Source organism: Duganella paludis (assembly GCF_054461335.1).
In genome coordinates this window covers 2,832,769-2,889,305 of the sequence record NZ_CM136922.1, presented here as the reverse complement: position 1 = coordinate 2,889,305, position 56,537 = coordinate 2,832,769, and the positions used below count along the sequence as shown (strand labels likewise).

Sequence of the window (56,537 nt, the reverse complement as noted above, 5' to 3'; positions counted from 1 at the left end):
TGGCCGATGCGGTAACCGCCGCGCGCTTTCGGAATCAGGTAGGGCGCGTTGGTCATGGACTCCATGCCGCCGGCGATGACTACGTCGGCGCTGCCGGCGATCAGCTGGTCGTGCGCGAAGATCGCGGCCTGCATGGCCGAGCCGCACATCTTGGACAGCGTGACGGCGCCGGTGGACGTCGGCAGGCCGGCTTTCAACAGGGCCTGGCGCGCAGGCGCCTGGCCTTGGCCCGCCATCAGGCAGTTGCCGAAGTAGACGTGTTCCACCAGCTTGCCGTCGATGCCGGAGCGTTCGACGGCGGCCTGGATCGCGACCGCGCCCAGGTCGTGGGCGGACTTGGAGGAAAAGTCGCCCTGGAAGGCGCCCATGGGGGTGCGGGCTGCACCGACGATTACGATAGGATCATTCATTTTCTAAGGTCTCCATAAAGGGTGGCGTAGTAACGGCCGGGATGTTCGACAAATTCTTGTGCGAGAAACGCAGGTGCTGCGGATAAGGATAAACGTCTTCCACCACGCCCTGTTCGATACGCTGCTTGCGCGCTTGCCAGTACTCCGGCGTGAGCAGGTCCGCGTGGTGCTTGAGGAAGTATTTTCGGATCTTTGGATTCCCCAGCAGGAAGCTGCCGAACTGCTCGGGGAAGACATCGTGCCGGCCGACCGGATACCATGGCTCGGACGCCATTTCCTCTTCCTCGTTGCGCGGCTGCGGAATGGCGCGGAACTGGCAGTCGGTGATGTATTCGATTTCGTCGTAGTCGTAGAACACCACGCGCTGGTGCCGCGTGACGCCGAAATTCTTGTACAGCATATCGCCGGGGAAGATGTTGGCGGCCACCAGTTCCTTGATGGCGTTGCCGTATTCGAGCAGGCCGTGTTCCAGCTGCGCTTCGTCCTGTTCCTTTTCCGTCAGCCAGATATTCAGCGGCACCATGCGGCGCTCGATGTACAGGTGCTTGATGACGATTTGTTCGCCGTCTTCCTCCACCTGCGAGGGCGCGAACTGCTTCAGCTCCGCCAGCAGCTCCTCCTTGAAGCGGCTGCGCGGGAAGGCGACGTTCGAGTATTCCAGCGTGTCGGCCATGCGGCCCACGCGGTCGTGGTGTTTCACCAGCAGGTACTTCTGCTTGATCAGGGCGCGCGTGGTTTCCTTCGGCGGCGGATAGAAATCCTTGATCAACTTGAACACGTACGGGAACGACGGCAGCGCGAACACCAGCATCACCAGGCCGCGTATGCCGGGCGCGATCTCGAACAGGTCGGACGAATGCTTCAGATGCTGCAGGAAGTCGCGGTAGAACAGCGCCTTGCCCTGCTTCTGCAGGCCGAGGATGGTGTAGATCTCGCTGCGCGGCTTGCGCGGCATCAGCGCGCGCAGGAACTGCACGTAGGCCGAAGGCACTTCCATGTCGACCAGGAAGTAGGCGCGCGTGAACGAGAACAGGATGGCGATCTGCTCCGGATCGCACAGCACCGTGTCGAGTATCAGCTCGCCGTGGCGGTTGTGCAGGATCGGCACCACGAAGGGAACCACGCGGTTGCCGTTGATGATCTGGCCGACAATGTAGGCGCCCTTGTTGCGGAAGAACAGGCTCGATAGCACCTGGATCTGGTGATTCGGTTCGATGCGCGCCGCGCCGTACAGGGCGGTCAGGCGCTGCTCCACCTGTTCGGCGTCGCGCGCGAGGTTGGCGAAGTTCGCCTCCAGCGCGAAGTCGCCGACGATGCGCTTGAGCGTGGCGTGCATGCCGTCGGCCGCCGGGTAGTAGACGCGGTAGGTCGGGCGCGCTTCGGTGGTTTCGATGTACTCGGTGGAGACCACCGGGCGCACGAAGATGAATTCGTTGTGGAAGTAGCTGCGGTGCAGGATCTTGCAGCAGACCGAGTTGAAGAAGGTTTCGGCCAGCTCCGGCTGCTTGTGGTCGGACAGCATGCCGATGTAGTGCAGCTTGAGTTCGCGCCACACTTCATCGGTCAGGTCGGCCGGTTCGTATTCGTCTTCCAGTTGCTGCACGCATTCCTGCACGCGCTGGTCGTAGAAATCGATGCGCGCGCGCGCGGCCTGTTGTCCATGCGCCCAGTCGCCTCCCTCGAAGTGTTGCTTGGCCTGCTGGCTGGTTGCGCGGAACAAGCGGTAGTGCTTGTCGAAACCGTCGCGGATGGTGCGCGCGATGTCGAACGCGATCTGCGAACGCAGCAATTTCGGAAAAGCGGCCTGAGTCATGTTGGTTCCGTATCCGCGTCGTACCCGCGCAGGCGGGTACCCATAGAACGCCGGCAGCGCCAGCTCAGCATGGGCTCCCGCCTGCGCGGGAGCGACGCTGTATCTTACTTCGTCTCGGCGAACAGCTCGCGGCCGATCAGCATGCGGCGGATTTCGCTGGTGCCGGCGCCGATTTCGTACAGCTTGGCGTCGCGCCACAGGCGGCCGACCGGATACTCGTTGATGTAGCCGTTGCCGCCCAGGGTCTGGATCGCTTCGCCGGCCATCCAGGTCGCCTTCTCGGCGCTGTACAGGATGGCGCCGGCGGCGTCCTTGCGCAGGTTGCGCACCTGCTCCGGCGAGGTGGCGCGGTCGCAGGCCTGGCCGACGGCGTAGACATAGGCCTTGGACGCCATCATGGTCGAGTACATGTCGGCGATCTTGCCCTGCATCAGCTGGAATTCGCCGATGGCCTGGCCAAACTGCTTGCGGTCGTGGATGTAAGGCACGACCACGTCCATGCACGCCTGCATGATGCCCAGCGGGCCGCCGGACAGCACGGTGCGCTCGAAGTCCAGGCCCGACATCAGCACGTTGACGCCCTTGCCCAGGCCACCCAGCACGTTCTCGACCGGCACTTCGCAATCTTCAAACACCAGCTCGCCGGTGTGGGAGCCGCGCATGCCCAGCTTGTCCAGCTTTTGCGCGATGGAGAAGCCCTTGGCGCCTTTTTCGATCAGGAAGGCGGTCATGCCCTTCGGGCCGGCTTCCAGGTCGGTCTTGGCGTAGACCACCAGCACGTCGGCGTCGGGGCCGTTGGTGATCCACATCTTGGTGCCGTTGAGGACGTAGTGGTCGCCCTTGAGTTCGGCGCGCAGCTTCATGCTCACCACGTCGGAGCCGGCGTTCGGCTCGGACATGGCCAAGGCGCCGATGTATTCGCCGGAAATCAGCTTCGGCAGGTATTTTTGTTTTTGTTCTTCGGTGCCGTTGCGCTTGATCTGGTTGACGCACAGGTTCGAGTGGGCGCCATACGACAGGCCGACCGAGGCCGAAGCGCGCGAGATTTCCTCCATCGCCACGATGTGGGCCAGGTAGCCCATGTTGGCGCCGCCGTATTCTTCCGGCACGGTGATGCCCAGCACGCCCAGCTCGCCCATCTTGCGCCACAGGTCCATGGGGAACTGGTCGCTGCGGTCGATTTCGGCGGCGCGCGGAGCGATCTCGGCGGCGGCGAACTGCTGCACGGCTTCGCGCAGCGCGGCGATGTCTTCGCCATGGTCAAAGGTCAGGCCTGGGAGATGGAGCATGTCATCCTCGATTCTTGTGTTTTGTCTGGAGCGCCCATGATACGCCGATGTGACGTTAACGTAAACGTCAAGTAAGCGTCAAGCGGGGTCGGTTTGCGCCGCCATCATGCGTTTGCATTCGTCTTCGTGGGCCTGGATTTCGGCCAGCGACATCTCGATGTCCTCGCGCTGCTGCTCCAGCGTTTCGCGGTGCTGCGCCAGCACCGTCAGGAAACGCTGCATCTGGGCGGTGGAATCCTTGGGCGTTTCGTACATGTCGACCAGGCTCTTGATTTCCGCCAGCGACAGGCCCAGGCGCTTGCCGCGCAGGGTCAGCTTGAGGCGGGTGCGGTCGCGCCCCGTGTAGACGCGGTTGCGGCCGCCGGCGCCTTCGCGTGACGGACTCAGCAAGCCCTGGTCTTCGTAAAAGCGGATGGCGCGCGCCGTGATGTCGAATTCACGGGCCAGTTCGGTAATGGTATAGGTGGACATTTTTGTGATGGATTTCCGTTTACGTCAACGTCAAAACATTGTAGCGCGAATCCCACCAATCAAACGTAGAGTCGGTGGCAGAAGGTGACCGGAGGGCGTGCAAAATGGTATCGTGCTACGTGCTCTCCCTTTTAGGCGAGATGATGGCTGAAGGCTGTCTGCTGCCGAATAAAATTCACCGTACATTTTCGCTGACGTTTGTCCTGCCGGAAGATAAAATGTAAATTTTGAAATCCCATAACGTCACAAATGAGCCCAGCTTCGCAGAAACTGACTTTCATGACGCAACGTGAAATAGTGCAATTATGAATTCTTCCAATGAACGCGAAAGCTTTAGCCAGCGCCTGCAACAGGCTTTAAAAAATGCCCACTACTCGCCCGACAGCCCGACCCGGCTGGCGCGCGAGTTCAATATCCGCTTCGACGGCCGGCCGATTACCGTCCACGCAGCCCGTAAATGGCTGGTGGGAGAGGCGATTCCGACCCAGGAAAAACTGCGCATGATCGCTCAGTGGTTGGGCGTGCCTGCCGAATGGTTGCGCTTCGGCGGTCCGGAAGAAGGTGCTCCGAGCACCGACAGCGGCGCCAGTCCGTCGCGCTTTGAATCGGCCGACGTCAAGCTGATTGCCGATCTGCAGCGCCTGGACGAACATCATCGCCAGATCGCACGGGAATTTATCCGCATGCTGGTACGGGTTAACTACCAAAAGTAGTTATTTTTACGTAGTACTACTGAGGATTTGCAACTATCCAGTTGCTCATCCCGGCCGTATTTTCGTGAAACGAGATTCAGGTTTTCCACGTTTTGTTTGGACCAGGGCGCGCCATCGGCAGCGCCCTTTTTATTTTCGCTATCTTTACGATTTGTCATAGTTTCGCCCCCGATTTCAGGCACAATAGGACAGGCCTATTTTTCGGGAGTCATGCTTTGAGCCGTCTGATGAAAAGCAATTACAGCAACGCCGCGCAGCTGAAAGATTTGATGACCGCCCCGCCCATGAGTGCCGCCCAGCATGCAGAAGTGATGCGCAAACGCATCGCGCAACGCCGCATGGTGGAAGAAGCCCGTGAACTGAAGCGCGCCAGCAGTTCTTATTTCGACAAGCGTTGAACCCAGGCCTAGCCGGCGTCCGTGCCGGCGGCACCCTTCATGCCCGCCCAGCGTGGCGCCAGTGCGTGCTCGATCCCGAACAGGTCGATCACGCGGGCCACGGTGTGGTCCACCATCTCTGAAATACTCTGCGGGTTGTGATAGAAGCTCGGCAGCGGCGGGAAGATAATCCCGCCCATTTCCGTGACCGCCGTCATATTACGCAGGTGCGCGAGATTGAACGGGGTTTCCCTGACCATCAGCACCAGCCGGCGGCGCTCCTTGAGCACCACGTCGGCCGCGCGCGCGATCAAGTTGTCGGACAGGCCGTGGGCCACCGACGCCAGCGTTTTCATGGAACAGGGGGCGATGATCATGCCGTCGCTCTGGAACGAGCCGCTGGCAATCGCGGCGCCGACGTCGCGCACCTTGTGCACCACGTGGGCCAGCGCTTCCACCTCGCGCCGCTGCAAGCCGGTTTCCTGGTGCAGGGTGAGGATGGCGGCGTCGGAGACGATCAGATGCGTCTCGACGTTAGGAGTGTGTTGCAAATGTTGCAGCAGACGCACGCCATACACCGCGCCGGTGGCGCCGGTGATGGCAATAACAATGCGTCTAGGCCGATCAGGCATCCAGCAGGGCTTTCAGTTCGCCCGATTCAAACATTTCGTTCATGATGTCCGAACCGCCAATGAACTCGCCCTTGACGTAGAGCTGAGGAATGGTCGGCCAGTTCGAGTAGTCCTTGATGCCCTGACGGACTTCCGGATCTTCCAGCACGTTCACGGTGGCAATGTTCTCAACGCCGCAAGCTTTCAGGATCTGGATGGCGCGGCCGGAAAAGCCGCATTGCGGGAACTGGGCGGTGCCCTTCATGAACAGCACCACCGGGGTGTTGGTCACGGTTTCTTTGATCCAGGTTTGTACGTCGCTCATAGCTGCCTCTAGGTGTAAAGATGTGGAATACCGGCATTTTATAAGAAATGCGCCTGCCCCGTGTTTGACAAGCGAAAAAATCCGCGTATAGTCGCTATATCGATACTCGATATAGCGAATGCCGACACATGTCCGATCCCGCCCGTTTCCTGCCCCTGTCCGAGGCCACGTTCTATGTGATGCTGGCGCTGAGCCAGCAGCCGCTGCACGGCTACGCCATCATGCAGCAGGCCGAAACCTTGAGCGCCGGTAGCGTGGTGCTGGGGCCGGGTACGCTGTACGGCATCTTCGGCACGCTGGAAAAGCAGGCCTTGATCGTCAAGGTGGCGGAAGAGGAGCGGCGCAAGATCTACGCGCTGACCGATCTGGGCAAGCTGGTGCTGGCCGAGCAGGTGCGGCGGCTGGAAATCATGGTCAATAGTGCGGCGCGACTGAAGGAGAGTAAATGAAAAAGTTCAGGCAGTGGTGGTCGTGGCAGGATCGGGAACATGGCGCCTGGTTGCAGTCCATGGCGGCGCAGGGCTGGCACTTGCAGGCGGGGAACTGGCTCGATATTTATACCTTCAAGCGCGGCGCCCCGGCCGAGGTAGCCTATCGTTGGGACTTGCACGTCAATAACTTCGAGCCCGAGTACCGCCGGCTGCTGGAGGATGCCGGCTGGGAGTATGTCGCTGCGCACGGCGGCTGGCATTGCTGGCGCCAGCCGATAGTGAACGGACGGGTGCCGGAAATCTTCACCGACCCCGCCGACCGGCTGCGCCGTTATCGCCGCCTGCTGATTCCTTGCCTGGCGATGGTGGTGTCGCAATTGCTGTTGCTGGCGCAATGGGCCGACTGGGGCCGCGCGCCGCTGGCCTTGAGCGTGCTGAACTGGGTGTCGCTGGGCATCGGCGCCATTGCCGCTTACAGCGCGGTGCAACTGGGGCGGCGCATCGTCGCCCTCAAGGCCGCGTAGTTGCCGCCTTAGCCGCGCAGCTTGGCGAAGGCGGCGGCCATGCTGCCGGCCACCGCAGGCTCGCGGGTTTGCTGCTTCTGTTGCTGGCCCATGGCGCGGCGGTCGTTGCGATCGCCGCGTTGCTGCGGCTGCGAACCGGCTTGCGGCGCGCTGTCCGTCAGGCGCATGGTCAGGGCGATGCGCTTGCGCTTTTCGTCCACCTCCAGCACTTTCACCTTCACCACCTGGCCGGCTTTCACCACCGAGTGCGGATCTTTCACGAAGGTATTCGACAGCGCCGAGATGTGCACCAGGCCATCCTGATGCACGCCGATATCGACGAAGGCGCCGAAGGCGGCGACGTTGGTCACCACGCCTTCGAGGATCATGTCCGGACGCAGGTCGCGGATTTCCTCCACGCCTTCCTTGAAGGTGGCGGTGGTGAATTCCGGACGCGGATCGCGGCCCGGCTTTTCCAGTTCCTTCAGGATGTCCGTGATGGTCGGCACGCCGAACTTGTCGTCGGCGTACTTGGCCGGCTGCAAGCCCTTGATCAGCGCGCTTTCACCGATCACAGCCTTGATGTCCTTCTTGATGTCGCCCAGGATCTTTTCCACCAGCGGATACGATTCCGGGTGCACCGCCGAGGCGTCCAGCGGATTTTCGCCGCCGATTACGCGCAGGAAGCCGGCCGCCTGTTCGAAGGTCTTGTCGCCCAGGCGCGGCACCGATTTCAGCGCCGCGCGCGAGGCGAAGGCGCCTTTCACGTCGCGATAGGTCACGATGGCCTGCGCCACCGAGGACGACAGGCCCGACACGCGCGCCAGCAGCGGCGCCGAGGCGGTGTTCACATCGACGCCGACCGCGTTGACGCAATCCTCGACCACGGCGTCCAGGGTGCGCGCCAGCTGGGTCTGCGAGACGTCGTGCTGGTACTGGCCGACGCCGATCGATTTCGGATCGATCTTCACCAGCTCGGCCAGCGGATCCTGCAGGCGGCGGGCGATCGACACCGCGCCGCGCAGCGACACGTCCATGTCCGGCAGTTCCTTGGAGGCGAACTCGGACGCCGAATACACCGACGCGCCCGCTTCGGAGACGACGATCTTGCTCATTTTTTGATCAGGGAAGCGCTTGAGCAGGTCTTGCGCCAGCTTGTCGGTTTCGCGCGAGGCGGTACCGTTGCCGATCGAAATCAGCGACACATTGTGCTTGGCGGCCAGCTTGCCCAAGGTGTGCAGCGAACCTTCCCAGTCGTTCTTCGGCTGGTGCGGGTAGATCACGGCGGTATCGACCACCTTGCCGGTGGCGTCCACCACGGCCACCTTCACGCCGGTGCGCAGGCCCGGGTCCAGGCCCATGGTGGCGCGTTGGCCGGCCGGGGCCGCCAGCAGCAAGGCTTTCAAGTTGGTAGCGAATACATTGATCGCTTCCAGCTCGGATTTTTCGCGCAGCGCGCCCATCAACTCGGTATCCAGGTGCATGAAGCTCTTCACGCGCCAGGTCCAGCGGGCGGTGTCGGTCAGCCATTTATCGGCCGGGCGGCCGGCGGCCTTGATGCCGAAACGGGCCGAGATGCGGCTTTCGCACGGATTGTGCGGCGCGTCCCATTTTGGTTTTTCCGGCTCGGAGTCGAGGCGCAGGGCGACGTCGAGGATGCCTTCACGGCGGCCGCGCATCAGCGCCAGGGCACGGTGCGACGGCACGGTGGACAGCGGCTCGGAATAATCGAAGTAATCGGCGAACTTTTCGCCCTCTTCTTGCTTTCCTTCAATAACCTTCGATTCAACAATGCCATGCTCTTGCACATATTCACGCAAGGACTGCAGCAGGGTGGCGTCTTCGGCAAAGCGTTCCATCAGGATCTGGCGGGCGCCGTCCAGCGCGGCCTTGGTGTCGGCCACGCCCGGATTGTTGCCGTCGGCGGTGGTGAACGCCTCGCGCAGGTACTTGCCGGCTTCGGTTTCCGGGTTGAGTTCCGGGTTGTCCAGCAGGCCGTCGGCCAGCGGCGCCAGGCCGGCTTCGATGGCGATCTGGGCCTTGGTGCGGCGCTTTTGCTTGTAAGGAAGATATAAGTCTTCCAGCCGGGTCTTGTCTTCTGCGTGCATGACAGCATCTAACAACTCTGGAGTCATCTTGTTTTGCTCGGTAATCGATGCCACGATACTGGCGCGGCGGTCTTCCAGCTCGCGCAGGTAGCGCAGGCGCTCTTCGAGCAGACGCAGTTGGGTGTCATCCAGGCCGCCGGTCGCCTCTTTACGATAGCGGGCGATGAAGGGAACGGTGGCGCCTTCGTCCAACAGGGCGATGGCGGCGGCAACCTGGGCTGGTTTGGCAACAAGTTCCAGGGCGAGACGTTGTTCAATGGAAGGCAGCATGGTGTGATTCCTAGACAGACAAGCCCGGAATAATACGACATCGGTACAAAGTTGCTAGTCTTGACAGCCCAAAAGGACTGTGAACGTGAGCAAGCCCACTTTGCCAGGCAGGTTTTATGTCAATTTACATGAACACGAACGCTTCAATGGCGGATAATATTGCCTGTTGCCGTTTTTGAACCATCTTTGAACAACAATGCGACCTATGGATCTTACCCGCGACGACGCACCTGCCGCCCCTGCTGCTCCAGCACCGGCTCCAACGCGCCTTGTGCCGCCCGCGAATCAATTGTCGTACGCTGTCGCCACCTGGCTGCAGCGTGTGGATGCGGCAGCGCACCCGAAGGCCAAGCTGACGCCGCCTCCGGTGGAAAACGACCCGAAGCAGACCCAATACAAACTGATTTACGTGATGGCGCCGACCAGCGGCGGCCGTCACGTGGCACTGTGCCTGTACAAGGCCCGCCTGCGCCCGAACGGCGACGTGGCGGCGGCCAGTCCGGTGAGCGAAGTGTTTTCGCTGCTGTCGACGCCGCCAAGCTTCATGACGCCCAACGACGAAGATCTGATCCGTTTCTTCGTGGCCATGCGCAGCGGCCAGAATTCCCAGACCGGTTCGGCCACCGAGCCGCGCGGCAAGATCGGCGCGGCCTTGCTGAATATGCTGGCAGAGCAAGACAAATTGTTGTGGGCTAACTCATGGGCCGACGTCGGCAACGGCTTGGTGTATCCGCTCAAGGGCGGCGTGTTGCGCGAAGCCAATTTGGCGTGGCGCGAAGAGGGCAAGGGCTTGCGCCTGGGCTGGCAGGTGGCGCCGCCGCCGGGCGCCAAGCACGTCGGCGCCGACCAAGTCGACTACATGCTGCCGACCGATCCGCCGTGGTACATCGACAATCTTTCCTGCGGCGTGCTGCAATTGAACCAGGGCGGCACCGAGATCGCGCTGGCCGACCTGCAAGCGCTGGTGGCGCAAGCGCCGTTGCTGACCAATAACGACAAGATGCGCGTATCGCAACTGCTGCTGGCGCACGGGCTGCAGGGCTTGATGCCGCTGCCGCAGCCATTGCCGCAACGCATACGTGACGACGTCAAGCCGCGTCCGGTGCTGACCTTGGACGCCGCCATGCTGGCCGACGGCTCGCTGCAACGCTGGAACGACTTCGCCGTGCTGTCCTTCGATTACGACGGCGAACGTGTCTCGTTCGACCCGTCGCAGCGCGTGGTGCGCCAGAAGGGCGAAGTGACCGAAATCATTCAGCGCGACAGCACCGCCGAGGACGACGCGCTGGCGCTGCTCAACGAGCGCCATTTCGTCGCCCCGAGTACGCTGCCGCTGAGCGCCGTCAAGGGCGGCCTGCTGCTGCCGACCCAGGCCGAGTGGATCCGCTTTGCCCGCGACGGCATCGATGCACTGAAAGAAGCCGGCTGGAAAATCGAAAAAACCACCAAATACCGCTACGACACGCTGGAAGTCGGCGACTGGTACGCGGAAGTGGTGGAAGACGAGGCCGACGGCGGCCGCGCCTGGTTCGATCTGGAGCTGGGCATCATGGTCAACCAGGAGCGCGTGCCGCTGCTGCCGGTGCTGGTCCAGCTGATCCGCAACGCCCCCCTCGATTTCAATCCGAAAGCCATCGCCAGCCACGGTGCGGAAGACCAGATGCTGGCCACGCTGGCCGACGGCACCCGCGTCGCCCTGCCTTGGGGCCGCGTGCGCCCCATCCTGAGCACCCTGGGCGAGTTGTATTTCAGCGACAAGATCAAGAATTCGCTGCACATGGCCACGCTGGACGCGGCGCGCCTGGACGAGCTGTCGCGCAACGTGCAAATGACGTGGATAGGCGGCGACGAGCTGCGCGACATGGGCGCGCGCCTGAACCAGTTCGGCGCCGTCAAGCGCGTCGCCACGCCGGCCGGCCTGCAAGCCACCCTGCGTGACTATCAAACCGATGGTCTCTCGTGGATGCAATTCCTGCGCGAATACGGCTTCGCCGGCATCCTGGCCGATGACATGGGCCTGGGCAAGACCGTGCAGACGCTGGCCCACATCCTGGTGGAAAAAGAAGCCGGCCGCCTGACCGCGCCGGCGCTGGTTATCGCACCAACCAGCCTGATGGGCAATTGGCAGGAAGAGGCGGCGCGTTTCGCCCCCGGCCTGAAAGTGCTGCTGCTGCAAGGCAAGGACCGCATGGGCCAGTTCGACCAGATCGACGAGGCCGACCTGGTGCTGACCACCTACGCCCTGCTGCCGCGCGACGAGGAAAAACTGCGCGAGCACGATTTCCACCTGGTGATCCTGGACGAATCGCACTACATCAAAAACACCCGCTCCAAGGCGGCCCAGAGCGCCGGCCTGCTGCGCGCGCGCCATCGCCTGTGCCTGTCCGGCACGCCGCTGGAAAACCACCTGGGCGAGTTGTGGTCGCAGTTCCACTTCCTGCTGCCGGGCCTGCTGGGCGACGAGAAGGGCTTCAACAGCGTGTTCCGCCACCCGATCGAACGCGCCGACGACCCGCTGCGCCGCGCGCTGCTGAACCGCCGCATCAAGCCCTTCCTGCTGCGCCGTACCAAGGACAACGTGGCGAAAGAGTTGCCGCCGAAGACCGAAATGGTGCGCAAGGTGGAACTGACCGGCGCCCAGCGCGACCTGTACGAAACCGTGCGCCTGGCCATGGACCAGAAAGTGCGCGAGGAAATCGACCGCAAGGGCGTGGCGCGCAGCCAGATCGTCATCCTGGAAGCGCTGCTCAAGCTGCGCCAGGTGTGCTGCGACCCGCGCCTGGTCAAGTCGACCACCAAGAAACAGCAGGCCGCCGGTTCCGCCAAGTTGATCGACCTGATGCAGATGGTCGAGGATCTGCTGGAGGAAAAGCGCAAGATCCTGGTGTTCTCGCAGTTCACCAGCATGTTGGAACTGATCCAGGAAGAGCTGGAAGCGCGCGACATCCCGTACGCCTTGCTTACGGGCGACACCAAGGACCGCAGCGCGCAAGTGGCGGCGTTCCAGCAGGGCGCCGTGCCGATTTTCCTGATTTCGCTGAAGGCCGGCGGTGTCGGCCTCAACCTGACGGCGGCCGATACGGTTATTCACTATGATCCATGGTGGAACCCGGCGGCGGAAAACCAGGCCACCGACCGCGCCTGGCGCATCGGCCAGGACAAGCCGGTCTTCGTCTACAAGCTGATCGCCAAGGGCACGCTGGAAGAAAAGATCCAGGTCTTGCAACAGAAGAAATCCGACCTGGCGCAATCGATCCTGGCCGAAGGCGAATCGCAGAAGATGGCGCTCACCCAGGAAGACTTGCAACAGATCTTCGCCCCGCTGGTCGAATAGGAGTTTGTCATGAAGCAGACGATAGAGGAGCTGCAGGCGGCCTTGCGCGAGTCGCAGGCCAACGAGGCCCGCTACCGGCTGCTGCTCGACAACAGCAGCGAAGTCAGCTGGATGGCCGATTGCGCCAGCCTGCGGCTGACGTGGCTGAGCCCGGCCGCAGAACGCCATTTCGGCCATACCCTGGACACCGCGCAAGTGCTGGCGGCCGGCCTGCTCAAGGATGTGCCGGCGCGGCTGGCACGTCACGCCAAAGGCGACCTGAGCCGCCTTCGCCTGCTGCGCGAAGCCGAGCTGGCCGACAGCAGCGGCCATGCGGTGCCGGTGGAAATCGAATCGACCTTGATCCTCGACGCCGCCGGCGTGCCGGTCTCGGTAGTGGGCGTGGTGCGCGACCTGAGCGCCCGGCGCGAGCTGGCGCAGCAACAGAAAAAATTCGCCTCCATGCTGTCGCACGAATTCCGCACGCCGCTGTCGACCATCGACGGCGCCGTGCAGCGGCTGGAAATGACAGGCGCGCATCACGACGAAGGCACCCGCAAGCGTTACCGCAAGATCCAGACCGCCGTCGACCGCATGCTGGTCATGCTGGACGAATACCTGTCGCCTGATCGCATGGCCAGCATCGGCCGCGAGCGCCAGCCGAACGAAATCGACCCCGCCACGCTGTTGCAGACCATCGCCGAGACGGCCCGCCAGCGGCGCCCGCAGATCAGCGTGCAGGTCCAGGACTTGCCGCAATGGGTGCGCTGCGACCCGGCGGGCATGCGCGTCTGTCTTGAAATATTGGTCGACAATGCCATAAAGTACACAGACGATGATATTCGGATAGAATTGCTGGGCAGGATAGCAACAAAAGGTGGGGTTGAATTCCTGGTGCGCGATCACGGCGCGGGCATACCGGAAACGGAGTTGCCGAGGGTATTCGACAAAGCCTATAGAGGCAGCAACGCCGCTGGCGTGGCGGGTTCCGGGCTGGGCTTGTACATGGCGCGCGCGATCGCGGACGTGCACGGCGGCACTGTCACTGCACGGAATGTTTCTGAAAGCGGCACGGAATTTCGGATTTGGCTGCCAGTAGCGGCGAATGCCGGGAAAAACCTTGCGAAAGGGGAAACCAACAGTGATAATTCCTTGGACGCAAGCTCATAGCAGGACGGGCCTGAGCACGCTTGCGTACTAACCGATCGAATGGCGCATCAATGACGCAAATACTCATCGTGGAAGACAATCTGGAGTACGCCGAAGAAATGGCGGAATTCCTGACTGAACTTGAACACGAAGTGCACATCACCAATAACGCCAGCGATATGTGGTCGGCCCTCAGCCAAGGCAATGTGGGCGTGGTCGTGCTCGACCTCGGCCTGCCGGATGAGGACGGCTTCAATGTCATTCCGCGCATGCGCCAGCTATATCCGCAGATCGGCTTGCTGGTGCTGACCGGCCGCGTCGCCTTCGACAACCGCATTCTGGGTTTGCGCCTGGGCGCGGACCACTATTTGACCAAGCCTATCAAGTTTCCGGAATTGGCGGCGCACATCGAGGCGCTCGACCGTCGCGTGGGGCCGCAGGAAACCATCCCGGCGCCGAGCAAGTGGACCTTGAAGGTCAGCGCGCGCCAGCTGGAGCTGCAGGGCATGGCGATTACCCTGACCGAGAAAGAGTGCAACTTCCTGCACTTGCTGACCATTAATACCCGGCCGGTGCCGCGCCAGGTCATCGTGGCCGGCATCGGCGGCGACGATCCGGATGCCGGACGCCGCGTCGACATGCTGGTGTACCGCCTGCGCAAGAAGGCGCGCACCGGCCTGGGGCAGGATCTGCCGCTGCGCAGCGCCTATGGCGAGGGCTACAGCCTGTCCGCCAGCTTCAACCTTTCCTGATTCCTTTACCCCAAGCGACAGAGGGGGCGGACCCCGTACGGGGTCCGACCCCGGCGGTTCGCGCCGTGCGGAGTACAAATGGGGACGGAGTCACGCCATTCCGAGCCGGCGCGGAATTTAATGGGGACGGAGTGAGCGTGGACGGGTAGAATCTGGGTTCCAGCCACCCCTTTCATCCGTTTATGGCACGTCTGCCCCGTTTAATCGTTCCCAATCAGCCTCACCACGTCATCCAGACCGGCGCCAACAACCAGCATGTGTTCCTGGACGCCGACGACTATCAGGCCTTTCTCGGCTGGCTGCGCAGCGCCGCCAAAACCTACAAAGTCGCCGTCCATACCTATTGTTTGATGCCGAATCACGTGCATTTGCTGCTCACGCCGTCCGATGAGACCGGCCTGGGCCAGATGATGCAGTGGATAGGCCGCTATTACGTCCCCTACTTCAACCAAAAGTATGTCCGTAGTGGAACTTTGTGGAACGGACGCTACAAAACGTCCCTGATCGATGCCGACGCCTACTTCATGTTGTGCAGTCGCTATATCGAATTCAACCCGGTGCGCAACGGCATGGTGGCGCGCGCCGAGGATTATCCGTGGTCCAGTTATTGCCACCACGCCGGCATCCGCCCGGACGGCTTGGTGACCGACCACGCCAAGGTCTGGGAACTCGGCAACACGCCGTTCCAGCGCGAAGCGGCCTACAGCGCGCTTTCCGAGCCGTCCCTGACGCCGGAAGAAATCACTTTAATCAGCAAAGCCCTGCTCAAAGGCTGGCCGTTGGGCTCGCAACAGTTCCAGACCACGCTGCAAAGCCGCATCAAACGCCAGGTATTGCCGGCTAAACGCGGCCGCCCATTCAAAATAAAGCCTGTCACCGAATAGGGTATCACTCTGTCCCCAATTAAAAAAATAAGCTTCTGAGGAAAATTTAATTCGACTCCGACCCTAATTGTTATTGTTGAAGTTTACGCTGCATTGCACTAACCTTGACTTTCGAGCCAATTAGTCCGGAGTTTAGCCATGAAAGCCCAAGGTCTTTACGATCCTTCCAATGAACACGATGCCTGTGGCGTCGGTTTCGTCGCCCACATCAAGGGCAACAAGAGTCACTCGATTGTGGAACAGGGTCTGCTGATCTTGAAGAACCTCGATCACCGGGGCGCCGTCGGCGCCGATCCGCTGATGGGCGACGGCGCCGGTATCCTGATCCAGATCCCGGACCAGTACTACCGCGACGAAATGGCCAAGCAAGGCGTGGAACTGCCGCCGCCAGGCGAATACGGCGTCGGCATGGTGTTCCTGCCGAAGGAAAACGCTTCGCGCATCGCCTGCGAACAGGAAATCGAGCGCGCCGTGCGCGCCGAAGGCCAGATCGTGCTGGGCTGGCGCAATGTGCCGGTCGACCTCGACATGCCGATGTCGCCGACCGTGCGCGCCAAAGAGCCGGTGATCCGCCAGATCTTCATCGGCCGTGGCGCCGACATCATGGTGACCGACGCGCTGGAACGTAAGCTGTACGTGATCCGCAAATCGTCGGGCCACGCCATCCAGGCGCTGAAACTGATCCACGGCAAAGAATTCTTCGTGGCCTCGCTGTCGGCCCGTACCATCGTCTACAAAGGCCTGCTGCTGGCCGACCAGGTGGGCGTGTACTATAAAGACCTGCAAGACGCGCGCTGCATCTCGGCGCTGGCGCTGGTGCACCAGCGTTTCTCGACCAACACCTTCCCGGAATGGCCGCTGGCCCACCCGTACCGCCTGCTGGCGCACAACGGCGAGATCAACACCGTCAAAGGCAACTTCAACTGGATGCGCGCCCGCGAAGGCGTGATGAAGTCGGCCGTGCTGGGCGACGACCTGCAAAAGCTGTTCCCGCTGATCTACGAAGGCCAGTCGGACACCGCCTGCTTCGACAACGCGCTGGAACTGCTGCTGATGGCAGGCTATCCGATCGCCCAGGCGATGATGATGATGGTTCCAGAGGCTTGGGAAAATCACGGCACGATGGACGACAATCGCCGTGCGTTCTACGAATATCACGCCGCCATGATGGAACCATGGGACGGCCCGGCCGCCATGGCCTTCACCGACGGCCGTTACATCGGCGGCACGCTGGACCGTAACGGTCTGCGTCCTGCACGTTACATCGTGACCGACGACGATCTGGTGGTGATGGCGTCGGAATCGGGCGTATTGCCGATTCCCGAGTCGAAAATCATCCAGAAATGGCGTCTGCAACCAGGCAAGATGTTCCTGATCGACCTGGAAGCCGGCCGCATCATCGACGACAAAGAGCTGAAAGACACCTACGCCAACGCCAAGCCGTACAAGGCATGGATCAACGCGGTGCGGATCAAGCTCAACGAAATCAAGCTGAGCGAAAGCCAGCTGGCGCACAACCGCGCCAAGGACAAGACCCCGGCCCAGGGCGAAAAAGCCGTGCCGTCGCTGCTGGACCGCCAGCAAGCCTTCGGCTACACCCAGGAAGATTTGAAATTCCTGATGGCGCCTATGGCCGCCGCCGGCGAAGAAGCCACCGGCTCGATGGGCAATGACTCGCCGCTGGCCGTCATGTCCAACAAGCTGAAGCCGCTGTACTCGTACTTCAAGCAGCTGTTCGCGCAAGTGACCAACCCGCCGATCGACCCGATCCGCGAAGCGATGGTGATGTCGCTGGTGTCGTTCATCGGTCCTAAGCCTAACCTGCTGGACACCAACAACGTCAACCCGCCGATGCGCCTCGAAGTGTCGCAGCCTATCCTGGGCTTCGACGACATGGAGCGCCTGCGCAACATCAGCCAGCACACCGGCGGCAAGTTCAAGTCCTACGAACTGGGCATCTGCTACCCGCTGGCCTGGGGCAAGGAAGGCGTTGAAGCCTGCCTGGCCTCGCTGTGCGCGGAAGCCGTCGACGCGGTCAAGTCCGGCCACAACATCCTGATCGTCTCGGACCGTTCGGTCGGCCCTGAGCGCGTGGCGATTCCAGCGCTGCTGGCCACCTCCACCATTCACCAGCACCTGGTGTCGAAAGGCCTGCGCGCCTCGACCGGCCTGGTGGTGGAAACCGGCTCGGCCCGCGAAACCCACCACTTCGCCCTGCTGGCCGGCTACGGCGCGGAAGCGATCCACCCCTACCTGGCGATGGAAACCCTGGCCGAAATGGCTGCGGGCATGCCAGGCGATATGTCGGCCGAGAAAGCCATCTACAACTTCACCAAGGCGATCGGCAAGGGCCTGATGAAGGTCATGTCCAAGATGGGCATCTCGACCTATATGTCCTACTGCGGCGCACAGATCTTCGAAGCGATCGGCCTGAACAAATCGCTGGTCGACAAGTACTTCAAGGGCACCTCGTCCAACGTGGAAGGCATCGGCGTGTTCGAAGTGGCGGAAGAAGCGCTGCGCCTGCACAACCTGGCCTTCGGCAGCGATCCCGTGCTGGAAAACCACCTGGACGCCGGCGGCGAGTACGCCTTCCGTGTGCGTGGCGAAGACCACCTGTGGACCCCGGACGCGATCGCCAAGCTGCAGCACTCGACCCGTTCGAACAACTTCTCCAGCTATAAAGAGTACGCGCAGATCATCAACGACCAGAGCAAGCGTCACCTGACCCTGCGCGGCCTGTTCGAGTTCAAGATCGATCCGACCAAGGCGATTCCGCTGGACGAAGTCGAGCCGGCCAAGGAGATCGTCAAGCGTTTCGCCACCGGCGCCATGTCGATGGGCTCGATTTCGACCGAAGCCCACGCCACGCTGGCGGTCGCCATGAACCGTATCGGCGGCAAGTCCAACACCGGTGAAGGCGGCGAAGATCCATCGCGCTACACCATGGAGCTGAAAGGCATCAAGATCAAGCAGGGCGAGACCATGGCTTCGGTCATGGGCAAAGAGCAGATGGTGGTCGATATTCCTCTGCAGGAAGGCGACTCGCTGCGCTCGCGCATCAAGCAGGTGGCATCGGGCCGTTTCGGCGTGACCGCCGCTTACCTGAACTCGGCCGACCAGATCCAGATCAAGATGGCCCAGGGCGCGAAACCTGGCGAGGGCGGCCAGTTGCCGGGCCACAAAGTGTCCGAATACATCGCAACGCTGCGCTTCTCGGTGCCGGGCGTGGGCCTGATTTCGCCGCCGCCGCACCACGATATCTACTCGATTGAAGATCTGGCGCAGCTGATCCACGATCTGAAGAACGCCAATCCGCGCGCTTCGATTTCGGTCAAGCTGGTGTCGGAAGTGGGTATCGGCACCGTGGCTGCAGGTGTGACCAAGGCCAAGGCCGACCACGTGGTGGTGGCGGGACATGACGGCGGCACCGGCGCTTCGCCGCTGTCCTCGGTCAAGCACGCCGGCACCCCTTGGGAGCTGGGCCTGGCGGAAACGCAACAGACCCTGGTGCTGAACGGCCTGCGTAGCCGTATCCGCGTCCAGGCCGACGGCCAGATGCGTACCGGCCGCGACGTGGTCATCGCCGCCATGCTGGGCGCCGACGAAATCGGCTTCGCCACCGCACCGCTGGTGGTGGAAGGCTGCATCATGATGCGTAAATGCCACCTGAACACCTGCCCGGTCGGCGTTGCCACCCAGGATCCGGTGCTGCGCGCCAAGTTCTCGGGCAAGCCTGAGTACGTGGTCAACTACTTCTTCTTCGTCGCTGAAGAAGCGCGTCAGCTGATGGCGCAACTGGGCATCCGCACCTACGACGAGCTGATCGGCCGCGTCGACCTGCTGGACAAATCCAAGGCGATTTCGCACTGGAAAGCCAAGGGTCTGGACTTCAGCAACATCTTCTACCAGCCGGAAGTACCGAACGGCGACTCCATCTATCACACGATGGAACAAGACCACGGCCTGGACAAGGCACTCGACCACAAGCTGATCGCGCAAGCCAAGGCGGCGCTGGAAAAAGGCGAGCGCGTGTCCTTCATCTCGCCGGTGAAGAACTTGAACCGCACCGTCGGCACCATGCTGTCGGGCGAAGTGGCCAAGCGCTACGGTCACGCCGGCCTGCCGGACGACACCATCCACATCCAGCTGCAAGGCACGGCCGGCCAGTCGGCATGCGCCTTCCTGGCGCACGGCATCACCATCGACCTGGTGGGCGAGGGCAACGATTACGTCGGCAAGGGCTTGTCGGGCGGCCGCATCATCGTGCGTCCGAACACCGAGTTCCGTGGCTGGGCGGTCAACAACATCATCATCGGCAACACCGTGCTGTACGGCGCGATTGCCGGCGAAGCCTTCTTCAACGGCGTGGCCGGCGAGCGTTTCGCCGTGCGTAACTCGGGCGCCACCGCCATCGTCGAAGGCACCGGCGACCACGGTTGCGAATACATGACCGGCGGCACCGTGGTGGTGCTGGGCAATACCGGCCGTAACTTCGCAGCGGGCATGTCGGGCGGTATCGCCTATGTGTACGACCCGGACGGCGATTTCGAAACGCGCTGCAACACCGCGATGGTGTCGCTGGAGCCGGTGCTGGCCGCCAAGGAACAGTCGGTCGACAGCGCCACCTTCCACGTGCAGCACAAAGAACATGGTCGCGAGGCCGATGAGGTGATCCTGAAGCGTTTGATCGAGCGTCACTTCAAGCACACCGGCAGCACGCGCGCGCGCCTGTTGCTCGATAACTGGGCTGACAGCCGCGGCAAGTTCGTGAAGGTATTCCCAAGCGAATACAAACGCGCACTGGCCGAGATGGCCGAAGACGTGGCGAACGAAGCCGCATCCGTACAGCCTATCGCTGCCTAATCAACGCCGCAGTACCGTCATTCCCGCGCAGGCGGGAATCCATGCTGAGTATGGATCCCCGCTTGCGCGGGGACGACGGCGGAACAAAAGATAACTAAGGAAATATCGTGGGTAAAATCACCGGCTTCATGGAATTCCAGCGTCAGGAAGAAGGCTATCTGCCGCCAGCGACGCGCCTGAAAAACTACGCGGAATTCGTCATTCCGCTGACCAACGAGCAAGCCAAGGTACAGGGCGCACGCTGCATGGATTGCGGCATCCCGTTCTGCAACAACGGCTGCCCGGTCAACAACATCATCCCGGACTGGAACGACCTGGTCTATCGCGGCAACTACCGCGAAGCGCTGGACACCCTGCACTCGACCAACAACTTCCCGGAATTCACCGGCCGCATCTGCCCTGCGCCGTGCGAGTCCGCCTGTACCCTGGGCATCAGCGAAGATCCGGTCGGCATCAAGTCGATCGAACACAAGATCATCGACGAAGGCTGGGAACACGGCTGGGTCATTCCCCAGCCGGCCGCCAAGCAGAGCGGCAAGAAAGTCGCCGTGGTCGGTTCCGGTCCTGCCGGCCTGGCAGCGGCCCAGCAGCTGGCGCGCGCCGGCCATGCCGTCACCGTGTTTGAAAAGTCGGACCGCGTCGGCGGCCTGCTGCGCTACGGCATTCCAGACTTCAAGATGGAAAAGTCGCACATCGACCGTCGCGTCAAGCAGATGGAAGCCGAAGGCGTGGTGTTCCGCACCAGCGTGTTGATCGGCAAGGACTTCCCGGCCAACGTCAACAACTGGGCCAAGGAAACCATCTTCCCTGAAGACTTGCAAAAAGACTACGACGCCGTGGTGCTGGCCGGCGGTTCCGAATCGCCGCGCGACCTGCCGGTGCCGGGCCGCGAGCTCAAAGGCGTGCATTTCGCCATGGACTTCCTGCCGCAGCAAAACAAGGTCAACGCCGGCGACAAGCTGAAAGACCAGATCAAAGCCACCGGCAAGCACGTGGTGGTGATCGGCGGCGGCGATACCGGTTCCGACTGCGTGGGCACCTCCAACCGTCACGGCGCCGCCTCGGTGACCCAGTTCGAACTGATGCCTATGCCGCCGGAGCAAGAGAACAAGCCGCTGGTCTGGCCTTACTGGCCGACCAAGCTGCGCACCTCGTCCTCGCACGAAGAAGGTTGCGAGCGCGACTGGGCGGTGGCCACCAAGCGCCTGGAAGGCAAGGGCGGCAAGGTCGAGAAGCTGATCGCCTGCCGCGTGGAATGGAAAGACGGCAAGATGGCCGAAGTGCCGAACTCGGAATTCGAAATGAAAGCCGACCTGGTGTTCCTGGCCATGGGCTTCGTGTCGCCGGTCGCCACCATCCTGGACGCTTTCGCGGTCGAGAAAGATGCACGCGGCAACGCCAAGGCCACCACGGATGGCGAAGGCTGCTACAAGACTTCCGCAGCCAAGGTCTTTGCCGCCGGCGACATGCGCCGTGGCCAGTCCCTGGTGGTGTGGGCGATCCGCGAAGGCCGCCAGTGCGCGCGCGCGGTCGATGAGTTCCTGATGGGCAGTTCCGAGCTGCCACGCTAAGCTAGCGCGGCAATCGGGCACGGCCCGGCTTCCCTGCCGGATATGGATGGGCGATCCCCAACCGTATCCGGTTTTTTTGCGGTTTGCGATGCTGCATCGCACAAATGTAACAATTAGTGCCTGGTATAAATTGCTGACTTTGGGTTCAGTAGTGTTGTATTATCTGCCACTTAGCCGGGCCTTCGAGGGGCCTGCCAGCAGAGATTGCCCTTTCTGCACTACAATACGGCATTCCAAAAAATGAGTTCAGTCGTGGCTAATTTAGTCGAAATCCGTGATTTACACTTCACCTATGGCAAGCGCGCGATCCTGTCCGGCTTGAACATGGAGTTCCCACGTGGGAAAGTGATTGCGATCATGGGTGGCTCCGGTAGCGGCAAGACCACCGTGTTGCGCCTGATCGGCGGCCAATTGCGTCCGCAAAAAGGCCGTGTCCAGGTGCAGGGCCAGATCGTCCACAAGCTCAATACCGCCGGCTTGTATCTGTTGCGTCGCAAAATGGGCATGCTGTTCCAGCATGGCGCCCTGTTCACCGATTTGACCGTGTTTGAAAACGTCGCCTTCCCGCTGCGCGAGCATACCGACCTGTCGGAAGAGCTGATCCGCAATCTGGTGCTGATGAAGCTGCAGGCCGTGGGCCTGCGCAACGCCGCCAAGTTGAAGCCCGGAGAAATCTCCGGCGGCATGGCGCGCCGCGTGGCGCTGGCCCGTTCGATCGCGCTGGACCCGGAACTGATCATGTATGACGAGCCGTTCGCCGGCCTGGACCCGATCTCGATGGGCGTCACCGCCAACCTGATCCGCAACCTGAATTCGGCGCTCGGTTCGACCACGGTGTTGGTGTCGCACGACGTCAAGGAAAGCTTCGCCATCGCCGACTACGTGTATTTCCTGTCGCAAGGCAAAATCGTCGCGAGCGGCACGCCGGCCGAGATGCTGGTGTCGACCGATCCGTATGTGAAGCAATTCGTCAACGCGGAAGCGGACGGCCCGGTGCCGTTCCACTACCCAGGCAAGTCCCTGGCCGATGACCTGGGCCTTGGAGTGCAAGTATGAGTGTAAAGAATTGGTTGTCCAGCCTGGGCGCGCCGCTGCGCGATTATGTGGAAAGCATCGGCCTCGGCGCGCGCACCTTCGTCACCATGCTGGGCCTGTCGCCCGGCCTGCTGAAGCGTCCGCGCCTGTTGGTCGAGCAGCTGCATTTCATCGGCAATTACTCGATGCTGATCATCACCCTGTCCGGCCTGTTCGTCGGCATGGTGCTGGGCCTGCAGGGTTATTACACGCTCAACAAATACGGCGCCGAGCAATCGCTGGGCCTGCTGGTGGCGCTGGGCCTGACCCGCGAACTGGGGCCGGTGATCACCGCGCTGCTGTTCGCCGGCCGCGCCGGCACCTCGCTGACCGCTGAAATCGGCCTGATGAAGGCCGGCGAGCAGCTGTCGGCCATGGAAATGATGGCCGTCAATCCGATCCAGCGCGTGCTGGCGCCGCGCTTCTGGGCCGGCGCGCTGTCGGTGCCGCTGCTGGCGTCGGTGTTCAGCGCCGTGGGCGTGCTGGGCGGCTGGCTGGTGGGCGTGCAGCTGATCGGCATCGACGACGGCGCCTTCTGGTCGCAGATGCAAGGCGGCGTGGATATCTGGAAGGATATCTTCAACGGCTTCGCCAAGAGCGTGGTGTTCGGCATCGCCATTACCTTCATCGCCCTGTACCAGGGCTACGAAGCGCAACCGACCCCGGAAGATGTGGCCCGCGCCACCACCCGCACGGTCGTGATTTCATCGCTGATGATCTGGTGGCTGGACTTCATGATGACGGCGCTGATGTTCAGCAAATAAAAGATTAAGAAACTGAGGAATAATTATGCAACGCAAATCTCTGGATGTCTGGGTCGGTCTGTTCATCGTGGTCGGCGTGGCCGCACTGATGTTCCTGGCGCTCAAGGCCGGCAATATGGGCGCGCTGTCCTTCGGCAAAACCTATGCGATCACCGCCAAGTTCGACAACATCGGCAGCCTGCGCGCGCAGGCGGCGGTCAAGGCTTCCGGCGTGGTGGTCGGCCGTGTGGGAGAGATCAAGTTTGATGACAAGAGCTATCAGGCGCTGGTAACCTTGAATATGGAAGAGAATTACAAATTCCCTAAAGACAGCTCGGCCAAGATCTTGACCGCCGGCCTGCTGGGCGAACAGTACGTCGGCATCGAAGCCGGCGGCGACACCAACAACCTGGCCGCTGGCGACAAGATCGCCCGCACCCAGTCGGCAGCCGTGCTGGAGGACCTGATCAATCAGTTCATCTATAGCAAGGCCGCAGAAGGAAAGGACGAGAAATGATCCGTACCGCAGGCCACACCACCGTATTCCGCCAAGCCGCGCTGGCGCTGGGCGTCACCGTCATGCTGGCTGGCTGCGCCACCGGCCCGAACCCGCGCGACCCGTACGAGGGCTTCAACCGCGCCATGTTCGAGTTCAACGACACGGTCGACACCTATGCCCTGAAGCCGGTGGCCACCGCCTACAAGACCGTCACCCCGCAATTCGTGCAGACCGGCGTCGGCAATTTCTTCGGCAACCTGGGTGACGCCTGGACCGCCATCAATAACTTGCTGCAAGGTAATGGCGAAGCCGGCATGTCGGACGTCGCCCGCTTTGCGCTGAATTCGACCCTGGGCGTGGTCGGCCTGTTCGACATCGCGACCGAAGCCGGCCTGCCGAAACACAAGGAAGACTTCGGCCAGACCCTGGGCGTGTGGGGTGTGTCGTCCGGCCCGTACGTGGTGCTGCCGCTGCTGGGCCCGTCGACCGTGCGTGACACGGTGGCGCTGCCGGCTGATATCGCCGGCGACATCTGGCGCTACAAGGAGCCGACCTACGTGCGCAACATCGGCACCGCCCTGCGCATCGTCGACACCCGCGCCGGCCTGCTGGACGCGTCGAGCCTGTTCGAGGACGCCGCGCTGGACCGCTATGAATTCCTGCGCGACGGCTATCTGCAGCGCCGCGAAAGCCAGATCCACCCGGACGGCGACGGTCCATCGAGCAAGCCTAAGAAAGATGACAGCGCAGAAACTTCGGCACCCGTGTCATCCGAATCGCCGGCAAAAGAGTTAAACTCCGGCACACCGGCTGCAAAACCTGACAGCCAGTGAACCGAAGAACCACTCATAAGGCTAGAACCAGATGAAATTGATTAAACAACTTATCGCTTTAGCAACCGTCGCCCTGGCGTTCAACGCCCATGCCGCCGCCCCCGCCAACGAGGCGCCGGACGTGCTGGTCAAGCGCATCAGCCAGGACGTGATCGATACGGCCAAGGCCGACAAGTCCATCCAGGCCGGCGACACCAAGAAGGTCATCGACCTGGTCGAAACCAAGATCCTGCCCTACGTCGACTTCCAGCGCATGACGTCGCTGGCCGCCGGCCGCTTCTGGCGCGACGCCACGCCTGAGCAGCAGAAGGCCCTGACCGAACAGTTCCGTTCGCTGCTGGTGTTCACCTACTCGGGCGCGCTGTCGCAGATCAAGAACGAAACCGTGGAATTCAAGCCGCTGCGCGCCGATCCGGCCGACACCGAAGTGGAAGTGCGTTCCCAGGTCAACATGAGCCGTGGCGAACCGATCCCGCTGAACTACCGCGTCGCCAAGGGTGCGCAAGGCTGGAAGATCTATGACATCAACGTGCTGGGCGCGTGGCTGGTCGAGACCTACAAGGGCACCTTCGCCTCCGAGATCAACAAGGGCGGCATCGACGGCCTGATCAAGGCGCTGACCGAGAAGAACAAGAAACTCGCCAGCAAGCCACTGAACACGAAAGCACCGAAGTAAATCATGAACGCCGTTACCGAACCCATCGACAACCTGCAGTCGCTCACGTCCCTGACCGTGCTCAACGCCACTGCGGCGCTGGAACGCGGCCTTGCCGCCCTCAAGGCCGGCCAGACCGTGTTCGACCTGCGCCATGTGTTGACGGTGGATTCGGTGGCGGTGTCGGTGATGCTGGCGTGGCAACGCGCCGCGCAGGGCGCCGGCGTCCAGCTGCAGCTGAAGAACCTGCCGCCGGCGCTGCAAAGCCTGACCAAGCTGTACGGCGTGTGCTCGCTGCTGTTCCCGTCCGACGTCAAGCTCGACCAGGACGGCGCCGCGCCACGCATCGCCGGCCACGACGAATTCGCGCCGGTCAAGGCGCCGGAATCGTTCTTCACCAAGAAAACCGCAGTTGCCGGCGACTCCGCCGAGCATCATTGACCTCTGCCCCACCCCGCCGCCCAGCTGTAAATCCCCGGTCCGGCTCGGACCGCCTGAATTTCCCCTATAATTGAACGTTGCCGCAGCCCTAGCGCCGCGGCCTCCCGCAGCACCGTCCCGCGCGCCGCGCCGGGCGCCGCAACCTTATAGATAAGTCAAGAATGACAGCGATCCAAATTAGCAATGTCGAGAAGCGCTACAAGTCGCTCCAGGCGCTGGGCGGCGTCTCCCTCTCCATTGAAGAGGGCGAGTTCTTCGGCCTGCTGGGGCCGAACGGCGCCGGCAAGACCACCCTGATTTCCATCATCGCCGGCCTGATTCGCCCGGATGCGGGCACAGTCAAGATCCACGGCCACGACGTCGTCAGCGATTTCCGCGCCGCGCGCAAGGCGCTGGGCGTGGTGCCGCAGGAACTGGTGTTCGATCCCTTCTTCACGGTGCGCGAAACGCTGCGCCTGCAGTCCGGCTATTTCGGCCTGAAGAACAACGACGCCTGGATCGACGAAGTGATGCACAACCTCGACCTGACCAACAAGGCCGACACCAATATGCGCGCCCTGTCCGGCGGCATGAAGCGCCGCGTGCTGGTGGCGCAGGCGCTGGTGCACAAGCCGCCCGTGATCGTGCTCGACGAGCCGACCGCCGGCGTCGACGTCGAACTGCGCCAGACGCTGTGGAAATTCATCTCGCGCCTGAACCGCGAAGGCCACACCGTGGTGCTGACCACCCACTACCTGGAAGAAGCGCAGGCCATGTGCAAGCGCGTGGCCATGCTCAAGCTGGGCCAGGTGGTGGCGCTCGATTCCATGGCCTCGCTGATCCGCCGCATCTCCGGCTCGCAGCTGATCGTCAACATGACGCACGGCGACCTGCCGGAAGACATGCAGTCGCTGGTCACGCATCCGGAAACCTCGGAGCACGGCAAGAAGTACAGCCTGCGCATCAACGAATACGCCGAAGTCGAACAGATACTGAAACGCCTGCGCGAATCGGGCGCCATCATCGACGAAATGCAATTGCAACAAGCGGATCTGGAAGATATCTTCTTGCAGATCATGGACAAGGGTACCGTATGAACGTCATTTCCGCCGGCTTCCGCACCCTGGTCTTCAAGGAGACCCTGCGCTTCTGGAAAGTCGCCACGCAAACCATCGGCGCACCGATCCTGACGGCCATGCTGTACCTGCTGATCTTCGGCCATGTGCTGGAAGGCCGCGTCAACGTCTACGAGGGCGTGAACTACACCTCGTTCCTGATTCCGGGCCTGGTGATGATGAGCGTGTTGCAGAACGCCTTCGCCAACTCGTCGTCCTCGCTGATCCAGTCCAAGATCACCGGCAACCTGGTGTTCGTGCTGCTGACGCCCTTGTCGCACTGGGAAATCTTCTCGGCCTACGTGATCGCCGCCATGGTGCGCGGCATCGTGGTCGGCTGCGGCGTGTTCTTCGTCACCGCCTGGTTCGCCCACCTGTCGTTTGCGGCGCCGCTGTGGATTATCGTGTTCGCGCTGCTGGGCGCCGCCATCCTCGGCACCATGGGCCTGATCGCCGGCATCTGGGCCGAGAAGTTCGACCAGCTGGCCGCCTTCCAGAACTTCCTGATCGTGCCGCTGACCTTCCTCGCCGGCGTGTTCTACTCGATCCACTCGCTGCCGCCGGTATGGCAGGCGGTATCGCATTTGAATCCGTTCTTCTACATGATCGACGGCTTCCGTTACGGCTTCTTCGGCCAGTCCGACGTCAACCCGCTGATGAGCGTGGCCATAGTTTCGGCCTTCCTCGTGGTGCTGGCGTTCCTGGCGATTCGTTTGCTGCGCAGCGGTTATCGCTTGCGTCATTAATTTAGGACTTATCATGGCTACTACTCCAGAACTCATCCACGGCTACATCTCGGCCGGCCTCGAATGCACCCACCTCGAAGTGGAGGGCGACGGCCAGCACTTCCAGGCCATTATTGTGTCGCCTGCGTTCGCGGGCAAGCGCCCGATCCAGCGCCACCAGCTAGTGTACGCCGCGCTGGGCGACCGCATGCGTGAAGAGATCCACGCGCTGTCGATGAAAACCCTCACCCCTGAAGAATATCAAGGATAAGCATGGACAAGCTTCTGATTCAAGGCGGTAACCGCCTGCAAGGCGACATCACCATCTCGGGCGCGAAGAACGCGGCCCTGCCTATCCTGTGCGCGGGCCTGCTGACCGCCGGCGACGTCGAGCTGTCCAACGTGCCGCACCTGCACGACGTCTCCACGATCCTGAAGCTGCTGGGCCAGACCGGCCTGAAAGTCACGCAGGACGGCGACAAGGTCACCCTCAACGGCAGCGCCATCGACAAGCTGGAAGCGCCGTATGAACTGGTGAAGACCATGCGCGCTTCGATCCTGGTGCTGGGTCCACTGCTGGCGCGCTTCGGCGAAGCCAAGGTCTCGCTGCCGGGCGGCTGCGCCATCGGTTCGCGTCCGGTCGACCAGCACATCAAGGGCCTGCAGGCGCTGGGCGCCGACATCACCGTTGAAGGCGGCTACATCTACGCCAAGTGCGCCAAGCTGAAAGGCGCGCGCATCGTCACCGACATGATCACCGTCACCGGCACCGAGAACCTGCTGATGGCGGCGACCCTGGCCGAAGGCGAGACCGTGCTGGAAAACGCCGCCTGCGAACCGGAAGTGACCGACCTGGCCAACCTGCTGGTGGCCATGGGCGCCAAGATCGAAGGTATCGGCACCAACCGCCTGGTCATTCAAGGCGTCGCCGAACTGCATGGCGCCAAGCACGCCGTGATCTCGGACCGCATCGAAGCGGCGACCTTCCTGTGCGCCGTGGCGGCCACCGGCGGCGACATCACCATCCGCAACACGCGCGTCGACATCATGGACGCCGCGCTGGACAAGCTGCGCGAGATCGGCCTGCAGCTGACCATCGGCGACAACTGGATCCGCGCGCAGATGGACAAGCGTCCGACTCCCGTGACCTTCCGCACCACCGAATACCCTGGCTTCCCGACCGACATGCAAGCGCAGTTCATGGCGGTGAACACCATCGCCACCGGCGCCAGCCGCGTGACGGAAACCATTTTTGAAAACCGCTTCATGCACGTCCAGGAGATGAACCGCCTGGGCGCGCAAATTGAAACCGATGGCAACACCGCCTTTATCAAAGGCGTGGAACAGCTGGTTGGCGCGCCCGTGATGGCGACCGACCTGCGTGCCTCCGCTTCGCTGGTGATCGCCGGCCTGGCAGCGCGCGGTGAAACCCTGATCGACCGCATCTATCACCTGGACCGCGGCTACGACCAGATGGAAGTCAAACTCTCCGCCGTAGGCGCCAACATCCAGCGAATCAAATAAACACCATGAGTGCATTCCAAGCCGACTCCCAGCAGCTGATTCTTGCGCTGTCGAAGGGCCGCATTTTCGACGACACCTTGCCGCTGCTCGAAGCAGCGGGCATTACCGTCACCGAGAATCCGGAAACTTCGCGCAAGCTGATCCTGCCCACCAACGACCCTAATGTGCGCGTGCTGATCGTGCGCGCCACCGACGTGCCGACCTACGTGCAGCATGGCGCGGCGGACTTCGGCGTGGCCGGCAAGGATGTGCTGATGGAGCATGGCGGCGAAGGACTGTACCAGCCGATCGACCTGCATATCGCCGAATGCCGCATGTCGGTCGCGGTGCGCAACGGTTTCGATTACGAAACCGCCGTGCGCCAGGGCGCGCGCCTGCGCGTGGCCACCAAGTTCGTCGAGACCGCGCGTGCGCACTTCGCCAAGAAGGGCGTGCACGTCGACTTGATCAAGCTGTATGGCTCGATGGAGCTGGCGCCGCTGGTCGGCCTGTCGGATGCGATTGTCGACGTGGTCAGCACCGGCGGCACGCTGCGTGCCAACGACTTGAAAGAAGTCGAGGCCATCATGGATATTTCGTCGCGCCTGATCGTGAACCAGGCCGCGCTGAAGATGAAACGCGAGCGCCTGCAACCGATTATCGAAGCATTTGAACGCGCATCCAAAAAATGATTACCAAGCTCGATTCCAGCCAGGCCGATTTCAAGCAACGCCTGGACACCCTGCTGGCCTTTGAAGCCAGCACCGACGACGCCATCGAAAGCGCCGTCGCCGGCATCCTCGCCGACGTGAAGAAACGCGGCGACGCCGCCGTGCTTGAATACACCAACCGCTTCGATCGTCTGCCGAACGGCGGCGCCGCCAGCATGGCCGCGCTGGATGTCCCGCAGGAAGAACTGCAAGCCGCACTGGCCGCGATTCCCGAAGCCCAGCGCAAAGCGCTGGAAGTGGCGGCGCACCGCGTGCGCGTGTTCCACGAACGCCAGAAGCAGGAACTGAACGGCTTCACCTACACCGAGGCCGATGGCACGGTGCTGGGCCAGCGCGTCACGCCGCTGGACCGCGTCGGCATCTACGTCCCTGGCGGCAAGGCCGCCTATCCGTCGTCGGTGCTGATGAACGCGATTCCGGCGCACGTCGCCGGCGTGGAAGAAATCATCATGGTGGTGCCAACGCCGGACGGCGTGAAGAATCAGATGGTGTTTGCTGCCGCCGCGATTGCCGGCGTGACCCGCGTGATCACCATCGGCGGCGCGCAGGCCGTGGCCGCGCTGGCGCACGGCACCGAGACTATCCAGGCGGTCGACAAGATCGTCGGCCCAGGCAACGCCTATGTGGCATCGGCCAAGCGCCGCGTGTTCGGCACCGTCGGCATCGACATGATCGCCGGTCCGTCGGAAATCCTGATCGTCTGCGACGGCACCACCGATCCGGACTGGGTCGCCATGGACCTGTTCTCGCAAGCGGAGCACGACGAGCTGGCGCAAGCCATCCTGCTGTGCCCCGACGCCGACTACATCGCCAAGGTGGAAGCCAGCATAGAAAAGCTACTGCCCCAGATGCCCCGCCAGGAAGTGATCCGCACCTCGCTGGCCGATCGCGGTGCGCTGATCAAGGTGCGCGACATGGACGAAGCCTGCGCCATCGCCAACAGCATCGCCGCCGAGCACCTGGAAATCTCCGCCGCCGAGCCGCAGCAATGGGCCGACAAGATCCGCCACGCCGGCGCCATGTTCCTCGGCCGCTTCTCGTCCGAGTCGCTGGGCGACTACTGCTGCGGTCCGAACCACGTGCTGCCGACTTCGCGCACCGCGCGCTTCTCGTCGCCGCTGGGCGTGTACGATTTCCAGAAACGTTCGTCGATCATTTACGTCAGCGAAGCCGGCGCGCAAACGCTGGGCAAGGTCGCGGCGGAACTGGCCTACGGCGAAGGTCTGCAGGCGCACGCCCGCAGCGCGGAGCTGCGCCTTAAATGACGGATACGTGGATCAATCAGGTCTTCTGTGAGGATGCGCTGGCCGGCCTGGCGCGCATCCCGGATGGTTCCATCGATCTGATTCTGACCGATCCGCCGTATAACCTCGGCAAGGACTACGGCAACGCCTCGGACCAGCAGACGGTAGACGAATACCTGCGCTGGACCGAGCAGTGGATAGACGCCGCCCTGCCCAAGCTGAAGCCGAACGGCAGCTTGTACATCTTTTTGACCTGGCGGTTTTCGCCGGAGATTTTCGTCATGCTGAAAAAGCGCATGATGATGATGAACGAAATTATCTGGGACCGCCGCGTGCCGTCCATGGGCGGCAGCGTGCGCAGCTTCTCGTCGGTGCACGACACCATCGGTTTCTTCGTGCGCCGCAAGGATTACTACTTCGACCTCGACGCCGTGCGCATTCCCTACGACGCCGAAACCAAGAAGGCCCGTTCGCGCTCGATCTTCATCGGCGCCAAGTGGCTGGAAGTGGGCTACAACCCGAAAGACCTGTGGAGCGTGTCGCGCCTGCACCGCGAGCATCCGGAGCGCGCCGACCATCCGACGCAAAAGCCGCTGGAGATCATCGAGCGCATGGTCAAGGCCTCGTGCCCGCCGGACGGCGTGGTGCTCGACCTGTTCATGGGCAGCGGCACCACGGCGATCGCCGCCAAGCGTAGCGGCCGCAATTACGTCGGCTTCGAGCTGAATCCGGAATACTGCGCCATCATCGCCGAACGCCTGGCGATGCCCGAAGTGCCGGCGCCGCCGCCGAAGAAACCCAAGAAACCCCGAAGTACCGTCAACTCATAGGAGCCCAAGTAAGATGTCCCCCATCGAATCGCTGGTTAACAACACCATCCGTCCCGACGTCAAAGCCGTAGCAAGCTATCACGTTGCCGATGCGAGTGGTTACCTGAAACTGGACGCGATGGAGAACCCTTACCACCTGCCGCATCATCTGCGGGAGGAGCTGGGCCAGCGCCTGGCCGACGTGGCGCTGAACCGCTACCCGGCCGCCGCCTACAGCACCATCAAACAGCGCATCAAGGACAAGCTGGGCGTGCCGGCCGGTTATGACGTCATCCTCGGCAACGGCTCGGATGAGCTGATCTCCATCCTGTGCATGGCCTGCGCCATGCAGGACCGCCGCGCCGTGGTGGTGGCGCCGACGCCGTCGTTCGTGATGTACCAGCGCTCTGCGCAATTCGCCGGCATGGACTACGTCGGCGTGCCGCTGAAAGCCGACCTGACGCTGGACCTGCCGGCCATGCTGGCCGCCATCGCCGCACACAAGCCGGCGCTGGTGTTCCTGTCCTACCCGAACAACCCGACCGGCAACCTGTTCGCCGATGACGACATCGTCGCCATCATCAAGGCGCTCGATGGCTTCGGCCTGGCCGTGGTGGACGAGGCCTACGAGCCGTTCGCCCAGCAGACCTTCATGCACCGCCTGCCTGAATTCGCCAATCTGGTGGTGATGCGCACCGTATCGAAGCTGGGACTGGCCGGCATCCGCCTCGGCTACATGTCGGCGGCGCCGCAATTGCTGGTGGAATTCGACAAAGTGCGGCCTCCTTACAACATCAACGTACTGACCCAGGTTGCGGCCGAATTCGCGCTCGACCATGTGGAGGTGCTGAACCAACAGGCGGCCGCATTGCGCGCCGCACGCGCCGATCTGACGGCAGCATTGGCCCGTATCCCGGGCGTGGAAGTTTTTCCGTCAGCGGCGAATTTTATCTTGATTCGCGTACCGAATTCCGACGATGCAAACGCGAAACTGCTGGCCCACAAGGTTTTAGTTAAAAATGTGAGTAAAATGCATAGTGTGCTGGCGAATTGCCTTCGCATTACCGTGAGCACCCCGGAAGAAAATTCCACCTTCCTCGATGCCTTCGCCGCATCGCAGGAAGCCTGACACCATCGCGAGCTTTTCATGAACCGCACCGCAGAAATCATCCGCAACACCAACGAGACGCAAGTCCGCGTTTCCATCAACCTGGACGGCACCGGCAAACAGAAGCTGAATACCGGCGTGCCTTTCCTCGACCATATGCTGGACCAGATCGCCCGCCACGGCCTGTTCGACCTGGAAGTCGAAGCCACCGGCGATATCCACATCGACAACCACCACACGGTGGAAGACGTCGGCATCACGCTGGGCATGGCGGTGGCCAAGGCCATCGGCGACCGCAAGGGCATCGTGCGCTACGGCCATTCCTACGTGCCGCTGGACGAGGCGCTGTCGCGCGTCGTGCTCGATTACTCGGGCCGCCCAGGCATCGAATATCACATCCCGTTCACGCGCGCCATGATCGGCACCTTCGACGTCGACCTGACGCTGGAATTCTTCCGCGGCTTCGTCAACCACGCGCTGGTGACCCTGCATATCGACAACCTGCGCGGCACCAACGCCCACCACCAGTGCGAAACCGTGTTCAAGGCCTTCGGCCGCGCGCTGCGCATGGCGTCCGAGCTGGACCCGCGCGCCGCCGGCACGATTCCATCGACCAAGGGCACTCTGTAAAAATTCACCATGAAAAAAATCGTAGTAGTTGATTACGGCATGGGTAATCTGCGCTCGGTCGCGCAGGCCCTGCGCGCCGTGGCGCCGGAAGCCAATGTGCTGATTTCGGGCGAAGTGGCCGACATCCAGTCGGCCGACCGCATCGTGCTGCCCGGCCAGGGCGCCATGCCGGACTGCATGCGCAGCCTGCGCGAATCCGGCGTGCAGGAAGCGCTGCTGGAAGCGTCGCGCAGCAAGCCGCTGATGGGTGTGTGCATCGGCGAGCAGATGCTGTTCGACGGTAGCGAGGAAGGCAATGCCGCCGGCCTGGGCCTGTTGCCCGGCAAGGTGGTGCGCTTCCAGTTGGACGGCCAGCTGCAGGAAGACGGTTCGCGCTTCAAAGTACCGCAAATGGGCTGGAACCAAGTGAAGCAAACGGCGTCTCATCCGATGTGGCAGGATATTCCGGACAACGCCTATTTCTACTTCGTGCACAGCTATTTTGCCCAGCCGGAACAGGCCGCCCACACGGTCGGTCAAACTGTCTACGGTGCGGCGTTCAGTTGCGCCGTCGCGCGTGATAATATTTTTGCTACCCAGTTCCATCCGGAGAAAAGCGCCGCGACCGGACTGCAGTTGTACAAGAACTTTGTCCACTGGAACCCTTGATTTCTCTTTTCTAATCTAACCGACACCATCATGCTGCTCATTCCTGCCATCGACCTCAAAGACGGTCACTGCGTTCGCCTGAAACAAGGCGACATGGAACTCGCCACCGTATTTTCCGAAGATCCGGCCGAGATGGCCCTGCATTGGCTGAAGCAAGGCGCGCGCCGCCTGCACCTGGTCGACCTGAACGGCGCCTTCGCCGGCAAGCCGAAGAACGAGGCGGCCATCAAGTCCATCCTGCAAGCCGTGCAAGACTATGCGGAAGAAAACGACCTGGACGAGATCCCGGTGCAACTGGGCGGCGGCATCCGCGACCTCGACACCATCGAGCGCTACCTCGACGCCGGCATCACCTACGTCATCATCGGCACCGCCGCCGTGAAAGAGCCTGGCTTCCTGCATGACGCCTGCGGCGCCTTCCCTGGCCACATCATCGTCGGCCTGGACGCCAAGGACGGCAAGGTTGCCACCGACGGCTGGAGCAAGATGTCCGGCCACGAAGTGATCGACCTGGCCAAGAAGTTCGAAGCCTACGGCGTGGAATCGATCATCTACACCGACATCGGCCGCGACGGCATGATGGGCGGCGTGAATATCGACGCCACGGTCAAGCTGGCGCAAGCGGTCAAGATCCCGGTGATCGCCTCCGGCGGCCTGCACAACCTGGCCGACGTCGAAGCCCTGTGCGCGGTGCAGGATGAAGGCATCGAAGGCGTGATCTGCGGCCGTTCGATTTACGAAGGCACCATCGATCTGGCCTCGGCGCAATTGCGTGCCGACGAGTTGAGCGGTGACCTGATCGAGGAAGAAGACGAATAACATGCTCGCTAAACGCATCATCCCCTGCCTCGACGTGACCGATGGCCGCGTCGTCAAAGGCGTCAACTTCACCGAGCTGCGCGACGCCGGCGACCCGGTGGAAATCGCCCGCCGCTACGACGAGCAGGGCGCCGATGAGCTGACCTTCCTCGACATCACCGCCACCAGCGACAATCGCGGGCTGATCCTGGACATCATCGAGGCCGTCGCTTCGCAGGTATTCATTCCGCTGACGGTGGGCGGCGGCGTGCGTGAAGTGGCCGATGTACGTCGCCTGCTCAACGCCGGCGCGGACAAGGTCAGCATGAATTCCTCGGCGGTGTCGAATCCGCAGCTGGTGTACGACGCTTCGCAGAAGCACGGTTCGCAGTGCATCGTGGTGGCGATCGACGCCAAGCAGGTCTCGCCCGGCAAGTGGGAAGTATTTACCCACGGCGGCCGCAAGGCCACCGGCATCGACGCCATCGAATGGGCCAAGAAGATGGAACAGCTGGGCGCCGGTGAAATCCTGCTGACCAGCATGGACCGCGACGGCACCAAGTCCGGCTTCGACCTGGGTCTGACGCGCGGCGTGTCCGACGCCATCAACATTCCGGTGATCGCCTCCGGCGGTGTCGGCGGCCTGCAGGACCTGGCCGACGGCGTCAAGCTGGGCAAGGCCGATGCGGTACTGGCGGCCAGCATTTTCCACTACGGCCAGCACACGGTGCAGGAAGCCAAGCGTTTCATGGCACAACAGGGCATTCCGATGCGCCTGGACTAAGAGAACAGCATGACAACGATGAATACCCCCGGCATCCAGCCGAAAGCCGCATGGCTGAAGAAAATCAAATGGGATGAGCACGGCCTGGTGCCGGTCATCGCGCAGGAGGCCGGCAGCAACGACGTGCTGATGTTCGCCTGGATGAACCGCGAAGCCCTGGCCAAGACGGTCGAGCTGGGCGAGGCCGTCTACTGGAGCCGTTCGCGCAAGAAGCTGTGGCACAAGGGCGAAGAGTCCGGCCACGTGCAGAAGGTGCTGGAAATCCGCCTCGACTGCGACGAAGACGTGGTGCTGATGAAAATCGAGCAGGCCGGCGGCATCGCCTGCCATACCGGCCGCCATTCCTGCTTCTTCCAGAAGTTCGAAGGCGATGCCAACGAAGGCGACTGGCAGAGCACCGAGCCGGTGCTGAAAGATCCCACCGATATCTACAAGGCAGGCAAATGAGCACCATACTTGACCGCCTGGCCGACGTGATCGAAGCGCGCAAGCCGGCCAACGGCGGCGATCCCGCCGCCTCCTACACCGCCAAGCTGTTCGCCAAGGGCGACGACGCCATCCTGAAAAAGATCGGCGAGGAAGCCACAGAGACCGTGATGGCCGCCAAGGATGCACGCGCCGGCGGCGACAGCGGCAAAGTCTTGTACGAAGTGGCCGACTTGTGGTTCCATACGCTGGTGCTGCTGGCCCAGTTCGACCTCAAGCCGCAGCAAGTGCTTGATGAACTGGCACGCCGCGAAGGCGTGTCCGGCATCGAGGAAAAAGCTTCCCGTAAAGAATAATCGGAGTCCCTAGTGGAAAACTGCATTTTTTGCAAAATCGCCGCAAAGAAAATCCCTTCGACCACGGTCTATGAGGACGAGGATCTGCTGGCGTTCAAGGACATCAACCCGGCTGCGCCGGTGCATCTGTTGCTGATCCCGAAGAAACATTTCGCCACCCTGCAGGACGCGGCCGGCGAGCCTGCGCTGCTGGGCAAGATGCTGGCGCTGGCGCCCCGCCTGGCGGCGGAATTCGGCTGCGCGGTCGGCGCCGAGGCCGACGGCACGCCGACCGCCGGTTTCAAGACCCTGATCAACAGTGGGCCGGACGGCGGACAAGAGGTGTACCATTTGCACGTGCACGTGATCGGCGGCGCGCATCCATGGCGCGGCCAGCGCTGAATCGGCGCTCAATCCGCCCCTGGGCGACTACATTTACCGTAGGCACTGCGCTTCGCTTATACTGTTGCAGCAGTTTTTTGGAATCAACGAATAATCTTGGGCGCATGCGCTCTGCAAGGGGAATATGATGGGTTCTTTTAGTATTTGGCACTGGCTGATCGTTCTGGTGGTGGTGATGCTGGTTTTCGGCACCAAGAAACTCGGCAACATGGGTTCGGACATCGGTAAAGCCGTCAAGGGCTTCAAGGACGGCATCAAGGGTGACGAGGACAAGCCGGCCGCGCCTGCCGCGCCAAGCACCATTGATGTCGACGCGAAAGAAAAGAAGTAAGTAGCGCCTGCTTATGATCGATCTCGGTCTTACCAAACTAGCTGTCATCGGCGTGGTCGCGCTGATCGTCATCGGTCCTGAAAAGCTGCCCAAGGTGGCGCGCATGGCCGGGACGCTGTACGGCCGCGCCCAGCGCTACCTGAACGAAGTGAAGACCGAAGTCTCGCGCGAGATTGAACTGGAAGAACTGCGCAACCTGAAGAAGGAAGTGCAGGACGCCGCCCAGAACATCAAGTCGGACGTGGAGAACTCGATTTCGCAGAACATGGCCGAGGTCGAGAGCGCCTTCAGCGATCCGGCGCTCTCCGATACCTCATCGTCGGCGTATGACCATCACGGCTCGTTCAGCAACGTCACTGCGGACGACCTGGCGCGCAAGGCGCGCGAGTTCCGCCGCAAGAAACTGGTGCGCAACTCGGCCATTCCCAACTGGTACAAGCAGCGCCACGGCGGCAAGCAGCACGTGACCTCGGGCGCGGCGCGGGTGGCCCGCTTCCGGCCGCGCAGCTCCTCCAATAGCTCCTTCTATTAAATGACGACATCTAATCCGGGCGAAGAGACCTTTATCTCTCACCTGATCGAACTGCGCGACCGCCTGGTCAAGGCGTCGATCGGCATTGCGCTGGTCTGCATCGGCCTGATGATCTGGCCGGGGCCTTCGCACATCTACGACATCATCGCCGAGCCGATGATCCGTTCGTTGCCGGTGGGCTCGAAGATGATCGCCACCGGCGTGATTTCGCCGTTCCTGGTGCCGATGAAGGTGACCCTGGTGATCGCCATCATCCTGTCGCTGCCGTGGGTGCTGTACCAGCTGTGGGCCTTCGTGGCGCCGGGCTTGTATGCGCATGAGAAGCGCCTGATCGCGCCGCTGGTGATTTCGTCGTCGCTGCTGTTCATGGCGGGCGTGGCGTTCTGCTACTTCCTGGTGTTCGGCCGCGTGTTCCAGTTCATCGCCGAGTTTTCGCCGCAGTCGATCGCGGTGACGCCGGACATTGAGAACTATCTCGATTTTGTGATGTCGATGTGCCTGGCGTTCGGCGCGACCTTCGAAGTGCCGGTGGTGGTGGTGATCCTGGTGCGCATGGGCCTGGTGAGCGTGGCCAAGCTGAAGGAGATCCGTCCTTACGCCGTGGTCGGCGCCTTCGTGATTGCCGCGATTGTCACGCCGCCCGATGCGGTCAGCATGTTCTCGCTGGCGATTCCGATGTGCCTGCTGTTCGAACTGGGCCTGCTGGTGGCCCCGTTGTTTGTACGCATCTCCACTGCGCCGGAAGAAAACGCCTGATTTAGGGCATGCGGTCCAGTATTCTCATCTGCATGCCGATCGTGACGGCATGCAGGGACAGCGAGATGCCGACCATCCAGAATACCGTTGTCAGCTTGCGGTCGACATAGGCTTTCAAGCGCTGCTCCAGCGCTTCGAGCTTGGCGTAGATATCCGCTCGCAACATTTCAATACGCGCGGTCATGTCGGTTCTAAGAAGGACCAGCTCGCTTGGCGTCACCGTGGCTTCGGCCATCGCTTGACTCAGCGCCATCGCTTGCGCTTCGGCCTGATCGGCCGGGATGCCGGCCTCGATCAAGTTCCTGACATACTCATGGGTGTCGAATTTGATAGGCATATTCATGGTACCTCCCCGATTGGATCGTAGCAGAAAACGGCCGCGCTACGGCCGTTCCCCATCGTATCGAATCATCTGCCCATCAGTTTGAGCATGCGCAGAACTACTGCGTCATGAGGCCCTTGATCACGCGTACCGGCGCGCTGCCGTAGCTGAGGAATTGCTCGTGGAATTCCTTCAGGTTGAACTTGGCGCCCAGCTGCTGCTTGCGCTGCTCGCGCAATTCCATGATCTCGCTGTAGCCGCTGAAGTAGCTGGTCAGCTGCACCGACGACACCTGCACGCGATGCCATTTTTCAACCGCTTCGCTGCGCGTCTGGAACGCCTGGCGCGTCAGCAGATCGACGGCCTGCTCTTCCGTCATGCCCAGCACGTGCACGCTGTAATCGAGAATGGTGTTGGTCACGCTGCGCAGGTTCCACTTGGAATACATCAGCCACATTTCCGGCTCGTTGTCGCCGTAGCCGGACTCCAGCATCATGCGCTCGCCGTACACCGCCCAGCCCTCGACCATCGCGCCATTGCCGAAGATCGATTTGACGATGGACGGCGAACGGTTGGCATACACCAGCTGCGCGTAGTGGCCCGGAATCGCCTCGTGGATATTCAGGATCTGCAGGATCCAATGGTTGTATTCGCGCAGGCTGCTCTCGGCCGCGTCCGGCGTGGCGCCATCGAGCGGCGTCACGTTGTAGTAGGTGCGGTCCTGCGGACGATACGGTCCCGGTGCATCGATGCTGGCGCCGGCCACACCGGCCGCGTACGCTGGCGTTGCACGCACTTCCAGCGGCTTGTTCGGGTCCAGCGTCAACAGGTTCTTGCTGATCACCCAGTCCTGCAGCACCGGAATCTGGCGCTTGATTTCGTTGACGAAGTCCGCGCGTGCCACGTGGCGTGCCGACAGCTTGTCGATCACCATGCCGATCTTGGCAAAGCGGTCGGACGGCTTGGCGGCGCCGGCCATGGTCTTGTCCCACAACTGGTCGGACAGCTTGTCCATATTCGCCAGCAGCTCTTCACGTGCCGCCAGCGCTTTTTGATAAGTCTGTTCGGCGGTGCTGCCGGCCTGGATGTCGTAGGCGAACTTTTGCTCATACAAGTCTTTGCCGAGGCGGAAGGTGCGGCGGCCTCGCGTGTCCATCTGCTTGTCCATCTCGGTCAGGAAGGCAACGTAGCTATCGACCGCGCTCAGCGCCGCGTTCACGCGCTGGGTGAACAACTGCTTCTCCACCGAAGTCAGGATGGAGGCTTGCGCCGCCTTGTCGACTTCGATCAGCAGGGTTTGCACGCCGGGCGCCTGCTTGATGGCCAGGCGGGTGTGCTCACGCGTCGGGTTGACGATGTTGGCGCGTGCCGCTTCGTAGTAGGCGGGAATGCTGGCGATGCGCTTGAGCAGGGTGCGCAGGCGCTGCGGCTGCGCCGCGTATTCGGTATTCAAAATCAGGTCGAGCGGACCGGCGACGTTGTAGCTGGCCGGATTCCATTCCCACTCGCGCAAGGTGGTCAGGCGGAAGCGATCGCCTTCCAGCTTGTTGACCAGCAGCGCCAGGTCGGTGCGCTGCTTGGACGACAGCTGCGCGGTCTTGACGGCGCCGAAGCGTTGCAGCCAGTCGTTGATGAAGGCCAGCTCCTTGGCCTGTTCTTCCTGGTTCGGCACGGTCAGCACGGCGGCGGTGTCGTACTTGCCGGCGTAGATCGCGCTTTCCGAATCGATGCGCCACATGGCGTTGAGGAACTGGTTGCTCAGGCTGTCGAACTGGCGGTCTTGCCAGCGTTCGGAGGCCACCTTCAGCGCCGGCACGGCGGCCGCCGCAGCCACCGCCTTGGTCTTGGCGGACGGCTTGCCCTTGCTGGACTTGGTGGATTTCGATGGTTTGGCGGCCTTCACGGCCTTGGTGCTCTTCGCCTTGCTGCTGCTCTTCTTGGTCGGCGCAGCCTTGTGTTGTTGCGTTGCGGCGCCGGCTGGTGCGGCGGCAAGCGCCGCCATCAGTGCAGCCAGTGCAAGTTTTGTCTTAATCATCATATACGGCCTTGTATCGGAAGCGGAGGAGATTATCACTAATCTGTCCGCTTGAGAGCGTCCGATACAAAGCCGAATTATTTTTTGAGCCCCTCTTGCAGCATCGCTAACATTTCGCTGGAGGACATGCGGCCACTGACATCGCTGCCCTCGAGCAGGCTGTCGGCCAGGTCGCGCTTGTGCTGGTGCAGGTCGACGATGCCTTCCTCGATGGTGTGGCGTGCCACCAGGCGGTAGATGGTCACCGGCCGCAACTGGCCCATGCGGTGCGCACGGTCCGAGGCCTGGTCTTCCACCGCCGGATTCCACCACGGGTCCATGTGGATCACGTAGTCGGCGGCGGTCAGGTTGATGCCGACGCCGCCCGCTTTCAGCGAGATCAGGAACACATCGCCCTGGCCGGCCTGGAAGGCGTCCACGCGCTTCTTGCGGTCGGCCATGGAGGTCGAACCGTCGAGGTACTGGTAGCTCACGCCCTGCTGGTCCAGGTGTGCGCGGATCAGCGCCAGGTGATCGACGAACTGGCTGAATACCAGTACCTTGTGCTTGTTGTCGAGCAGGTTCTCCAGCAGGTGCGCGAAGGCCGCCAGCTTGCTGCTGGCGAGTTGCAGTTCCGGCGCGATCAGGTTAGGGTTGCAGCAGACGCGCCGCAGCTTCATGATCTCGGCCAGGATCTGGATCGATTTCTTCTCGGCCGGTCCTTCGACTTTCTCCAGATTTTCCAGCGCCGCGCGGCGCAGCGATTCGTACAGCGCCAGTTCGTCGGCCGACAAATCGACTTCCAGCGTGATCTCGGTGCGCGACGGCAGTTCGGTCAGCACCTGCGACTTGGTACGGCGCAGGATGAAGGGCTGGATCAAACGGCGCAAACGCTTGCGCGCACCAAGTTCGGCGCGGTGGTCCTGCGGCTTCTCGATCGGCGCGGCGAAGCGCAGGTTGAATTGCTCGATGCTGCCCAGCAGGCCCGGATTGATGAAGCGGAACAGGTTCCACAACTCGCCCAGGTGATTCTCCAGCGGCGTGCCGGTGACGGCGATGCGGAACTCGCCCTTGAGCGCCATCACGGCCTGCGAGCGCTTGGTGGCGGCGTTCTTGATGGCCTGCGCTTCATCGAGCACGATGGTGTTCCACTGCACGCCGGCGAACAGCGTGGACTCCAGTTGCAGCAGGCCGTAGCTGGTCACCACCACGTCGTAGGCGTGCAGGTTGTTCAGCATGGCGGCGCGGTCGCCGGCGCCGAACAGCTGCAGGTTCAGGGTCGGTGCGAAGCGCGCCGCTTCGCTCATCCAGTTCATGCAGACCGAGGTCGGTGCGATCACCAGGGTCGGGCCGTTCGGTGCGCGCGACAGCATCAGCGCCAGCGCCTGCAGGGTTTTACCGAGGCCCATGTCGTCGGCCAGGCAGGCGCCCACGCCCCAATGCGCAAGGCGCGATAGCCAGTTGTAGCCTTCCACCTGATAGTCGCGCAGCTCCGCCTGCAAGGTCGATGGCAGTTGCGGCGTGTAGCTTTCCTGCTCCTGCATGCGCGCCAGGTGTTCCTTCCACAGCTTGTCGGACTTCAGGCCGCCGACGTCGTCGGCCAGGTCCTCCAGCGCGAAGGAAGCCAGCGGATGCAGGCGGATGCCGTCCTTGGTGATCTCGCCGTAGGCCGACACTTCCTGCAGGCGGCGATACAGTTCCTCGGTCAGCGCCATGTAGCGGTTCTCGCCCAGTTCGACGAAGCGGCCGTGGCTCTTCTCCATCATCTCCAGCAAGGTGCGCAGGTCGATCACCTTGCCTTCGTCGACCTGCAGTTCGCCGCTGGCGGCGAACCAGTCCTTGTTGCTCTTGATGGCCAGGCGCAGCTGCTTGGTTTCCACCTTGTTGGTCACGCGGAAGCTCTCGCCTTCCGGCCAGGCGATCACGATGCCGGCCGGGTCCAGTTCCTGCAGTTCCACCAGCAGCTGCAGGCACAGCGCCGGTTGGCCCAGCAGCCATTCGCCGTGATCCTGCTCGGCCGATTCCAGAATCGGGCACTTGGCGATCAGGTCGCGTTCCGCATCGCGTTCGTCGATCAGCTTGCGGCGTGCCTGCACCGGTTTGCCGCCGATGTCGGCGATCACGCTGTCGGCGCCGTCGCCCGGCTTGTAATAGGCGCCGTTAGTTTGATGCGGCAGCGGGCGCACCAGGATCTGCATCTTCAGGCCGTGCTGGTAGGGCAGCAGGTGCAGGTGCAGGCGCATGTCGGCCTCCATCTGCTCCATGTCCGGCGCGGCGCCGCCGATTTCCGACTGCACCGTCACCAGCGAGGAGATGGCGCTGATGGCCGACAGCACCTGCTGCTCCGCGTGCGACGGTACGTTGAGGCCTTCGCCGACGATGGCGGCGATGCGGCGGTGTTCTTCCAGGATGTTCACCACGCGCAGGCGCGTCGGCGTTTCCTTGGTGATGACCACCGAGGAGCTGTCGTCCGGTATCGGCGGCTGCAGGCGCAGCTCGAGGTTGCCGGGACTTTTCTTGATCAGCAGTTCAGGCTCGCCGGCCAGCATTTCCACGCGCATGTCCGGCAGGTCGGACCAGTACAGCAGCGGGTGGCCGACCAGGTTGGGCGCGGCGCGCTGCGGATCGATTTCGTAGGTCAGGCCGGTGGACTGGTAGCCGCGATGCGCGACCGTGATCGCTTCGGCCACGCGGATATCCTGCGGCGTGAGGAAGCTGAATTGCTCCGATTCGAAGCGCAGCCGTTTCAGGCCGACCGCGCGGCCTTTGCTCCACAGACCGCGCGCATCGCGCTTCTGTTCCACCGGCGCGATGTCGGTCAGGCCGTTGCGGTTGTCGTAGGTGAGCAGCCACACCAGGCGCGCGCTGCCCGCCGCATCGGCGGTGGCCGGCTGCTGCAGGTTGATCAGGGCGGTGAGCTGGCGCTGCCAGCCTTCCTGGCGTTCGAACCAGGTAGTCAAGTCGGGGAAGCCGTAGCGTGAGCGCAGCGCTTGGGCGTGGGTCTGCATCTCGGCGTCGCCCATCTGGCCCAGCAGCGCGGCGGCCTGGCCGGCGATGAACATATAGCCGGCGCGTTCGGCGCTTTTCACCAGCTCCTGCAACTGCTCCTTGCGTTCCTGCAGTTGCGGCAGCGAGAGCCAGAAGTACAGCAGGAACTGGAACATCTGCGTTTGCAGGCCCGGCTCCCACGGCAGCGACGACACCGAGTCGACCTGCATCACGCCGGCGCGGATCTGGCGCAGCAGGTCAATCTGCTGGTGCACCGAGCTGTCGTGATTGCGCGGCAGCTTGACGGCGATTTCCAGATACGCTTCGGCCGCCTTCAGGTGGCGCGGATCGCCGCTGCGCAGCGCCGACAGCAGGTACAGGTTGCCGCCCATGCCGGTGAACAGCTGCTTGCGCTTGCCGGTATCGCGGCGCAGGGTTTTCAGCGCGGCGTCGAAGCCGATGATGGCGGCGCTGGCGGCGCCGCGCAGCAGCACCACGATGCTGGCCAGGTACTGGCTCTGCGCGCCGGCCGTGCGTTCCAGGTAGCGCTTGGCGTCGTCCAGGCGGCCGCACAGCAGCGCGTCTTCGGCCAGCGCCATGCGCAGTTCGGGATTGATGTCGCCGTGGCGGCGCTGCATGTGCATTTCGCAGTATTCGCGCAGCACCGGCGCCGTCAGTGGTTCCTGCAGCGCGTTCTGCATCAGCACCGCCAGCACGTCGTCCTGCAGCAGCGGGTTGACCAGCGCGATCATGCCCGGCTCGAACGGGCGGCCGAAGATGTCGACGATGGGATGCAGCTGCGCCGCCTCGTAGCTGCCCAGGCAGAACGCCAGCACCGCCTGGATCTGCTGCGGCGCCTGGCCGCGCAGGAGGCCCATGCGCAGGCGCGCCATGCCGGCGCGGTAGCTGCGCGGCTCCATGCTGTTCCAGGTCTGGCGCATCGGCACCAGTTCGGCATAGGCTGCGCACAGGTCTTCCAGCGCGTGGGTGCCGATGGAGGCGCGCATGGCCGGCCAGCGCAGCTTGGGATTGCAGACAAAGCCGCGCCCCGTCACCACGCTGATGAAGGCGAGGCGCTCCAGCTTGAGCATGGCCTCGTCCAGCGTGCCCACGGTGTAGTGCTTGCCGTCGTCGTTGTATTCGATGCGCGCGTGGTGCAGGTGATCGAGGATGGCGGTGCGGCCCATGGGTTCGCCCACCAGCGCGAGCAGCGCCAGGATCATTTTTTCGTTGAAGGGCAGCGCGTCGAATTCCGCGAGCAGCTTGGGATCGGTCATGCGTTATTCAGTTTAAAGATGGTTTGGTAGAAGCCCAGCTCCGCTTCCAGCGTGCGGACGATGTTCTCGGCCTTGCGGAAGCCGTGGCCCTCGCCCTCGAGCTCCACGTATTCGACCGGGATGCCGCGCTTCTTCAGCGCCTCGACCATCATCTGCGATTGCTGCGGCGGCACCACCTTGTCGTCCAGGCCCTGGAAGAAGATCATGGGGCGCGACAGCTTGTCGGTGTGGTTGATCGGCGAGCGGGCCTGGTAGATGGCGTCGGCCTGCGCGCGCGGGGCGATCAGGTATTCGGTGTAGTGCGATTCGAACTTGTGCGAGTCGTCGTCCAGGCCCTTCAGGTCGGACACGCCGTAGTAGCTGGCGCCGGCCTTGAAGACGTCGTGGAAGGTCAGGGCGCACAAGGTGGTGAGGCCGCCGGCGCTGCTGCCACGGATGATCAGGCGCTCGCCGTCGGCCAGGCCGCGTTCGACCAGCGCGCGGGCGCCGTAGACGCAGTCCTCGACATCGACCACGCCCCATTGTTCCTTGAGCAGGTCGCGGTAGGCGCGGCCGAAGCCGGTGCTGCCGCCATAGTTCACGTCCAGCACGCCGAAGCCTCGGCTGGTCCAGAACTGGGTCTTCAGGTTCAGGGTGTTGACGGTCATGCCGGTGGGGCCGCCGTGGCCGATGACGATCACCGGCGGCTTGGCGCCGTCCGGTCCGCGCACCGCGCTGTTGCGCGGCGGGTAGTAGAAGGCATGCGAGGTGCGGCCGTTGGCGCTGGCGTAGCTGATGCTGTCGGGGACCGACAGGTCGGCTTCGTCCGGCAGGTCGTCGATCGACTGCGCCAGGATTTCCACGCCTTCCTCGGTGAAGTCGATGCGCGCCAGTTCCATCGGGATGGTCGGCCCGCCGGCCAGCATGGCGATGTAGCCGGCGGCCACGCGCAGTTCGCGGATTTCCTCGTAGGGATTGGCGATGCATTCGAGCTTGCCGCTGCCGGGCAGCAGGCGGGCCAGGCGGCTGACGCCCTTGTCGATATAGGTGCAGATGATTTCGCCGGCCGAGCGGAAGCCGTACATGCTGTTGCCGAAGGTCCAGTGCGGTGAGGCGAATTCGGCTTCCATCGGGCACAGGCCCTCGGTGCGCTGGCGGTCGCGGCACAGGCGGTACAGGTTCCACCAGCCGCTGCGATCGGAGACGAAGTGCAGCAGGTTATCCGGCGACCATTCCGGCTGGCAGATCGATTCCTCGGCGCCGCCGGCGATGCGTTTGGGCGCGGACAGCGTGCCGTCCTCGTTGAAATCGGCGAGCCAGAGCGTGGTGCCCTGCCACGGCATGCGCGGGTGGTGCCAGCTTAGCCAGGCCAGCGAACGGCCATCCGGCGACAGGCGCGGCGAGGAATAGAAGTCCGCGCCTTGGGCCAGCACCGTCTCGGCGCCCAGGCCGGCGCCGACCTCGCCCCCCAGATCGATGGTGCACAGGGTATTGGCCGGCTGTGCGTGCTCGTCCTCGCCATGCAGCTCGCGCACGGCGATCAGGCGGTTGCGCGGGCGATCGACCACGAAATCGGCAAAGCGCTGGCGGCCGGGCCGGGTGACGGCGGCGGGCGTCGCATCGTCGCCGGCGGTCATGCGATAAATGCAATTGTCCTTGAAGTGCGAGAAGTAGACCGTCTCGCCATCGACCACGTAGGCGCCGCCACCATACTCGTGCACGCGGCTGCGAACGTTGAACGGCGCCGGCGTCAGCTCTTCGGTGGTGACGCCGTGATGGCGCAACAAGGTATTCCGGCCCGCCTCCGCCGCCCGCCCGGCCAGCCAGAAGATATCGCTGCCGTCTGCCCCGCCCAGCATCAGCGACGCCAAGGGCGTGGCGCCGGCGGCCACGCGCGCGGCGCTGATGGTCGAAGGCCAGGCGCCGAACGGTGCGATGGTGGAGGTGGTGGATGTCATGGGCGGCTCCAGAAAGGGGTGTATGCGCGGGTGCTACGCATGATAGAGAAAGGCCGCAAATTCTTCCAGCAAAAACCGGGGTCAGTTCTGCCAATCGCACACGGACTCATGTACCAATGGCAGAACTGACCCCGGGTTGGGCGGAAAAGCGGCGCGGGATGCGATAATAGCTCCTTTGAATGTCCTGGATTGTCTTCCATGCCACAATTTGCCCCGCTCAAGAACGACACCTTCCTGCGCGCCCTGCTGCGCCAGCCGACCGACTACACCCCCCTGTGGCTGATGCGCCAGGCCGGCAGGTACTTGCCTGAATACCGCGCCACCCGCGCCAAGGCCGGGTCGTTCATGGGCCTGGCCACCAATCCGGACTATGCCACCGAAGTCACCATCCAGCCGCTGGACCGTTTCCCGCTGGACGCCGCCATCCTGTTCTCCGACATCCTGACCGTGCCGCACGCCATGGGCCTGGGCCTGCATTTCGTCGAGGGCGAGGGGCCGAAGTTCGAGCGTCCGCTGCGCACCGAGGCCGAGGTGCTGGCCCTGAGAGCCCCGCCGCCGGGCTCGCTGGACTATGTGTTCAACGCCGTCACCCAGATCCGCACCGAGCTCAACGGCCGAGTGCCGTTGATCGGCTTCTCCGGCAGCCCGTGGACGCTGGCCTGCTATATGGTGGAGGGCGAAGGCTCGCGCGAGTTCCACACCATCAAGAAGATGCTGTACAACCGCCCGGACCTGATGCACCGCATCCTGGAGATCAACGCCGCCTCGGTGGCTGACTACCTGAACGCCCAGATCGAAGCAGGCGCGCAAGCCGTCATGATCTTCGACTCGTGGGGTGGCGCATTGGCCGATGGCGCCTACCAGGAGTTCTCGCTGAAATACATGCAGCAGGTGGTGTCGCTGCTCAAGCGTGAAAAGGACGGGGTGAAGATCCCCGCCATCGTCTTTACCAAGGGCGGCGGCCACTGGATCGAGCAGATCGCCGACATCGGCGCCGACGCGCTGGGCCTGGACTGGACCGCCAACCTGAGCAAGGCGCGCCAGCTGGTGGGCCACAAGGTCGCCCTGCAGGGCAACCTGGACCCGGCCATCCTGTTCGCCAGCCCGGAGCAGATCACCGCCGAAGTGCACAAGGTGCTGGACGCCTTCGGCAAGCCGGACGCCAACGGCAGCGGCCATGTATTCAACCTCGGCCACGGCATTTCGCAGTTCACGCCGCCGGAAAACGTGGCGGCCATGGTGGAAGCGGTCCACAGCTATAGCAAGGCGCAGCGCGCTTCCTGATCGGCCTTCCCCAAAGCCCCCATCAGCCTGAGCGCGTCGATCGCGTACAGTGCTGATGGGGGTTTTTTGTTGGTGCAAACGGACTAGTCATAGCGACTTATGCACAATTTTTTTAGCTGCGGAAATAATAGGCAGCGTTCCGGGCGTCGCCCGGGAGAAGCGTGTAAGTGACTGATTTAAAACATAAATATTTGTGGTTCTTCGTGCAACACTTGGCAGGTCGTAAACTTGGAAACGATGCTTCATGTAGTTTATTTCTTTATTCTCCACAAAGTTATCCACAAAAACTGTGGATAAAAAATAAAATGACTTAGTAAACCGTGACTTAGCCATAATATTGCTGTTTTCCTTTAAATCTATGTTGCGTTGCACGATTTTTAGGCAAAAATAGCAGGCTTGCCAAGCTACTTATCAAAGCGCAAAGCTTGGTCCGAGCGTAAGTATAAAATTTGGTGCTTTTGTGCTGCGCAATATGGTTGTTCAGCGCCAAAAATAGCTTGATTTCGGCAAAAATAGCATCCTAAATACTTCACTTATGCACAGCTGGCGGCGAGCGATGGAGATTTTGGCTCTCCTACGGAGCATTTTCCAAGTCACTGATTTTAAAGAGAAAAAATTTTGATTTTTTGCCCGGTTTCCGACCATAGCAACATCGATGTCAGCTCTTTCCGGGCATTAAGTTTCCATTGTCCACAAAGTTATCCACAAAAACTGTGGATACATCCAGCATCGGGATTTTCGCAAGGTGCAGCATGAATAATCCACGTCCTTGCATCCTGCAAATCGCGATTGATACGCCGCTGAATGCAGTTTTTGACTATCGCTGGGACTGCGAAGACGATGAACGGCCGCAAATCGGCCAGTTGGCGCTGGTGTCTTTTGCGCGGCGCGAGGTGGTGGGCCTGATCGTCGGCATCGCCGACCATACCGATGTGCCGGTGGATAAGTTGAAATCGGCGCTGGCCGTGCGCAGCCAGTTGTCGCCGTTGTCGCCGCAATGGCTGGCGCTGGCCGGCTTTGCCGCCGATTACTACCAGCGTCCGCTGGGCGAAGTGGCGCTGCCCGGCCTGCCCAAGAACCTGCGCGTGCTGACCACGGTGGCGCTGGACCGGGCCATCAAGAAGCTGGCCAAGCTGGAGGTGGCGCACGACTGCACGCCGGCCAACATGCCGGTGCTCAACGCCGAGCAGCAGGAAGCGGCTGATTTCATCGGCGGCGCGCAGGGCTTTACGCCGGCGCTGTTGTACGGCGTCACCGGCAGCGGCAAGACCGAGGTTTATCTGCAAGCCTGCGCCCAGGTGCTGGCGCGCGAGCCGGACGGCCAGATCCTGATCCTGGTGCCGGAAATTAACCTGACGCCGCAGCTGGAAGGCAATATCCGCGCGCGCTTCCCCGGCGTGATGCTGGCCACCCTGCACAGCAGCCTGTCCGAAGGCGAGCGCATGCTGCACTGGCTGGCCGCGCACCAGGGCCAGGCGCGCATCGTGCTGGGCACGCGGCTGGCCATCCTGTCCTCGCTGCCGCACCTGAAGCTGATCGTCATCGACGAGGAGCACGATCCTTCGTACAAGCAGCAGGAAGGTCTGCGCTATTCGGCGCGCGACCTGGCGGTGTGGCGGGCCTGGCAACTGCGGATTCCTATCGTGCTGGGCTCGGCCACGCCGTCGCTGGAGAGCTGGCACCACGCGCAGTCGGGCCGTTACCGCAAGCTGGAGCTGCGCGAGCGCGCCGTGCAGAACGCCGTGCTGCCGACCGTGAAGCTGATCGACATGGAGCGCGACAAGCCGTCCGACGGCCTGACCGCGCAGCTGATCGCCGCCATCAAGCTGCGCATCGAGCGCGGCGAGCAGTCGCTGCTGTTCCTGAACCGGCGCGGCTATGCGCCGGTGATCTGCTGCGAGTCCTGCGGCTGGATCAGCGAATGCACGCGCTGCACCTCGTTCATGGTGTTGCACCGTCCCGAGCACCGGCTGCGCTGCCACCATTGCAGCCTGGAGCTGCGCATTCCGCGTCATTGTCCGACCTGCGGCAATGTCGACTTGCAGCCGCTGGGACGCGGCACGCAGCGCGTGGAGGAAGGTTTGCAGGCGCTGTTCCCGGAGGCGCGCGTGCTGCGCATCGACGCCGATTCCACCCGCAAGAAGGGCAGCGCGCAGGAGGCGTTCGATACCGTGCACCGGGGCGAGGTCGATATCCTGATCGGCACGCAGATGGTCGCCAAGGGGCATGACTTCAAGAAACTGACCCTGGTGGGCATCATGAATCCGGATACGGCGCTGTTTTCGCAGGATTATCGCGCCAGCGAGCGGCTGTTCGCGCAGCTGATGCAGGTGGCCGGCCGCGCCGGGCGGGCCGGCATTCCGAGCGAGGTGCTGATCCAGACGCGCTATCCGCAGCATCCGCTGTATGGCGCGGTGGTGCATCACGACTACGACCATTTCGCCTCGGCGCTGCTGGAGGAGCGCGAGCAGGCCGCTTTGCCGCCCTATCTGTTCCAGGCGCTGCTGCGGGCCGAGGCGCGCGAGCTGGCCACGGCGATCGAGTTCCTGAATATGGCCAAGGAATGCATGGAGCATCCCGGCATTACCATCAACGATCCGATCCCGATGACCATGACGCGCGTGCACAACGTCGACCGCGCGCAATTGCTGGTGGAGTCGCCCTCAAGGCCGGCGCTGCAGGCCTTCCTGAAGGAGTGGATGCTCACTCTCAAGGAAATGAAGAGCCGCGTGAAGTGGTCGCTGGAAGTCGATCCGCTCGATATCTGACCGTCGCCCTCGCGAACGCGGGGGCCCATGCCGAGCATGCGTTCTATGGATCCCCGCGTGCGCGGGGATGACGGCGCTACTGCGACAGGTGACGGCCGCTACTGCAGCAGGTGGCGGCGCGCCGTCGCCACGACCTGTTCGCTCAGCGCCCGGGTGAAGGGCGTATCCAGGTTCCAGGCATGCCAGTTGAGCGGCACGTCGGCAAACTCGCCGGGCGCCAGGTCCACCAGCCGTTCGTCGGCCAGCGCCGCCGACACCTGGGCCAGCGGCATCAGCCCATACGCCAGCGAACCGAATACGCACTCGCTGGTGGCCGCCGACAGCGGCAGCGTGTGGTGCGGATAGGCGCCGCGCAGATCCAGCATCTGGTGCAGGAAGCCGGCCATCATGTCGCGGTCGCTCACCACGGCCGGCGCCAACCGCGCCGCCTCGATCAGGAAACCATCACCGAACCAGTGGTTGGCGAACGCCTTGCTCGCCACGCACACATAGCGCATGCGGCCCAGCGGCGTCACTTGCGGGCCGTTGGCCTGGGCTTCGGCGGAACCGGCCGCCACGCAGCCGAACACGCTGCCCTCGCGCACCAGGTGCAGGGCCAGCTCCGGCGTCGCCAGCTGCACATTCAGCTGGCAGCGCGGCGGCGACAGCAGCGGCTGCAAGCTCAGCGGGAACCAGGTGGCCAGGCTGGCCGCGTCCACCGCCAGCGCGATTTCCGGCATGCTGACTTTGTTGCCCAAGTCGATATCGAGCGACGCTTCCATCAGCTTGACGTTACGGTGGTGGGACACCAGCCGCTGGCCCAGGCCGGTCGGGACGGCCGGCTGCCCACGCACGATCAGCAATCGCCCGGCCGCATCCTCCAGCGCCTTGATGCGCTGGGACACGGCCGACTGGCTGATGCCCAGCGCCAGGGCGGCTTTCTCGAAGCTGCCCTGGCTGACCACCGCATCAAGCACGGCCAGCGCCCGATAGTCCAGATTATCCATAAGTCAAGCTTATAAAATTTGAAAACGATAAGCCATACTAATACCGTTCTGTTGCAAAGTAAAACGGGATTCGCAGTTCGGAGTAGACTTCTTTCATGAAAACTATACGCACTGAAGTCGCCGTCATCGGCGCAGGCACGGCTGGCATGACCGGCTACCGGGCCGCCAAGGCCGGCGGCAAGCAGGCCGTGCTCATCGAAAGCAATGTCTATGGCACCACCTGCGCGCGGGTCGGCTGTATGCCCAGCAAGCTGTTGATCTCGGCGGCGGACGCGGCGCACATGCTGACGACGGCCTCCGGTTTCGGCGTGCACGCGGGCGAGGTGCGCATCGACGGCAAGGCCGTGATGGCGCGCGTGCGCAGTGAGCGCGACCGCTTCGTCGGCTTCGTGGTGGAGAGCGTCGATGGCTACCCGGCCGAGGACAAGCTGCACGGCCACGCACGCTTCCTCAGCCCGACGCAATTGCAGATCGACGACCACACGCTGGTGGAGGCGGAACGTTTCGTCATCGCCACCGGTTCCACGCCCATCGTGCCGGATGAGTGGCGCGCCGCCGGCCCGCGCGTGATCACCAGCGACGAGGTGTTCTACTGGGACGACCTGCCGGAATCGGTGGCGGTGGCCGGCGCCGGCGTGATCGGGCTGGAGCTGGGGCAGGCGCTGCACCGGCTGGGCGTGCGCGTGACCATCTTTGGCCGTGGCGGCAGCGTGGCGCAGTTGAGCGATCCGGAGGTGCTGGACGTGGCGCGCAGCGTACTGCTCGAGGAGCTGGACGTGCGCTTTAAAACCAAGGTGGTGAAAGTCGAGCAACAGGGCGAGGGCCTGGCCGTCACCAGCGAAGACACCAACGGCGACCAGCACACCGAACACTTCGACTACCTGCTGTCGGCCATCGGCCGCCGCCCGAATGTGCACAAGCTGGGCCTGGAGCACACTGGCCTGCAGCGCGACCATCACGGTATTCCTGTCTATGACAAACAGACCATGCAATGCGCAGGTGTGGCCAACCCGTCCGCCATTTTCATCGCCGGCGACGCCAACGACGAGCGCCCGCAACTGGCGGAGGCCGCCGACCACGGCCGCATCGCCGGCGAGAACGCCGCGCGCTATCCGGAGGTGCGGCCCGGCCTGCGCCGCACGCCGCTGGGCATCAGCTTCACCGAACCGCAGATCGCCACCATGGGCGCCAGCTACAGCGAACTGTGCGTGACGCACGCCGGCCGCTTCGCGGTGGGCAAGGTGTCGTTCCACAACCAGGGCCGCAGCCGGGTGATGTTGCAGAACAAGGGCATGCTGCGCGTCTACGCCGAATACACCACCGGCCGCTTCCTCGGCGCCGAGATGATCGGCCCGCGCGCGGAAAACATCGGCCATTTGTTGTCCTGGGCAGTGCAGGCCGGGCTGACCGTGGATGCCATGCTGGACATGCCGTTCTACCATCCGGTGGTGGAGGAAGGCGTGCGCACCGCCCTGCGCGACCTGGCGCATCATCTGCAGAACGAGCCGGCCCACGACTGTCCTTGCGTCGATTGCACGCCGGGGCCGTGATTGTTATTGTTAAATCAAAGATACAAAAAAGTCACACATTGTCACGCGAAACGTCGTATGCTGCCGCATCGATGAATACTGTAAGTTGTGGGTAATGAACATACGCAAAGTGACAGCGGCGGATTTGAAGTTGGGTATGCTGCTGCCCTGGGACGTCTACGGCGAGAATGGCGCTTTGCTGGTTCGCAAGGGACACCTGATCGCCAGCGCCAACCAGATTGAATACCTGCTGGAGCGCGGCGTGTTCGAGGACGGCGAGCCGCCCTCGATATTGGCCGAGCCGCCGTCCGTGCTGCGCAAGCTGAACGCGGCCTATCTTGAACTGCACACGCTGCTGCAGGCGGCCTCGGCAGCTTCGGTGCAATCTCCGCCGCCGGACTTCCGCCGCAAGCTCGACGATATCGCCCAACTGGTGCATGGCGCCGTGGATCTGAGCGTGGATATCGCCACCGCCAGCATTCTGCACAACCAGGACCAGGCGCCGTACGCGGCCCGCCACAGCGTCAACACGGCCATCGTCGCCATCCTGCTGGCGCGCGCCCGCCAGCGTTCGCGCAACGACGTCATGACCGTCACCCTGGCGGCGCTGACCATGAATACCGGCATGCTGGAGCATCACCAGCGCTGGCACGCCAGTGGCGAGGTGCTGGACGCGGCCGACCATGCGCGCAAGCTGGCGCATCCGGAGCTCAGCGTGCGGCTGCTGCGCGCGGCCGGCGTCAACGACGAAGCCTGGCTGCAGTGCGTGCTGCACCATCACGAAAACGAGGACGGCACCGGCTACCCCTGCGGCAAGGTGGGGGCGCAGATTCCATTGTTGTCCAAGCTGGTGGCGCTGGCCGACCGTTATTGCGCGCGCGTGTCCGAGCGTAGCTACCGGCCGACCATGACGGCCAACGGCGCCCTGCGCGACATGCTGCTGGAGGCGCGCACCACGCTCGACACCAACCTGGTGTCGCTGGTGATCCGCGAGCTTGGCATTTATCCGATCGGCACCTATGTGCGCATGTTGAACGGCGAGGTGGGCGTGGTGTCGCGCCGTGGCCTGCAATCGACCACGCCGCATGTGGAATCGGTGATCGGCCCGCGCGGTGCGCCGCTGGAGGTGTTCCTGCAACGCGATACGCGCAACGCGCTGCACGCCATCCGCGACGTGCTGACCAACGCCCAGGTGGCCGCGCTGGACGCGCCGCCGCTGCGCATGGCGCAGGTCTGGGGCCGGGCGGCTGTGGATTAGTTGAGCAAGGCGTCCAGCCGGCCTTCCTGCGCCAGTTCGCGCAGCATGCCGATGGTGTCGATGTCGGACTCGACATAGGCCGAGCGGCGGAATTCGTCGTACATGGCGTTGGCCTGGTCGGTGGCGTCGTCGTGGCTGTCCTCGTACTGGAAGCGCACGAACAGCGTGTCCTCGGTCGGCTGTTCAATCGTCATGGTCAGGCTGGACTCGGCGATGTCCTGCTGCGCGGCCACGCGGTAGCGCACGCTGCGCATCGGCTCCAGCTCGACATAGTCCTCCACCACCAGTTCGCCGTAGCGCAGGCGGCGGCGGAAGCCGTTCTCGCTGCGCTGGTCGATGGTGCTTTCGTCCAGGTGCGGCACGAACAGCTTGGGCGATTCGGCGCGCAGCACCAGGCCGCGCCAGACTTGCTGCACGGTGAGGGCGTCAATCAGGGGATTGAGCGGGTCGTTGACTTCGATTAAATGTTCAAATTTCATGATTGCAACCAAGGTAAGGTTAGGCTGGGCAGCGCTGATCTCCGCATGGTAACGCAAATGTCACCCACGCTTTCTGCGGCACGTCAGTGGCGGCCCCGCCGACTGTTACAATGTGGGGCTGTTTTTCCGATTTTCTATCCCTCTGCCGATGTCCACCAAAGTTCCCGTGTTCGGCCTCAATTTGCCGCAGAGCCAGGCTGTTACCTACCTGGATGGTCCTTGTCTCGTGCTGGCCGGCGCCGGCTCGGGCAAGACGCGCGTGATCACCCAGAAAATCGCCCATTTGATCGAGGATCGCGGCTACGACCCGCGCACCATCGCCGCGCTGACCTTCACCAACAAGGCGGCGCTGGAGATGCAGGAGCGGATCGCCAAGCTGCTCAAGCAGCCCAAGCAGGCCAAGCAGCTGACCGTGTCCACCTTCCACTCGCTGGGGGTGAAGATCCTGCGCCAGGAGTGCAACGCGCTGGGCCTGAAGGACCGTTTCTCCATCATGGACGCCGACGATTGCGGTTCGCTGATCCAGGACATGGCCATCACCACCGACAAGCAGGTGGTGCGCCGCATCCAGACCGATATCTCGCTGTGGAAGAACGGCCTGATCGATCCCGGCAAGGCGCTGGACCAGGCCAAGGACGAGGACGAGGCGCAGTCGGCGCGCATCTACGCCAGCTATGTGGCCACGCTGTCGGCCTACCAGGCGGTGGACTTCGACGACCTGATCCGCCTGCCGGTGGA

Annotated in this window: 52 protein-coding genes (2 of these 52 only partly in view); 39 read left to right on the top strand and 13 right to left on the bottom strand. The window is 62.8% G+C overall.

What is annotated here, in order from left to right:
- From ACXZ1M_RS12875 to ACXZ1M_RS12860, 4 genes are all read right to left on the bottom strand, one after another.
- Positions 1-410, bottom strand: partial view of an acetyl-CoA C-acyltransferase gene (locus tag ACXZ1M_RS12875; RefSeq protein ID WP_459053537.1) — the 5' end (the start) only. Its footprint begins 790 nt before the window's first position; 410 of the gene's 1,200 nt are visible here — the first part of the coding sequence; its start codon is at positions 408-410; its stop codon lies beyond the left edge, outside the window.
- Positions 403-2,223 (bottom strand): bifunctional isocitrate dehydrogenase kinase/phosphatase, encoded by a 1,821-nt coding sequence (gene aceK, locus ACXZ1M_RS12870; RefSeq protein ID WP_459053536.1) that lies wholly within the window; start codon positions 2,221-2,223, stop codon positions 403-405. Before aceK ends, ACXZ1M_RS12875 begins: the two co-directional genes overlap by 8 nt.
- A 104-nt stretch (positions 2,224-2,327) precedes the next feature.
- Positions 2,328-3,512 (bottom strand): isovaleryl-CoA dehydrogenase, encoded by a 1,185-nt coding sequence (locus ACXZ1M_RS12865; protein WP_459053535.1) that lies wholly within the window; start codon positions 3,510-3,512, stop codon positions 2,328-2,330.
- 78 nt (positions 3,513-3,590) lie between these two features.
- Positions 3,591-3,983: a MerR family transcriptional regulator gene (locus tag ACXZ1M_RS12860; protein ID WP_459053534.1), complete on the bottom strand. Its 393-nt coding sequence runs from the start codon at positions 3,981-3,983 to the stop codon at positions 3,591-3,593.
- Positions 3,984-4,288: 305 nt separating this feature from the next.
- Between ACXZ1M_RS12860 and ACXZ1M_RS12855 the strand changes: the two genes are divergently transcribed.
- Both ACXZ1M_RS12855 and ACXZ1M_RS12850 read left to right on the top strand, forming a co-directional pair.
- Complete coding sequence (locus tag ACXZ1M_RS12855; RefSeq protein WP_373992196.1) at positions 4,289-4,696, top strand: hypothetical protein; 408 nt, start codon at positions 4,289-4,291, stop codon at positions 4,694-4,696.
- A gap of 227 nt (positions 4,697-4,923) precedes the next feature.
- The gene (locus tag ACXZ1M_RS12850; RefSeq protein ID WP_175472684.1) at positions 4,924-5,094 is read left to right on the top strand and encodes a hypothetical protein; all 171 of its coding nucleotides are present in this window, start codon (positions 4,924-4,926) and stop codon (positions 5,092-5,094) included.
- A gap of 8 nt (positions 5,095-5,102) precedes the next feature.
- Here the strand turns inward: ACXZ1M_RS12850 and ACXZ1M_RS12845 are convergent, their stop codons facing one another.
- Complete coding sequence (locus tag ACXZ1M_RS12845) at positions 5,103-5,705, bottom strand: UbiX family flavin prenyltransferase (protein ID WP_459053533.1); 603 nt, start codon at positions 5,703-5,705, stop codon at positions 5,103-5,105.
- Positions 5,698-6,009, bottom strand: a complete 312-nt coding sequence (grxD, locus tag ACXZ1M_RS12840) for a Grx4 family monothiol glutaredoxin (protein ID WP_008443113.1) — start codon at positions 6,007-6,009, stop codon at positions 5,698-5,700. The genes ACXZ1M_RS12845 and grxD overlap by 8 nt, the downstream gene beginning before the upstream one ends.
- Before the next feature lie 128 nt (positions 6,010-6,137).
- Here grxD and ACXZ1M_RS12835 point away from each other — a divergent pair, with 128 nt between their 5' ends.
- Positions 6,138-6,458 (top strand): PadR family transcriptional regulator, encoded by a 321-nt coding sequence (locus ACXZ1M_RS12835; RefSeq protein WP_459053532.1) that lies wholly within the window; start codon positions 6,138-6,140, stop codon positions 6,456-6,458.
- A complete protein-coding gene (locus ACXZ1M_RS12830; protein WP_459053531.1) occupies positions 6,455-6,964 on the top strand; it encodes a DUF2812 domain-containing protein in 510 nt (169 codons plus the stop codon). Before ACXZ1M_RS12835 ends, ACXZ1M_RS12830 begins: the two co-directional genes overlap by 4 nt.
- Before the next feature lie 8 nt (positions 6,965-6,972).
- On the opposite strand, the gene ACXZ1M_RS12825 is transcribed toward ACXZ1M_RS12830, so the two are convergent.
- Entirely contained in the window at positions 6,973-9,321 is a 2,349-nt protein-coding gene (locus ACXZ1M_RS12825; protein ID WP_459053530.1) for a Tex family protein, read from the bottom strand.
- Positions 9,322-9,526: 205 nt separating this feature from the next.
- On the opposite strand from ACXZ1M_RS12825, the gene ACXZ1M_RS12820 reads away from it, so the two are divergent.
- The 30 genes from ACXZ1M_RS12820 to tatC all read left to right on the top strand — a co-directional run bounded on the left by ACXZ1M_RS12820 (position 9,527) and on the right by tatC (position 38,957).
- Complete coding sequence (locus ACXZ1M_RS12820; RefSeq protein ID WP_459053529.1) at positions 9,527-12,655, top strand: DEAD/DEAH box helicase; 3,129 nt, start codon at positions 9,527-9,529, stop codon at positions 12,653-12,655.
- Positions 12,656-12,664: 9 nt separating this feature from the next.
- Positions 12,665-13,804: a PAS domain-containing sensor histidine kinase gene (locus ACXZ1M_RS12815; RefSeq protein WP_459053528.1), complete on the top strand. Its 1,140-nt coding sequence runs from the start codon at positions 12,665-12,667 to the stop codon at positions 13,802-13,804.
- A gap of 50 nt (positions 13,805-13,854) precedes the next feature.
- Complete coding sequence (locus tag ACXZ1M_RS12810) at positions 13,855-14,535, top strand: response regulator transcription factor (RefSeq protein WP_373989656.1); 681 nt, start codon at positions 13,855-13,857, stop codon at positions 14,533-14,535.
- 182 nt (positions 14,536-14,717) lie between these two features.
- Positions 14,718-15,419 carry a transposase gene (locus ACXZ1M_RS12805; RefSeq protein WP_459053527.1) on the top strand — a complete coding sequence of 234 codons (702 nt, stop codon included), beginning with the start codon at positions 14,718-14,720 and terminating at the stop codon, positions 15,417-15,419.
- A gap of 138 nt (positions 15,420-15,557) precedes the next feature.
- The gene (locus tag ACXZ1M_RS12800) at positions 15,558-20,285 is read left to right on the top strand and encodes a glutamate synthase-related protein (RefSeq protein ID WP_459053526.1); all 4,728 of its coding nucleotides are present in this window, start codon (positions 15,558-15,560) and stop codon (positions 20,283-20,285) included.
- A 107-nt stretch (positions 20,286-20,392) separates the two neighbouring features.
- A complete protein-coding gene (locus tag ACXZ1M_RS12795) occupies positions 20,393-21,856 on the top strand; it encodes a glutamate synthase subunit beta (protein ID WP_459053525.1) in 1,464 nt (487 codons plus the stop codon).
- Positions 21,857-22,108: 252 nt separating this feature from the next.
- Positions 22,109-22,912: an ABC transporter ATP-binding protein gene (locus ACXZ1M_RS12790; RefSeq protein ID WP_459053524.1), complete on the top strand. Its 804-nt coding sequence runs from the start codon at positions 22,109-22,111 to the stop codon at positions 22,910-22,912.
- Positions 22,909-23,694: a lipid asymmetry maintenance ABC transporter permease subunit MlaE gene (gene mlaE / locus ACXZ1M_RS12785; RefSeq protein ID WP_373989651.1), complete on the top strand. Its 786-nt coding sequence runs from the start codon at positions 22,909-22,911 to the stop codon at positions 23,692-23,694. Before ACXZ1M_RS12790 ends, mlaE begins: the two co-directional genes overlap by 4 nt.
- Before the next feature lie 25 nt (positions 23,695-23,719).
- Positions 23,720-24,190, top strand: coding sequence for an outer membrane lipid asymmetry maintenance protein MlaD (mlaD, locus tag ACXZ1M_RS12780; protein ID WP_459053523.1), 471 nt, complete (start codon positions 23,720-23,722; stop codon positions 24,188-24,190).
- On the top strand, positions 24,187-25,005 hold the full coding sequence (locus tag ACXZ1M_RS12775) for an MlaA family lipoprotein (protein ID WP_459053522.1): 819 nt from the start codon (positions 24,187-24,189) through the stop codon (positions 25,003-25,005). Before mlaD ends, ACXZ1M_RS12775 begins: the two co-directional genes overlap by 4 nt.
- Positions 25,006-25,036: 31 nt before the next feature.
- Positions 25,037-25,681 carry an MlaC/ttg2D family ABC transporter substrate-binding protein gene (locus ACXZ1M_RS12770; protein WP_459053521.1) on the top strand — a complete coding sequence of 215 codons (645 nt, stop codon included), beginning with the start codon at positions 25,037-25,039 and terminating at the stop codon, positions 25,679-25,681.
- Positions 25,682-25,684: 3 nt separating this feature from the next.
- Positions 25,685-26,101: an STAS domain-containing protein gene (locus tag ACXZ1M_RS12765; protein WP_459053520.1), complete on the top strand. Its 417-nt coding sequence runs from the start codon at positions 25,685-25,687 to the stop codon at positions 26,099-26,101.
- A gap of 161 nt (positions 26,102-26,262) precedes the next feature.
- The gene (locus tag ACXZ1M_RS12760; protein ID WP_459053519.1) at positions 26,263-27,177 is read left to right on the top strand and encodes an ABC transporter ATP-binding protein; all 915 of its coding nucleotides are present in this window, start codon (positions 26,263-26,265) and stop codon (positions 27,175-27,177) included.
- A complete protein-coding gene (locus tag ACXZ1M_RS12755; protein WP_459053518.1) occupies positions 27,174-27,941 on the top strand; it encodes an ABC transporter permease in 768 nt (255 codons plus the stop codon). The genes ACXZ1M_RS12760 and ACXZ1M_RS12755 overlap by 4 nt, the downstream gene beginning before the upstream one ends.
- 13 nt (positions 27,942-27,954) lie before the next feature.
- Positions 27,955-28,191, top strand: coding sequence for a BolA family protein (locus ACXZ1M_RS12750; RefSeq protein ID WP_459053517.1), 237 nt, complete (start codon positions 27,955-27,957; stop codon positions 28,189-28,191).
- 2 nt (positions 28,192-28,193) lie between these two features.
- Complete coding sequence (gene murA / locus ACXZ1M_RS12745; RefSeq protein ID WP_459053516.1) at positions 28,194-29,444, top strand: UDP-N-acetylglucosamine 1-carboxyvinyltransferase; 1,251 nt, start codon at positions 28,194-28,196, stop codon at positions 29,442-29,444.
- 5 nt (positions 29,445-29,449) lie between these two features.
- Entirely contained in the window at positions 29,450-30,115 is a 666-nt protein-coding gene (gene hisG, locus ACXZ1M_RS12740) for an ATP phosphoribosyltransferase (RefSeq protein ID WP_459053515.1), read from the top strand.
- The gene (gene hisD, locus ACXZ1M_RS12735) at positions 30,112-31,419 is read left to right on the top strand and encodes a histidinol dehydrogenase (RefSeq protein WP_459053514.1); all 1,308 of its coding nucleotides are present in this window, start codon (positions 30,112-30,114) and stop codon (positions 31,417-31,419) included. The genes hisG and hisD overlap by 4 nt, the downstream gene beginning before the upstream one ends.
- The gene (locus ACXZ1M_RS12730; protein WP_459053513.1) at positions 31,416-32,228 is read left to right on the top strand and encodes a DNA-methyltransferase; all 813 of its coding nucleotides are present in this window, start codon (positions 31,416-31,418) and stop codon (positions 32,226-32,228) included. The genes hisD and ACXZ1M_RS12730 overlap by 4 nt, the downstream gene beginning before the upstream one ends.
- Positions 32,229-32,241: 13 nt before the next feature.
- Positions 32,242-33,336, top strand: coding sequence for a histidinol-phosphate transaminase (gene hisC, locus ACXZ1M_RS12725; RefSeq protein WP_459053512.1), 1,095 nt, complete (start codon positions 32,242-32,244; stop codon positions 33,334-33,336).
- Between the two features lie 18 nt (positions 33,337-33,354).
- Positions 33,355-33,945, top strand: a complete 591-nt coding sequence (gene hisB / locus ACXZ1M_RS12720) for an imidazoleglycerol-phosphate dehydratase HisB (RefSeq protein ID WP_090190670.1) — start codon at positions 33,355-33,357, stop codon at positions 33,943-33,945.
- Between the two features lie 9 nt (positions 33,946-33,954).
- Positions 33,955-34,593, top strand: a complete 639-nt coding sequence (hisH, locus tag ACXZ1M_RS12715; protein WP_459053511.1) for an imidazole glycerol phosphate synthase subunit HisH — start codon at positions 33,955-33,957, stop codon at positions 34,591-34,593.
- 30 nt (positions 34,594-34,623) lie between these two features.
- Positions 34,624-35,412, top strand: coding sequence for a 1-(5-phosphoribosyl)-5-[(5-phosphoribosylamino)methylideneamino]imidazole-4-carboxamide isomerase (gene hisA, locus ACXZ1M_RS12710; protein WP_459053510.1), 789 nt, complete (start codon positions 34,624-34,626; stop codon positions 35,410-35,412).
- 1 nt (position 35,413) lies between these two features.
- Complete coding sequence (hisF, locus tag ACXZ1M_RS12705) at positions 35,414-36,175, top strand: imidazole glycerol phosphate synthase subunit HisF (protein ID WP_459053509.1); 762 nt, start codon at positions 35,414-35,416, stop codon at positions 36,173-36,175.
- 18 nt (positions 36,176-36,193) lie between these two features.
- Positions 36,194-36,622 (top strand): phosphoribosyl-AMP cyclohydrolase, encoded by a 429-nt coding sequence (hisI, locus tag ACXZ1M_RS12700; RefSeq protein WP_373992195.1) that lies wholly within the window; start codon positions 36,194-36,196, stop codon positions 36,620-36,622.
- Entirely contained in the window at positions 36,619-36,957 is a 339-nt protein-coding gene (locus ACXZ1M_RS12695) for a phosphoribosyl-ATP diphosphatase (RefSeq protein WP_459053508.1), read from the top strand. Before hisI ends, ACXZ1M_RS12695 begins: the two co-directional genes overlap by 4 nt.
- Positions 36,958-36,969: 12 nt before the next feature.
- Positions 36,970-37,338, top strand: a complete 369-nt coding sequence (locus ACXZ1M_RS12690) for a histidine triad nucleotide-binding protein (protein ID WP_459053507.1) — start codon at positions 36,970-36,972, stop codon at positions 37,336-37,338.
- 127 nt (positions 37,339-37,465) lie between these two features.
- Positions 37,466-37,669: a Sec-independent protein translocase subunit TatA gene (gene tatA, locus ACXZ1M_RS12685; protein ID WP_459054006.1), complete on the top strand. Its 204-nt coding sequence runs from the start codon at positions 37,466-37,468 to the stop codon at positions 37,667-37,669.
- A gap of 13 nt (positions 37,670-37,682) precedes the next feature.
- Positions 37,683-38,201, top strand: coding sequence for a Sec-independent protein translocase protein TatB (tatB, locus tag ACXZ1M_RS12680; protein WP_459053506.1), 519 nt, complete (start codon positions 37,683-37,685; stop codon positions 38,199-38,201).
- Positions 38,202-38,957: a twin-arginine translocase subunit TatC gene (tatC, locus tag ACXZ1M_RS12675; protein WP_459053505.1), complete on the top strand. Its 756-nt coding sequence runs from the start codon at positions 38,202-38,204 to the stop codon at positions 38,955-38,957. It begins immediately after the preceding gene.
- Between the two features lies 1 nt (position 38,958).
- Here the strand turns inward: tatC and ACXZ1M_RS12670 are convergent, their stop codons facing one another.
- From ACXZ1M_RS12670 to ACXZ1M_RS12655, 4 genes are all read right to left on the bottom strand, one after another.
- The gene (locus ACXZ1M_RS12670; protein ID WP_459053504.1) at positions 38,959-39,300 is read right to left on the bottom strand and encodes a CCDC90 family protein; all 342 of its coding nucleotides are present in this window, start codon (positions 39,298-39,300) and stop codon (positions 38,959-38,961) included.
- A gap of 97 nt (positions 39,301-39,397) precedes the next feature.
- Entirely contained in the window at positions 39,398-41,314 is a 1,917-nt protein-coding gene (locus ACXZ1M_RS12665) for a DUF885 domain-containing protein (RefSeq protein WP_459054005.1), read from the bottom strand.
- Positions 41,315-41,391: 77 nt separating this feature from the next.
- Complete coding sequence (locus tag ACXZ1M_RS12660; protein WP_459053503.1) at positions 41,392-45,558, bottom strand: DEAD/DEAH box helicase; 4,167 nt, start codon at positions 45,556-45,558, stop codon at positions 41,392-41,394.
- On the bottom strand, positions 45,555-47,495 hold the full coding sequence (locus ACXZ1M_RS12655; RefSeq protein WP_459053502.1) for a S9 family peptidase: 1,941 nt from the start codon (positions 47,493-47,495) through the stop codon (positions 45,555-45,557). The genes ACXZ1M_RS12660 and ACXZ1M_RS12655 overlap by 4 nt, the downstream gene beginning before the upstream one ends.
- A gap of 198 nt (positions 47,496-47,693) precedes the next feature.
- Between ACXZ1M_RS12655 and hemE the strand changes: the two genes are divergently transcribed.
- On the top strand, positions 47,694-48,779 hold the full coding sequence (hemE, locus tag ACXZ1M_RS12650) for a uroporphyrinogen decarboxylase (protein ID WP_459053501.1): 1,086 nt from the start codon (positions 47,694-47,696) through the stop codon (positions 48,777-48,779).
- A gap of 752 nt (positions 48,780-49,531) precedes the next feature.
- Positions 49,532-51,547 (top strand): primosomal protein N', encoded by a 2,016-nt coding sequence (locus tag ACXZ1M_RS12645; RefSeq protein WP_459053500.1) that lies wholly within the window; start codon positions 49,532-49,534, stop codon positions 51,545-51,547.
- Positions 51,548-51,645: 98 nt separating this feature from the next.
- Here the strand turns inward: ACXZ1M_RS12645 and ACXZ1M_RS12640 are convergent, their stop codons facing one another.
- Positions 51,646-52,533, bottom strand: a complete 888-nt coding sequence (locus tag ACXZ1M_RS12640; RefSeq protein WP_459053499.1) for an ArgP/LysG family DNA-binding transcriptional regulator — start codon at positions 52,531-52,533, stop codon at positions 51,646-51,648.
- 95 nt (positions 52,534-52,628) lie between these two features.
- Between ACXZ1M_RS12640 and ACXZ1M_RS12635 the strand changes: the two genes are divergently transcribed.
- Both ACXZ1M_RS12635 and ACXZ1M_RS12630 read left to right on the top strand, forming a co-directional pair.
- Positions 52,629-54,083, top strand: coding sequence for a dihydrolipoyl dehydrogenase (locus tag ACXZ1M_RS12635; protein ID WP_459053498.1), 1,455 nt, complete (start codon positions 52,629-52,631; stop codon positions 54,081-54,083).
- A gap of 136 nt (positions 54,084-54,219) precedes the next feature.
- The gene (locus ACXZ1M_RS12630) at positions 54,220-55,320 is read left to right on the top strand and encodes an HD-GYP domain-containing protein (RefSeq protein ID WP_459053497.1); all 1,101 of its coding nucleotides are present in this window, start codon (positions 54,220-54,222) and stop codon (positions 55,318-55,320) included.
- Here the strand turns inward: ACXZ1M_RS12630 and ACXZ1M_RS12625 are convergent.
- Positions 55,317-55,799: an SRPBCC family protein gene (locus tag ACXZ1M_RS12625; RefSeq protein ID WP_459053496.1), complete on the bottom strand. Its 483-nt coding sequence runs from the start codon at positions 55,797-55,799 to the stop codon at positions 55,317-55,319. The two genes, ACXZ1M_RS12630 and ACXZ1M_RS12625, sit on opposite strands and share 4 nt — an antisense overlap.
- Before the next feature lie 148 nt (positions 55,800-55,947).
- Here ACXZ1M_RS12625 and ACXZ1M_RS12620 point away from each other — a divergent pair, with 148 nt between their 5' ends.
- A protein-coding gene (locus ACXZ1M_RS12620) for a UvrD-helicase domain-containing protein (protein ID WP_459053495.1) crosses the window boundary here: on the top strand, positions 55,948-56,537 show its start. The gene runs 1,474 nt beyond the window's last position; 590 of the gene's 2,064 nt are visible here — the first part of the coding sequence; the start codon lies at positions 55,948-55,950; its stop codon lies beyond the right edge, outside the window.

What these genes read in the sequence shown, in the direction of transcription:
- ACXZ1M_RS12635 (WP_459053498.1), top strand. Translation starts at nt 52,629, where the DNA reads ATGAAAACTATACGCACTGAAGTCGCCGTCATCGGCGCAGGCACGGCT.
- ACXZ1M_RS12800 (WP_459053526.1), top strand. Translation starts at nt 15,558, where the DNA reads ATGAAAGCCCAAGGTCTTTACGATCCTTCCAATGAACACGATGCCTGT.
- murA (WP_459053516.1), top strand. Translation starts at nt 28,194, where the DNA reads ATGGACAAGCTTCTGATTCAAGGCGGTAACCGCCTGCAAGGCGACATC.
- ACXZ1M_RS12665 (WP_459054005.1), bottom strand. Translation starts at nt 41,314, where the DNA reads ATGATTAAGACAAAACTTGCACTGGCTGCACTGATGGCGGCGCTTGCC.
- hisC (WP_459053512.1), top strand. Translation starts at nt 32,242, where the DNA reads ATGTCCCCCATCGAATCGCTGGTTAACAACACCATCCGTCCCGACGTC.
- ACXZ1M_RS12825 (WP_459053530.1), bottom strand. Translation starts at nt 9,321, where the DNA reads ATGCTGCCTTCCATTGAACAACGTCTCGCCCTGGAACTTGTTGCCAAA.
- hisA (WP_459053510.1), top strand. Translation starts at nt 34,624, where the DNA reads ATGCTGCTCATTCCTGCCATCGACCTCAAAGACGGTCACTGCGTTCGC.
- ACXZ1M_RS12775 (WP_459053522.1), top strand. Translation starts at nt 24,187, where the DNA reads ATGATCCGTACCGCAGGCCACACCACCGTATTCCGCCAAGCCGCGCTG.
- tatA (WP_459054006.1), top strand. Translation starts at nt 37,466, where the DNA reads ATGGGTTCTTTTAGTATTTGGCACTGGCTGATCGTTCTGGTGGTGGTG.
- hisI (WP_373992195.1), top strand. Translation starts at nt 36,194, where the DNA reads ATGAATACCCCCGGCATCCAGCCGAAAGCCGCATGGCTGAAGAAAATC.
- ACXZ1M_RS12820 (WP_459053529.1), top strand. Translation starts at nt 9,527, where the DNA reads ATGGATCTTACCCGCGACGACGCACCTGCCGCCCCTGCTGCTCCAGCA.
- hisH (WP_459053511.1), top strand. Translation starts at nt 33,955, where the DNA reads ATGAAAAAAATCGTAGTAGTTGATTACGGCATGGGTAATCTGCGCTCG.
- ACXZ1M_RS12630 (WP_459053497.1), top strand. Translation starts at nt 54,220, where the DNA reads ATGCTGCTGCCCTGGGACGTCTACGGCGAGAATGGCGCTTTGCTGGTT.
- ACXZ1M_RS12770 (WP_459053521.1), top strand. Translation starts at nt 25,037, where the DNA reads ATGAAATTGATTAAACAACTTATCGCTTTAGCAACCGTCGCCCTGGCG.
- ACXZ1M_RS12695 (WP_459053508.1), top strand. Translation starts at nt 36,619, where the DNA reads ATGAGCACCATACTTGACCGCCTGGCCGACGTGATCGAAGCGCGCAAG.
- ACXZ1M_RS12815 (WP_459053528.1), top strand. Translation starts at nt 12,665, where the DNA reads ATGAAGCAGACGATAGAGGAGCTGCAGGCGGCCTTGCGCGAGTCGCAG.
- ACXZ1M_RS12860 (WP_459053534.1), bottom strand. Translation starts at nt 3,983, where the DNA reads ATGTCCACCTATACCATTACCGAACTGGCCCGTGAATTCGACATCACG.
- ACXZ1M_RS12855 (WP_373992196.1), top strand. Translation starts at nt 4,289, where the DNA reads ATGAATTCTTCCAATGAACGCGAAAGCTTTAGCCAGCGCCTGCAACAG.
- ACXZ1M_RS12805 (WP_459053527.1), top strand. Translation starts at nt 14,718, where the DNA reads ATGGCACGTCTGCCCCGTTTAATCGTTCCCAATCAGCCTCACCACGTC.
- ACXZ1M_RS12750 (WP_459053517.1), top strand. Translation starts at nt 27,955, where the DNA reads ATGGCTACTACTCCAGAACTCATCCACGGCTACATCTCGGCCGGCCTC.
- ACXZ1M_RS12810 (WP_373989656.1), top strand. Translation starts at nt 13,855, where the DNA reads ATGACGCAAATACTCATCGTGGAAGACAATCTGGAGTACGCCGAAGAA.
- ACXZ1M_RS12625 (WP_459053496.1), bottom strand. Translation starts at nt 55,799, where the DNA reads ATGAAATTTGAACATTTAATCGAAGTCAACGACCCGCTCAATCCCCTG.
- hemE (WP_459053501.1), top strand. Translation starts at nt 47,694, where the DNA reads ATGCCACAATTTGCCCCGCTCAAGAACGACACCTTCCTGCGCGCCCTG.
- aceK (WP_459053536.1), bottom strand. Translation starts at nt 2,223, where the DNA reads ATGACTCAGGCCGCTTTTCCGAAATTGCTGCGTTCGCAGATCGCGTTC.
- ACXZ1M_RS12730 (WP_459053513.1), top strand. Translation starts at nt 31,416, where the DNA reads ATGACGGATACGTGGATCAATCAGGTCTTCTGTGAGGATGCGCTGGCC.
- hisD (WP_459053514.1), top strand. Translation starts at nt 30,112, where the DNA reads ATGATTACCAAGCTCGATTCCAGCCAGGCCGATTTCAAGCAACGCCTG.
- mlaE (WP_373989651.1), top strand. Translation starts at nt 22,909, where the DNA reads ATGAGTGTAAAGAATTGGTTGTCCAGCCTGGGCGCGCCGCTGCGCGAT.
- ACXZ1M_RS12845 (WP_459053533.1), bottom strand. Translation starts at nt 5,705, where the DNA reads ATGCCTGATCGGCCTAGACGCATTGTTATTGCCATCACCGGCGCCACC.
- ACXZ1M_RS12670 (WP_459053504.1), bottom strand. Translation starts at nt 39,300, where the DNA reads ATGAATATGCCTATCAAATTCGACACCCATGAGTATGTCAGGAACTTG.
- tatC (WP_459053505.1), top strand. Translation starts at nt 38,202, where the DNA reads ATGACGACATCTAATCCGGGCGAAGAGACCTTTATCTCTCACCTGATC.
- ACXZ1M_RS12640 (WP_459053499.1), bottom strand. Translation starts at nt 52,533, where the DNA reads ATGGATAATCTGGACTATCGGGCGCTGGCCGTGCTTGATGCGGTGGTC.
- grxD (WP_008443113.1), bottom strand. Translation starts at nt 6,009, where the DNA reads ATGAGCGACGTACAAACCTGGATCAAAGAAACCGTGACCAACACCCCG.
- ACXZ1M_RS12830 (WP_459053531.1), top strand. Translation starts at nt 6,455, where the DNA reads ATGAAAAAGTTCAGGCAGTGGTGGTCGTGGCAGGATCGGGAACATGGC.
- ACXZ1M_RS12765 (WP_459053520.1), top strand. Translation starts at nt 25,685, where the DNA reads ATGAACGCCGTTACCGAACCCATCGACAACCTGCAGTCGCTCACGTCC.
- tatB (WP_459053506.1), top strand. Translation starts at nt 37,683, where the DNA reads ATGATCGATCTCGGTCTTACCAAACTAGCTGTCATCGGCGTGGTCGCG.
- ACXZ1M_RS12850 (WP_175472684.1), top strand. Translation starts at nt 4,924, where the DNA reads ATGAAAAGCAATTACAGCAACGCCGCGCAGCTGAAAGATTTGATGACC.
- ACXZ1M_RS12760 (WP_459053519.1), top strand. Translation starts at nt 26,263, where the DNA reads ATGACAGCGATCCAAATTAGCAATGTCGAGAAGCGCTACAAGTCGCTC.
- ACXZ1M_RS12835 (WP_459053532.1), top strand. Translation starts at nt 6,138, where the DNA reads ATGTCCGATCCCGCCCGTTTCCTGCCCCTGTCCGAGGCCACGTTCTAT.
- ACXZ1M_RS12865 (WP_459053535.1), bottom strand. Translation starts at nt 3,512, where the DNA reads ATGCTCCATCTCCCAGGCCTGACCTTTGACCATGGCGAAGACATCGCC.
- ACXZ1M_RS12660 (WP_459053503.1), bottom strand. Translation starts at nt 45,558, where the DNA reads ATGACCGATCCCAAGCTGCTCGCGGAATTCGACGCGCTGCCCTTCAAC.
- ACXZ1M_RS12655 (WP_459053502.1), bottom strand. Translation starts at nt 47,495, where the DNA reads ATGACATCCACCACCTCCACCATCGCACCGTTCGGCGCCTGGCCTTCG.
- hisG (WP_459053515.1), top strand. Translation starts at nt 29,450, where the DNA reads ATGAGTGCATTCCAAGCCGACTCCCAGCAGCTGATTCTTGCGCTGTCG.
- hisF (WP_459053509.1), top strand. Translation starts at nt 35,414, where the DNA reads ATGCTCGCTAAACGCATCATCCCCTGCCTCGACGTGACCGATGGCCGC.
- mlaD (WP_459053523.1), top strand. Translation starts at nt 23,720, where the DNA reads ATGCAACGCAAATCTCTGGATGTCTGGGTCGGTCTGTTCATCGTGGTC.
- ACXZ1M_RS12755 (WP_459053518.1), top strand. Translation starts at nt 27,174, where the DNA reads ATGAACGTCATTTCCGCCGGCTTCCGCACCCTGGTCTTCAAGGAGACC.
- hisB (WP_090190670.1), top strand. Translation starts at nt 33,355, where the DNA reads ATGAACCGCACCGCAGAAATCATCCGCAACACCAACGAGACGCAAGTC.
- ACXZ1M_RS12645 (WP_459053500.1), top strand. Translation starts at nt 49,532, where the DNA reads ATGAATAATCCACGTCCTTGCATCCTGCAAATCGCGATTGATACGCCG.